Genomic DNA, 57671 nt, shown 5'->3' on the forward strand with positions numbered 1-57671 from the left:
GCCTCGCAAGACCTTGCAATATCAGACGCCAGCAGAGAAGTTCGCACAGTGTGTTGCGTCGACCAGTTGAGATCGCCACCAAAGTGCATCAATACAGGCCCGCCAGAGACACGTTCTCGGGTCGTAGGTGGCCCCGCATAGAGGACGTCACCATTGCCCGCCAAAAGGCGCAGCCCCTTGGCATCACGCACCAAGCGCGCATCGACGCGCGTCGAGCTTTGCGCGGCATAGGCATGGCCTGCGACCTCGCCCGATGATGTTTGACCATAATAGTCAGAGGGCGAAGTCAACGTCTATTCCTTCCAAATCCGTGAAGGCATCGCCAAAGGCGCCGACTTGCTTTTCTTGTACACCGACAAAGGTGTCCAAAGTGCCTTTGACAGTAATATAGGTGTTGCGCGCAAGATAACGCGACATACGCACATGGGTCCATGGCAACATCAGCCCAAAGGACACCATGACCGCCAAAGCATTGGTGATCGCGATACCGACCAAGGCCAAGGGTTTGACTGTAGAAGTGAACTCATGCCCGCCTTGAACACTTGCCGCAGCATAAACAGCGTTGCGGATATAGGCGCGATAGATAAAGCCGGCAGGCAGAACGGCAACGATAATAATGAGGACAGGTACAATCTGCATCAATTTCGATGTCATCCAAATTGAATCTGCGCCGAACAACTGCCCCGAAGCCAAGGCGGGTCCAAAGAAAGCCACCGTGATCGCAATTGTAATGCCAACGCCCCAAAGAACCGCAAAGACCAGTGCTTTGTAAAACGGTCCAACGCGGCTTTCAAAATCAAACTGCGCCGTGCCATAACGATGGTTTTTTACGTAATACCGTTGTTGGGCACGCGCCACAAACGGCCACGCAAGATAAAGCGTAAAGATACACAAAAACGGGTAAAGCAAAAACACCTTGAGAGCATGGCCGAATGTGCCGTCGAATCCAAAGCGAAGCCCAGAAAAAGATGTCATCCGCGCGTTAAATTTTAAAGATCGATTGATCAAGTAAGGACCAATCCCAATGAACCCAAGGGCCAAGATGAGCCCGACGACAGGAATGGCCGAAAGCACGGAATAAAGAATAAGCGCCACGACAACGATGGCGCGCCCGATTAAGATCTGCTTGCCCGTGGCATGATAGTCAAACCTGCGCCCATCAATGGAAGTGTTTTGCGCAAAGTACTTCTTGGTTCGCACTTTAGCCCAAGCGGAATAGATGCCAAAGGTGACAATCGACAACATTAAATTAACGATCCAGATGCCGAAATAGGTCTGCGCATCACCTTTGAACTGCACTTGAAACCTATCACTCGTATCCATCAATCACTGCTTTCCGTTGAAATTTCGGGCAATCTCTCCCACCTCAACGCGAAAAGCAATCACACAATGGGCAGTTTCATTCCATTCGCGTCAATTCAGGCTGGCCTTTTGACGGTACTCAGGCTATGCGACGCGCAACCACATGGATTAAGAGAAAGACCAAGCATGGATCTTCGCAACATCGCTATCATTGCCCACGTTGACCACGGCAAAACCACACTCGTTGACGAACTGCTCAAACAGTCCGGCACTTACCGCACAAACCAAGCGACAACTGAGCGCGCTATGGACAGCAACGACCTTGAGCGCGAGCGCGGGATCACCATCCTTGCCAAAGCGACCTCTGTCGAGTGGAAAGGTCATCGGATCAACATCATCGACACACCAGGTCACGCTGACTTTGGTGGCGAAGTGGAACGCATTTTGTCCATGGTGGATGGTGTTGTGTTGCTCGTTGATGCCGCCGAAGGTCCAATGCCACAAACCAAATTTGTGACATCTAAAGCTCTTGCTTTGGGTCTGCGCCCAATCGTTGTATTGAACAAAGTCGACAAACCAGACGCCGAACCTGACCGCGCCTTGGACGAATGTTTCGATCTCTTCGGATCTTTGGACGCAAGCGACGATCAACTCGATTTCCCACACTTGTACGCTTCTGGCCGTTCTGGCTGGTGCGACAATGAACTCGACGGTCCACGCAAAGATTTGGGCGCTCTGTTTGATCTTGTCATCAACCACGTCCCTGCCCCTAAGCAGTTGAAACAGCGTGACGAAGCTTTCTCTATGCTCGCCACAACTTTGGGTGCCGATCCCTTCCTTGGTCGTATTCTTACGGGCCGTGTTGAAACAGGTACGCTGAAAACCGGCGCGACTGTTCAAGCCTTGACACGCAATGGTCAAAAAATCGAGCAATTCCAAATCAAGAAAATCCAAGCCTTCCGTGGCCTTGGCATGCAAGACATTGATGAAGCTGTTGCAGGCGATATCGTTTCTGTTGCTGGCATGAGCAAGGCGACAGTGTCTGACACGCTTTGTGCTTTGGAAATCGAAACACCGCTTGAAGCACAGCCTATCGATCCGCCAACCATCACTGTCACCTTTGGCATCAACGACAGCCCTCTGGCTGGCCGCGATGGTAAAAAAGTTCAGTCGCGTATCATTCGTGACCGCTTGATGAAAGAAGCCGAAGTGAACGTGGCGATCAAAGTCACTGACTCTGAAGGCGGAGACTCCTTCGAAGTTGCCGGTCGTGGCGAGCTTCAAATGGGTGTTTTGATCGAAAACATGCGTCGCGAAGGCTTTGAGCTTTCCATCTCGCGTCCACAGGTTTTGATCCGCAATATCGATGGCGTCAAAATGGAGCCGATCGAGGAAGTCACCATTGACGTGGATGACGAATACTCCGGTGCTGTGATTGAAAAACTCACAGGTGCACGCAAAGGCGATTTGGCCGAGATGCGTCAACAAAACGGCAAAACACGTATTATCGCGAACGTGCCGTCACGTGGCCTCATCGGCTACCACGGCGAGTTCTTGACAGATACACGCGGCACCGGTGTTCTCAACCGTGTGTTTCTTGAATGGGCCCCACACAAAGGTCACATCCCAGGCCGTCGCGCTGGTGTTTTGATCTCTATGGATGCTGGTAAAGCCGTTTCCTACGCTATGTGGAAATTGGAAGACCGTGGTTTCTTCTTTATCAGCCCACAAGAAGACGTGTACCAAGGCATGATCATTGGTCAGCACTCACGTGAAAACGATCTCGAAGTGAACCCGCTTAAAGGCAAGCAGCTCACCAACGTTCGTGCTTCTGGTACAGATGAAGCGGTAAAACTGACCACGCCAGTGAAATTGTCCCTCGAGCAAGCGATTGCCTACATCGATGACGACGAACTGGTTGAAGTTACGCCAAACGCGATCCGTCTGCGCAAACGCTTCCTCGATCCAGTGGATCGTAAGCGTCAGGGCAAATCTGGCAAATAAGCCATTCTAAATAATAACAAAACGCCCGCTGAAAACAGTGGGCGTTTTGCGTTTTAGTCGATAAAATCTTGTTCTAGACCACGAGGTCGAACACCATGATCCCGTCACCGCCGCCGTCACAAATCGCCACCAACGCCCCGCCCGCCGCCTTATGTGCACGATGTATGGCATAGGCTTCCAGCGCCGTTTGACTGTCAAAAGTCATGACAAAGCCATGGGTGAACTTTTGCGATTTTTGTTCCAAGTCGATATTCGGACCTGCCTGAAACGACAAAAGCCCATCGCAAATAGGCACGAGCGCGCTTAACTGGGTAAACACCGAGTCAATCTCACTGTTTTGGGTTCCAGCGCGTATCGCGCAATAAACAGAATGAATGATCATGTTTTGCTGCCTTGCAGACGAGGAACGTGTTGATCAAGCATAACCACGTTGCCATCTGGATCGGAAAAAATACAATGTGCCGCACCATCGCCATCAACACAGGGGGTAGCGATTTCGATACCACCAGCGACCAACTTGGCCTCGATGTCACGTATATCGTCAAAACCGTCAACGGGTTGTGCGGACTGATCCCAACCAGGGTTAAACGTCAGCATATTGCCGTCAAACATGCCATGGTAAAGACCAATCAAATGCGCTCCGTTTTTCATGACGACATAGCCATGGTCGGGATCGCCGCCAAACTGCGTGACCCCCAACGTTTCGTAAAACGCCTTGGACACCTCAAGATCTTTCACGCTCAAACTGACGGAAAAAGTGCCTAAATTCATATGTCGCTCCCGTTTTGGACCGCATGATCCACAACAGAGTTCCATGAATTAGGCCACAGGCAAAGTAAAAAGCGGGCAGATGGTCCCTGCCCGCTTTTAAAATCTATTCAGACGTTTCGATCACCATCAACTCGCGCTCAGACGCGCCGCGCGCGAAATTGAGTGCTTCTTGATACTCTGGTGAATGATAGCAAGCCACGGCCGTGTCCACGTCAGGGAACTTTGCGACAACATTGCGGGCGCGCTCTCTGCCCTCAAGCTGCACAAAACGCGCTGCACGTGCGATGAATTCACCGCCGTGTTTGGCAATTGCAGGACCTGCGAGTGCAGCGTATTTCCCATACGCCTCTTCATCCGTGACCGTTACATTTGCAATCCAAAGTGCGCCCATCGTTTAGCCCTCCAAAACTTTTGTGGCGGCTGCGATAGCTGCATCCGCGCCTGAAATATCTTTACCGCCGCCCTGCGCCATGCTTGGACGACCACCTCCGCCTTGGCCGCCAAGTTCGACGACAGCCGCCTTCAACAGATCGACCGCAGACAAAGCTCCTGTCAGATCATCTGTCACGCCGGTGGCCACAGCCACTTTGCCATCATCGTCTGAAATCAACAGAACAGCGCCAGAACCAAGGTTGTCTTTATGCGCATCAATCAAACCGCGCAGATCCTTGCCGCTCACGCCAGATAGAACCTGCGCGATGAACTTAACGCCATTGATTTCAACGACTTCCGCCGCACCATCACCAGACATAGCCAGTTCTTTTTTCAGGTTCGCGACCTCTTGTTCAAGGCGCTTGCGCTCCTCAGACAAGGCTTTCACGCGATCCACAACGCCCGCGATGGGTGTTTTCAGCAACGCCGCAATCTGCACGCCGCGGTCTGCCTCAAACGCCAAGTGATCCAAGGCCGCCTGCCCTGTAAGCGCTTCGATACGGCGCACACCAGCAGAGGACGCTTGATCCCCAAGCACCACACAAGCACCGATATCGCCCGTGCGCGTCACATGGGTGCCGCCACAAAGCTCAAGCGAATATGTCTTGCCATCGTGGCCCTTGCCGGTGTCGGCCATGCCCATGGACACAACGCGCACTTCGTCACCGTATTTCTCGCCAAACTGTGCTTGTGCACCGATGGCGCGTGCGTCGTCTGGCGTCATGATGCGGGTCTCGACAGGTGTGTTTTGACGGATGAAGGCGTTGACGTCTTGTTCGACTTTAGCCAGCTCTTCGGGTGTCAGACCTTTGTTGTGCGAGAAATCGAAGCGCAAACGATCTGGGGCATTCAAGGACCCGCGCTGCGCCACGTGATCGCCCAAGGCAACCCGCAAAGCTTCATGCAGCAAGTGCGTGGCAGAGTGATTGGCACGAATAGACGCGCGACGGGCATGATCAACGGTCAAAACCGCGTTCTCGCCTGCCTCGATCGTGCCGTCAGTCACCTTGGCCATATGAATAAAGACGCCAGCGACCTTTTTGGTGTCTGTGACTTCAGCAGAGCCCGTAGGGGTACGGATCACGCCGCTGTCGCCCACTTGCCCACCGCTTTCGCCGTAAAACGGCGTTTGATTCACAACGATGCAAACTTCGTCACCCGTATTGGCGGAAAGTGTTGTCGCAGACTCCGCGATAAGCGCCAGAACTTGGCCTTCGGCGGTTTCGGTATCGTAGCCTAAGAACTCAGTCACGCCGTGTTCTTCGGCGATCTCGAACCAAATGGTGGCGTCAGCCGTGGCACCAGATCCAGACCATGCCGCGCGGGCTTTGGCTTTTTGCTCGGCCATGGCAGCATCAAATCCATCGGTGTCGACCTCGAGCCCCTTTTCGCGTAACGCATCTTGGGTCAAATCGAGCGGGAAACCATAAGTGTCGTAAAGTTTAAATGCAGAGGCACCAGGCAACTTCGTACCCTCAGGCAAGCCACCAAGTTCGTCGTCCAACAAGCGCAAACCGCGATCAAGCGTTGTTTTGAAACGGGTTTCTTCCAGTTTCAGCGTTTCTTCGATCATGGATTGACCGTGGCGCAACTCTGGGTAGGCCTCGCCCATTTGTTTGACCAAAGCGGGTACCAATTGGTGCATCACGGGATCTTTGGCACCCAACAAATGCGCATGACGCATGGCGCGGCGCATAATGCGACGCAACACATAGCCGCGGCCTTCATTGGATGGCATCACACCATCGGCAATCAAGAAAGACGTCGATCGCAGGTGATCTGCGATCACGCGGTGATGCACGTTTTGATCGCCAAAGGGATCTGAATTTGTTGCGTGTGCAGAGGCTTCAATCAAAGCCTTCATCATGTCGGTGTCGTAATTGTCGTGGCTGCCTTGCAAAAGCGCTGAAATACGCTCCAAGCCCATGCCCGTGTCGATGGACTGCATGTCAAGATCGACCATAGAGCCGTCAGCAAACTTTTCATTTTGCATGAACACGAGATTCCAGATCTCGATAAAACGATCACCATCTTCTTCGGGCGATCCGGGAGGACCACCCCAAATGTGCGCGCCGTGATCATAGAAAATCTCGGTGCAAGGACCACAGGGCCCCGTGTCGCCCATCTGCCAAAAGTTGTCAGAGGTCGCGATGCGGATAATGCGATCTTCGGGCACGCCCAGTTTCTTCCAAATCCCGTAAGCTTCGTCATCGGTGTGATACACGGTGACAGAGAGCTTGTCTTTCGGGATTTGGTAAACATCGGTGATCAGCGTCCAAGCATGTGCAATAGCTTGTTCTTTAAAGTAATCGCCAAAAGAAAAGTTGCCGAGCATCTCGAAAAATGTGTGGTGACGCGCGGTGTATCCCACATTGTCGAGGTCATTGTGTTTGCCGCCTGCGCGCACACATTTTTGCGCTGATGTGGCACGCACGTAATCGCGCTTTTCCACACCGGTGAAACAGTTTTTAAACTGCACCATTCCGGAATTTGTAAACATCAAGGTCGGATCATTGCGCGGAACCAGCGGAGAGCTGTCCACGACTGTGTGATCATTCTTCTCGAAATAGTTGAGGAAGGTGGAGCGAATATCGTTGACGGTTGGCATATTGGGCTCTTCTCGCAGGCTGGATTGCGGTTGTTCCCAAAGGGTTTACCCAAGCCCGTGAGGGCTGTCCATGCCAAGCTGTCGTAAACGCCGCAAAAGCCCAATGCACAAGGGCCGCAGCATTGCCGCCACGGCCCCTTAATGCTTTACAAGCAGATGTCTTAAATGCCGCGAGACCTATTCGTCGTCAAGCACGTCGGATTTACCACCAGCAGTCCCGGCTGCGACATCCATATCGAAGTCCAGACCATGCGCCGCGCGAATTTTATCTTCGATTTCAAGCGCCATTTGCGGGTTGTCACGCAGATATTTCTTAGCGTTTTCGCGACCTTGTCCGATACGTTCATCACCGTAAGAATACCAAGAGCCCGATTTATCAACCACACCAGCCTTGGCACCAAGATCCAAAAGCTCGCCGCGCTTGGAAATGCCTTCGCCATACATGATATCAAATTCAACCACTTTGAACGGTGGCGCCACTTTGTTTTTCACCACTTTGACGCGGGTCTCGTTGCCAACAATTTCGTCACGATCTTTGATGGACCCAATGCGGCGTATATCAAGACGCACTGACGAGTAGAATTTCAAAGCGTTACCGCCAGATGTCGTCTCAGGCGAGCCAAACATCACACCAATTTTCATGCGAATTTGGTTGATAAAAATCACGGTACAGCCAGAACGGTTGATAGAACCGGTCAGCTTGCGCATCGCTTGAGACATCAAACGCGCTTGGACGCCAACTGAGCTGTCGCCCATGTCGCCTTCAAGCTCGGATTTTGGCGTCAAGGCAGCAACGGAGTCGACGACAACCATAGATACAGCGCCAGATCGCACCAAAGTATCAACGATTTCAAGCCCTTGCTCACCTGTGTCTGGCTGCGAAATCAGCAACTCGTCAAGATCAACCCCCAGCTTGCGGGCGTAAATTGGATCAAGCGCATGCTCAGCATCGACAAAAGCGCAAACGCCGCCTTTTTTCTGTTCTTCTGCAATACAATGCAGTGTCAGCGTTGTTTTACCTGAACTTTCAGGACCGTAGATTTCAACGATCCGCCCCTTTGGCAGACCGCCGATGCCCAAGGCAATATCAAGCCCGATGGAGCCTGTGGAGGTCGCTTCAATTTCTTGGGCCGGATTGTCCGCACCCATTTTCATGATCGAGCCTTTGCCAAACTGACGCTCAATCTGAGCCAGCGCACTGTCGAGCGCCTTTTGCTTGTCACCGCTTTGCTTGTCGCCGTTTTTCTTCATGGTCTTGTCTGCCGCCGTAGCCATTGTTCAATTCCTTATCACACACCCCTGAACTGGCGGCAACGACTGCCTGCACAACACTCAAAGGATTTGCTCTTGTTCGCCTCTTGTTCTTATTAACCCTTATGAGACCAAAAGGAGAACATTTCAATCAATTTATTTATAAGACTAACGATCGAGCGTAATGATTAATATTAAGTTTAAATGTATGACATTAAAACCCAACTTGAAAAGTTACATTAATTTACAAAATTAATACATTGATAAATAACATTAATCCATATATTTTGATGCCAAATTTTTATCCCATCATTGCAATTGTTTCTGCACAGTGGTCGTTAACTCAGACAAAGAAAAGGGCTTCGGCAAGAACACTGAGTTGGGAATCCGAGCTTGTTGTTCCGAAAAATGATCTTCCGCATAGCCAGACACAAACACAACCTTCACATTCGGTCGGTTTTTGAGCGCCTCAGATACCCAGGTTGGTCCATCCATTCCCGGCATGATCACATCACTAACAAACAAATCGACCTCGAGCTCTTGATCCTCTAAAGTCTCAAGCGCGTCTTCTGCGCAATCCGCCTCGATCACAGTGTACCCCCGCATCCGCAACGCACGGGACGCGAAGGCCCGCACGGGCGCTTCGTCTTCGACCAGCAGAATAACACCTGATCCGCGCGCAGCTTGGTTTTCAACCACTTCAATGGCAGGCACTTTCGTCTCGACGATGGCTTCAGCAAGCGCAGTATGCGCTGGCAGATAGATGGAGAATGACGTCCCGGACCCAACAACCGAATCGACAAAGATAAATCCACCAGTTTGTTTGATGATCCCATAAGCCGTGGATAGGCCTAGACCGGTGCCCTCGCCTGTACGTTTGGTGGTGAAAAAGGGCTCAAAGATTTTTTGCAACCGTTCAGGCGGGATGCCGACACCTTGGTCGGTCACTTTGACCAAAACATATTCCCCCTCGGGCACAGACGCACGGTCGCGGACCAAGGGCGAAGTCAAAATTTCATTGCGCGTTTCAATTTTGATCTCTCCGCCTGCGGCCATGGCGTCGCGCGCGTTGACCACGAGGTTCATGATGACCTGTTCGAGTTGGCGCTTGTCCACTCGGATGGGCAACAGCCCCACGTCATGTGCCAAGGTGAGCAACACTTTCTCTCCGACAAGTCGGTTCAAAAGATGTGTCAAATCCGCCAAGGTATCACGCAAATCTATCACTTCGGGTTTGAGCGTCTGTTTGCGTGAAAAAGCCAATAATTGTCCCACCAATGACGCCGCGCGATTGGCATTTTGATGGATTTGAACAAGATCTCCGTAGTCAGGATCGGCGCGATCATGGCGTAACAACAATAAATCACAATGACCCGATATAGCTGTCAAAAGGTTATTAAAATCATGAGCAACACCGCCCGCGAGCTGGCCGATGGCCTGCATTTTTTGACTTTGCACGAACTGCGCCTCAAGAGATTTCAACTCGGTCGCATCGGATAAAACAGCAATAAGTTCGACTGAATCCTTGCCTTCGATCCTATTCAAAGACACCTGCAGAAACGTGTCATTTTTGGATCGCGACGCTCGGACAAATTCAGGTTTGCGTGCGCGACCCAGAGCCACTTCGGACACCCAATCGACAACGGATCGCCCAAGCCCTTCGACAACATCACCAAGGTTCATTTCATCTGTACTAACAACAGACAAAATTTCACGCGCGGGTCGATTGGATTGCGTGATTGAGCCATCTAGGCCAACCCGCAACAAGGCAACGGGCAAAGCGTCAAAGGCATCCCAATCATTCACATTAGGTGCTTTTTCGGGTAGAAAATAGACTTCCCTATGCCCGTTTGCGGTCTCAAAAACGGGCGCGCGCGCATAGATGCGCCCTTCGGTTCCAGCCAACATGTGGATATCACCAGCGCGCAGCGGCAAATCATTTATGATGCGATCAAGCTGTGTATCGCGGTGCCCAATAAGACGTCGAAGCGCATCGTTCACAAACAAAACCGATCCAGATTTCGACAGCGTAAGCATCGGCAGAGAAATGGCATCAAGAGAAGAGTCATGGCTTCGATCAGCAATGTCTTCGAGGCGCCATAAGAAGCCATCTTCACCCAGCAAATGCACCGACAGTCGCATATGACCTTGTCGCATGACGACGTCCTCGCGGGCGGCCCCTTTGGCCAAGGCCCGAGATTGTAGCCGCGCGAGCGTGGCGCTGGGAGCTGCGAAAAGGTTTTCAAGCGCGGCCAACAAGGTTTGCCCCCCGTGCCCGCCGAACCGCTCAACAGCTGCTGCGTTTTCATAACCGATGACGCCATCGATGTCGGTGGTGAATGAGGGCGCTGCATCGTGAGACACAAATTCGGAGATAGAGCGATGAAAGCGTTTGCGCGCAGAAGAATGTCGGTGCGCTGCAATGGTAATGATCGCAGATGACCACAGCAAAACCGCGCCAGCCGAAAATCCCATGAGCCCGATCTGCGTCTGAGGAACCAGAAGTGCTGCCGCACAACAGGCCCCACCACCGACAGCAATTTTGAGTGCATTTGGAGAAAGTCGCAGCGCCAGTTTTGTAAATTTACCAGCCGTCAATGCTCCGCTTGTCATCAAGCCTCCCTTGGCGCGCATCGCGCATCATACGTGTTTGGTTTTACTATGCAGTCATAATGGTTAACCGCATTTTAAGAGTAGAGACCAGCACGATAGACGTAAGGGATTAATCGGTAAAGTTGTATTGCGTGAAAAAAATAAATCGCCAAAGTAGAGTGGTTAGGCCGTTTTAGTTAAAACAGCGACATAGAACCCATCACCACCCTCAAGCGGTGTGATCAGACGGTCCGATGTCAGTTCAAACGAAGGGTGCCGATCTAAAAACTTAGAAATCTGCATTCTGTTTTCAGCATCGAACAAAGAACAGGTTGCATAGGCCAGAGCGCCACCAACAGCGACGCGCGGCGCGACCTCATCAAGGATTTGAGCTTGCACATTTGTTAACGCTTCTAGGCGCGTGTCTTGTAACGTCCATTTGGCTTGCGGCGCACGCGCCCATGATCCCGATCCAGAACAGGGCGCATCACATAGTACAAGATCATAAAGCTCTGCCAAATCCGCCAGACGCGCCGTGGCGATTTCAATCCCTGCACGTGAGGCACGCGGAGCGATATCTTGCATACGCGCAGGATCAATATCGTGGGCCGTCACAGTCATATCGGCTTGCACGGCCATGGCCAATGCCTTGCCGCCACCGCCTGCGCAGTAGTCCAAGACGCTCATACCGTCTTTGAGCGGCAAAGCGTCGATGATGGCTTGAGACCCTGCATCTTGCAGCTCGACCAGCCCCGTCAAATAGGCCTGAGAACGCGCAACACCGCGCGCACCGACTGTGACTTTCAATGCTGTGGGTGACAAAGCATGAGGCTCAGTTTCAATGCTGTCCGCCAAAAGCACCTGTTGCGCCTCGGCCAATGTGGCTTTGCCTGTATTCACGCGTAAAAACACCGGTGCGCGGCTGCGAGAGGTGCTTAGAACCGCACCTGTGTCATCCCCCAAGACCGCATCATACAAAGGTAAAATCCAGTCTGGGCAATCTAAACGCACAGCGCGCGGCGCCTCTGCCAGATCAGGCAAGTCCATCTCATCTTCGCTGAGCGGCGCGGGCGCAAAACGCGCCTCTAGGAACATCGTATCAAGATCAACACCTGTATCGCGCAGCATCCCGATCATCAACTGACGCCCCGTTGGGCGCGGCCCTTCTTCTGTATCACCAGTGCGACCACCCGCGCCACCAAGCCACGCATAAGAGCGCAAACAACGCAACGCATCAAACACGTGATCACGAATGGCCGCTCGGTCTTTGGAGCCCGCATAGCGATGCCCGCGCGCCCAAGAGGTCAAAACGCGCTCGGCGCTTTCGCCGTCCATCACAGCATCAAGAATTTCAATCGCAGCAGAAATGCGGGCAACAGGGGTCATGGGCGGCATCCGTTTTAGGAGTATCTGAAATGAGAAACGGGGGCCGAAGCCCCCGAATTTTTACGTTTAACCGACGCGGTAATTCGGACTTTCCCGGGTGATTTGCACATCATGAACATGGCTTTCTTTCAGCCCTGCCCCCGTAATTTTCACGAATGAGCAATCCTTGCGCATCTCAGCCACTGTGGCACAGCCTGTGTAGCCCATGGCCGCGCGCAGACCGCCAACCAATTGGTGGATCACAGCGCCTGCGCCACCTTTGTAAGCGACTTGGCCTTCGATGCCTTCAGGCACCAATTTGTCAGAAGCGGCATCTTTTTGAAAATACCGATCCGCAGAGCCGCGCGCCATAGCACCCAAAGACCCCATGCCACGGTAGGCTTTAAAAGAACGCCCTTGGTACAAGATCACTTCACCAGGACTTTCGTCTGTGCCTGCGATCATTGATCCGACCATAGCGACAGATGCGCCCGCCGCGATGGCTTTGGCAAAATCGCCCGAGAATTTAATGCCACCGTCTGCGATGATTGGAATATCACCTGCAGCTTTGGCACAATCCATGATAGCTGTGAGCTGTGGCACGCCGACGCCTGCGACCATACGTGTGGTACAGATAGATCCAGGTCCGATGCCGACTTTCACGGCGTCAGCCCCCGCTTCGATAAGCGCTTTGGTGGCCGCCGCCGTGGCCACGTTACCAGCAACGATTTGTACGCTATCGCCAAAGGCTTTCTTGGCCCGTGCAACCGCATCGATCACGCCAGCCGAATGGCCATGCGCCGTATCAATCACGATCATATCAACGCCAGCATCGACCAACGCCTCTGAGCGCTCGAATCCACTGTCGCCAACTGATGTCGCCGCCGCCACACGCAAACGACCAAGGTCATCTTTACACGCAGATGGGTTCAGAACTGTGGTTTCCGTGTCTTTAAGCGTTAAAAGACCTGTCAGCTTGCCGTCTTTATCCGTCACCAACAGTTTTTCGATCCGGCGCGCTTTCATCAAGGAAATCGCTTCACCACGATCCGCTGGTTCGTGCAAGATCGCAAGATCTTTGGTGGTCATCACTTGCGACACAGGCATGTCAGGCGACGTCGCGAAGCGCATATCGCGATTGGTAACGATGCCGACAACGCGGCCAGAGCCGTCTACGACAGGGAAGCCAGTGAAATTGTACCGATCGCACAAAGCTTGGGCATCTGCGATGGTTTGATCCGCCGTCAAAGTGATCGGGTTGTAAACAATCCCGCTCTCGAACCGTTTGACGCGGCGCACTTCTGTGGCCTGCTCCAGCACGTTGAGGTTTTTGTGAATAACCCCCATACCACCCATCTGCGCGATGGCGATGGCCATACGCGCCTCAGTGACTGTGTCCATAGCGGACGACAAAAGCGGTATGTTCAGTTTAATCGATTTGGTCACATAAGTCGATGTGTCTGCGGTTGTCGGCATAACGCTGGACGCAGCTGGTACAAGCAAAACATCATCGAAAGTGAGGGCCTCACGAATCTCCATCGGGTCTCTCCACGGGTGATACGGTTTGGCACGTTTATCTGTCATGGAATTGGGGGATTGCAAAGTGGAAATTGCGGTTTCAGGCAAGGAAACCGCAAGATTTAGTTTATCCGTTTGGGAAACTAAGAACGATAATGGCAATTCCATATCTGGTACGAGGTGAACCTATAGCTTTAGATCGACGGCGACTTAGGCCGTTTGGGCAAAGGCAACATAACCGTTTAAACCGTTGAGGCATTCGTCAGCTTCGATAAAGTGCCCTTCATCCACATCTGAATGATCCGATAAGCGATGTAGCCAACAGCCAATGTTGCCAGCGCCAGTTCAATCCCGCCGATATAGCGAAACGGCATGGGCATGATCAGGGCGACCATGAACATCATGTTGGCAAAGGCTGCCATAGGAAACGTAAACGCGCCCCACATTGGTGAAAAGCCGCTCTTGGTCAAATAGCGCGCGCCAATAACGCAGACCAAAAGCCCCGTGAGGCCGATCCAACCAAAGGCAAATCCCGCAGCGTAATAGCCCAAAAGCACGGACACGATGCCAAACAACGACACCGGTGCCATGTGGATCGCCAGCAAGGGCCGCAAAGGCGCAGGCACGCCTGCTCGCATGAACTGCACGGCAGAAATCAGCCAAATGGCGACAGCAATCGGCAAAGTCGTGGCGTAGATCATCGCGGACAGACCAATCCAGCCCAAAGGAACAGCAGCCACAGGCGCGATTATGAAACCGACAAAGCTGAGGTGCCAAACAGGTGTGACTCGACGCTGCTCGGCTGGTCCCAAAATAAGTGACCGGATGATGATGATCGCACCGGCAGCATGGGCAAACACCCCTGCGAACAGCATGATATTGGCCCCCAAGGTCCAGTAAGGCACCAAGGTCGCCGCCAATAAAAACATCGATGCGGTCATTGCAGACAGCCCTGCACGGCCTGGTAAGATTTTCGCATCATCAAGCAAGGCACTTGGGCGGCGCAGCACTTTGGCTTTGTAAGCAATTCCTGCAAAGACATAGAGCAAACACACAGCGCCGAGCCAAAGCTCACCGATCCAAGACGGTGCTCCGAGGTGCAAGGCTGCCGCGCGCCATGCAAGGCCGATCCCGAACAACCCCAATATAGGCGGAAAAATCGCCAAGGGCGTTGCACGCCACAGACCTTTGGGGGCCGCGTTGAACGGTTTGGGGCTAAGGCGTTGGGATGGAGGTGTCGTGGTCATGAGCTTATCCTACATATTATAAGTCACGAATATCATCAGCACCTTCGCAACGCTAGAGGGCGTGTCGGTGGCGGGCTGCGCCGCGGTGTCACAGCGCAAATGCCCGTATCAAACAAAAGGGCCACCCGAAGGCAGCCCTATGTCAAATATTTCATCAAACCTTTTGGGTTATTTGCGCATCGTCACGCCCTCTGCAAACAAATGCACTTTGGACGGATCGGCGGTGAGGCTGATCTGAGTGCCGCGCAGGCCTTGATGAATGCCGATCAATTTGGCGATCACAGAGTCTTCGCCGCGTTCGCTTTTGAAATAGACCAAGGTGACCTCGCCCAAAGCTTCGGTAAAGTTCACCGTGCCGTTGACGATGCCCGTGCCATCGACCTTGGTGAAATCCTCTGGACGCACGCCCACATTCACTGCGCGGCCCATATCGCTGTCTTGCGTTGCAATGGTAGATACAGCTATGCCGCCACCGGCCAATTTTACAGTTGTCTGCGCACCGGTTTCGACGATTTCGCCAGGGATCAAGTTCATAGCAGGTGAGCCGATAAACTGCGCCACGAATTCATTGTCTGGACGCTCGTACAGATCCAGCGGAGAGCCCACTTGCGCGATGCCTTTGTTGGCCAAAACCACGATGCGGTCCGCCAAAGTCATAGCCTCAACTTGGTCATGGGTCACATAGACCATTGTGGAATTCGGCATGGATTCTTTGAGCTGCGCAATCTCGATCCGCGTGGCAACACGCAAAGCGGCGTCCAAGTTGGACAGCGGTTCATCGAACAAATACACCTTCGGATCGCGCACAATCGCGCGGCCAATGGCAACCCGTTGACGTTGACCGCCCGACAATGCCTTTGGCAGACGATCAAGGTAGTCATCAAGCTGCAAAATTTTTGCAGCATTGCCAACGGCCTCATTGATCTCAGTTTTGGTTTTCTTGGCCAGTTTCAGCGCAAACGCCATATTATCGCGCACCGTCATATGCGGGTAAAGCGCGTAGGATTGGAACACCATCGCGATACCGCGCTGCGCGGGCGGCACGTCATTTACCACCACACCATCGATCTCGAAGGTGCCGCTTGAGATTTTCTCAAGTCCTGCGATCATCCGCAGTAAAGTGGATTTGCCACATCCAGACGGTCCAACAAAGACCACCAGCTCGCCGGTTTTGATATCAAGGTTGATATCTTTGAGAACCTCGATCTTGCCACCATAGGTTTTTGCGACGTTTGTGAGTTTAAGCTCTGCCATTGTGGTCCCCTGCCCTAAGTCAATTTGCGTTGCAAAATGCAGGGCTGCCATGGCCCCAAATTCAATTTTCCGCCCTGTGGAGCGGCTTCGGTCACTGCACTGTCGATCGCCTGCCAATCGCCGACAGGCACCTCAAGCGTGGCGTTATCATCCGTTAGGTTGAAAGCACAGTACAGTTCTTCGCCACAACCTGCGCGTGTGAACACCAAACAGCCTTGATCAACGCTCATCGGGCTACATGTGCCAGTTTTGAGCGCCTCATGGGCTTGGCGCAACGCAATGGCGCAGCGATAGTGATGGATAATTGATCCCGCGTCCGCCTCTGATTGAGCAACACTTTGGCTCAGGTGATCTGCGCTGACCGGCAACCATGTTTTATCAGCAGTCGAGAAACCACCGTTTTGATTTGAGCTTTCCCAAACCATCGGCGTGCGACAGCCATCGCGGCCTTTGAATTCAGGCCAAAACTCGATGCCGTAGGGGTCTTGCAAGTCTTCAAAGGCGACATCCGCCTCGGCCAGACCAAGCTCTTCACCTTGGTAAATACAAGCCGAGCCTTTGAGACACATCATCAATGTTGTGAACATGCGTTGCGCATCATCGCTCAGGTTCCAACGCGACGGATGACGCACAACGTCGTGATTGGAAAAGGCCCAACAGGCCCAGCCATCACTGGCCACATCATCGACCTGATCCATCACGTCTTTGATGTACTCTGCCGTTGGTTTATCGCCAGAAAGCAACTCAAAAGCGTAGCACATATGCATAAGATCGTCGCCAGCGGTGTATTCGCCCAAAATCTCAAGCCCGCGCTGCGCATCCCCAACTTCGCCAACCGCAGCCGCATTGTAAGGCTGCATCAAGGCACGCAATTTGCGCAAGAATTTCAAATTGTCTGGGTGGTTCTTGGAATAGAGATGCTCTTGCCAATTGTAGGGATTCACAGCGGGTGCAATGCTTGAATTGCGCTGATCCGTAGGTAAAGCCGGATTGTCGCGCAGCTCAGCGTCATGCATGTAAAAGTTGATGGTGTCCAAACGAAAGCCATCAACACCGCGTTCAAGCCAGAACTTAGAGGCGTCCAAAAGCGCCTCTTGAACGGCAGGTTCGTGGAAGTTCAGATCAGGCTGCGAGGTCAAGAAGTTGTGCAAAAAGTATTGCATCCTTGCGGGTGACCACTGCCACGCAGAGCCGCCAAAAATCGACAGCCAATTGTTGGGGGGCGTGCCGTCTGGTTTCGCATCAGCCCAGACATACCAATTGGCTTTGTCATTATCGGTGGATTTTGCGCTCTCAACGAACCACGGATGTTGATCAGACGTGTGCGACATAACCAAGTCGATCATGACTTTCACGCCATAGGCATGGGCCGTCTCGATCACCGCATCGAAATCGCTCAGCTGACCAAACATCGGATCAACATCGCAATAGTCAGAAACGTCGTAACCAAAATCTTTCATCGGTGAAGTGAAAAACGGCGAAATCCAAATCGCGTCCACACCCAATGAGGCAATATAGGGCAAGCGTTTGACGATACCAGCAAGGTCACCGATGCCGTCACCCGTGCTGTCTTGATAAGAGCGCGGATAAATTTGATAGATCACAGCCCCCCGCCACCAATCTGGGTCGCGGGAAAAAGGCTGCGCAGCTTGAAGTGTTTGAACGGTCATATGACGAGACTTTTCTTATTTAACGGAGCCGGCCAACAGACCGCGCACCAAGTATTTTTGCATAGCGAAGAAGACACACAATGGCACCGAGATCGATACGAAGGCCGCTGTTGCCAAAATTTCCCAATTGCCGCCTTTGGAGCCCAAAAGCTCAACGATCTGGCGGGTCATAACGGTGGTGTCCCCTGAACTGTCGATCAAGAACACGAGTGCGACAAGCAGATCATTCCATGTCCACAAAAATTGGAAGATCGCAAAAGACGCAAGCGCAGGGAACGACAGGGGCAGAATGATTTTCACGAAAATCTGAAACTCTGTCGCGCCATCGACGCGGGCGTTCTCGATAATATCTCTGGGCAATCCCACCATGTAATTGCGCAACAGATAGATCGCCAGTGACAAACCGAAACCGGTGTGCGCCAGCCAGACCCCCAAATACCCTTTACCGATACCAACTTGCAGATGCAGTTTGAGTAACGGAATAAGCGCCAGCTGCAAAGGCACAACCAGTGTGGCCACCACAAAAGCAATCAAAAGGGCGCGACCTGGAAAATCCATCCACGCCAAAGCATAGGCCGCGAACGCCGAGATTAAGATCGGGATGATTGTCGATGGGATCGACACGGTGAGTGTGTTGAAAAACGCCTTGGCCATCGATGATGTACCAGAATCCTTGCCCAAAACATGCTTATAGTTTGCAAGCGAGAAACTGGGCGGCGTTTTGGCTGTCAAGAATACGCGTTGGCCGCGGGACCCGGTGAATTCTGCATCGTTTTCAAATCGGTAATCGCCATTGACCTCAACCGTCAAGCGCCCCTTTTCATCTAAATCCGCGGTATCCCCAGCCGCAAAGGCCGATATTTCCCGAGAGGATGTCCCCCAAACAGACACTTCACCTTCCACGGCACCGTCTAGGGCAAACAGGTTGCCTTCGATAACGTAAAGACCATCTAGCAGCTTTTGCTGATCGGGTTTCTCGGTGCGTATGACAACATTTTGTTCTTGTGAAAACAGTGACTTCCACCAACCTGTTGAGGCAATTTGATCGGCTGAGCGAAAACTTGAGACGAACAACCCCAACGTGGGCAGCAACCAAAGCAATACCAAGACAGCAACTGAAATATGAACGGCCCATGTAAGGGAAGCTTTTTGACCTGCGATATTATCCATGTGTGGTCTCCCTTACTTCATTTCTCTGCGCGCATTGCGCACATTCCAGATCAAGATCGGCAAGACGAGCATCATAATGATCATCGCCGCAGCAGAGCCGACCCCCCAATCATTGGCGCGGAACATTTTGTCGTACATGTAGTTCGCCAAGACCTGCGTCTCCCACTGACCATTGGTCATGGCAAACACGATATCGAAGACCTTCAACACGGTGATGGTGATCGTGGTCCAAACCACAACAATCGTGGTCACAATTTGCGGCATCTTGATTTTAAAGAAAATTTGGAATGGATTGGCCCCATCGACGATCGCCGCCTCAATGGTTTCTTCTGGCACACCGCGCAACGCGGCTGACAAAATAACCATCGCAAATCCTGTTTGAATCCAGATCAAAACAGCCATCAAAAAGAAGTTGTTCCAAAATGGCAGCGTCAACCAAGTTTGTGGCGCGTCCCCACCCATGAAAATGTAAACTGCGTTCAAAATACCGATCTGATCGGCGCCCTCAGGGCGCGCATCATAGACCAATTTCCAAATCACCGAAGCGCCCACAAAAGAGATCGCCATCGGCATAAAGATTATAGATTTTGCAAAGGCGCCCCACTTGATACGGTCGGTCAGCTGTGCGGCCAAAAGACCAAAGATCGTCGACATCGCGGGCACAACCAGCAACCACATTAAATTGTTGCGCAAGGCTTCCCAGAATTTTTGCTCTGAGAACATCTGGCGGTAGTTATCAAATCCAACAAAGGCGCCGTCCAACCTACGATCCGTCAAAGACAGGCGCAGGGTTTCAAAGACGGGGTATGCGAGATACAGCAACAATCCTGCCAAAGCAGGAAACAAAAACAACCAAGGCCGAATTATATTGGCACGGTTGATATTGCGGCCAGCGTGGATCCCGCGCGCGGGACAAAACACCTTATCCAAGAGGATGTTAGAGAAGTAAAAGTAGCCCACACAGCCACTCACCCCAATGATGATTGTCAAAAGACCCTGAATGGCCGGATGCATCTTGTCCCCTCCAAATCGCGCATGCGCGTTTTTCTAGCAATACCGAATCCGAGCTTCGGTATTTAGTGTTTGTCTCAGCGATACAGTGACGTTCTCAGAACAAAGCGACACAGGAGCGCAGTGAGATTCTATCCTTGTTGCACGGCGCGTACCTAAAACAGAAGCGTTTCAGGTCATCAGCGAACATCAATGACCCACGAACTGGCCGAGGTAATGTCCAGAAGTCCTAGTTTGTGCATCGATGCAGGCACAAAAGGGCAACCCAGCGTAAACCGGATTGCCCATCAATTCTTAGAGCCAACTTACTTAAGTGCGTCCCATGAAGACTGGATCTCAGTTGCAACTTCCATTGCATCTTTGCCGCCAGCGTAGTCAACCATACCTGTCCAGAATGACCCTGCACCAACACCACCTGGCATCAAATCAGATCCATCGAAACGGAATGTGGTCGCATTCAAAAGAATGTCGTTCATCGCATGCTGAGAGTCTGTCGCGAACTTAGAGGAATCAACACCTTTGTGTGGTGTCAAGAAACCACCTGCCGCCATCCATACTTCGTGTGCAGCTGGATCACGCAGAAATTCGATCAACGCTTCTGCACCTGCAGATGGGTTGGTGATTGTGAACACTGTGCCGCTGCCCAAAACTGGGTTGCCGAGTTCTTTTCCAGCATAGGATGGGAAGTAGAAGAAATCAGCGTCTTCGCCAACAACAGTACCTTCAGGGAAGAAGGATGGGATGAAGGACGCTTGACGGTGCATGTAGCACTGTGGAGGTGACGTGAAGAGGCCTTTGGGGCTGTCACGGAAATCTGTAGACGCCACAGCACCAGCACCACCAGCAACATAATCGTCGTTACGCGCAAATGCGCCGAACTCTTCGATCGCAGCCACGATACGTGGATCGTTGAACGGAATCTCGTTGCTCACCCAACCGTCGTAGACATCAGGTGTCTGCGTGCGCAGCAGCAAGTCTTCGACCCAGTCTGTCGCAGGCCAACCTGTTGCCGCCCCTGATCCCAGACCGATACACCAAGGTGTGCTGCCATCAGCAATGATTTGATCGGAGAGCGCTTTTATGTCTTCCATAGTTGTTGGAATTTCGTAACCTGCATCTTCGAAGTTCTCAGGTGAGTACCAAACCAAAGATTTCACGCCAACACGGAAGAACATGCCGTAAAGCTCGTCTTTGCCGTCTTTGTCCGCATATGTGCCAAGATCGACCCATGATTGGCCTGCTGCATAATTGTCGCGGATCCAATCAGCTGTGCCCGCTTTAAGCGGCGTTAAAAATCCGCGTGACGCAAGGTCGGCGGCCAAACCAGGTTGTGGGAAAATCGCGATATTGGGTGCAGAGCCGGCTTCGGCATCAATGATGATTTGCTGCTCAAAGCTGTCAGAGCCCACATATTTAACGGTCGCGCCAGTGCGCTCCTCAAAAATATCAAAGATGGATTCGACAACTTCAGCTTCAGGGCTCAACCATGAGCCTGATACGGTAATTGTTTCGCCAGACAAATCCTGCGCGGATACGGAACCAGCAACGAGGGCTGCCAATGCGGCGCCCGTCATAAGTGTCTTTTTCATGTAAAACCTCCCAGTTTCAGTGCCCCATTTAGGGGATAATTCTGCCGACTTGTTTACACAGTCGACAAGCATTCAAAGCGCTTTGGTGGAGCAAACATCTTCGAAAGCCTAAAGCAAGTCAATCACCAACCTAACGGAAATCATCAGAAACCCAAGAAACAATTACCTCTGGTTGAAAAATAGACGTGACAAATATGTTTTCAATGTTTGCCTCCGCAAGGAAACCTGACTAGTCTTCATAGACGCTTCACAGCGTTTTGGAGGAACGCGTCTATGAATCTCAAAGAGCTTTCGGCACTCTTGAATCTGTCACAAACCACAGTAAGTCGCGCATTGAACGGCTATCCAGAGGTGTCCGAGGCCACTCGAGATCGCGTTGGGAAAGCTGCAAGAGAACATAACTATATTCCAAACACTCGCGCTCGCGGTTTGGCCACAGGGCGCACCCACGCTGTTGGTCACGTTATTCCATTGTCGACAAAACACGAGGTAGTGAATCCGGTCTTTACAGATTTCATTGCTGGCGCATCAGAAATTTATGCCCGCGAAAACTACGACATGCACCTATCTGTAGTGCCAGACACCAACGAAGAATCCGCATATCGTAAGATCGCATCGAAGGGGTCTGTTGATGGTGTTATCGTACACGGCCCTGTCGAAAATGACCCCCGCATCCAGTTGCTACAAAGCATCGGCATGCCTTTTGTCGTGCACGGACGATCAAACGCAGAAGTCGATCAAGACTATGCATGGGTGGATATGAACAACAAACGTGCCTTTGAACGAGCGACGAAATGTTTGATCGATCTGGGACATAAACGCATTGGATTGCTCAACGGGCTTGAAAGCATGGATTTCGCGATCCGCCGTCGCGCAGGCTATCAATCCGCTCTAGACGCAGCTGGAATTAACTCAGATGCAACCCTGTGCCGGTCCGAAGAAATGACCGAAGACTACGGATATGAATCCACCATGACGTTTTGTGCACGCGACGTGCCGCCAACCGCAATCTTAGCCTCGTCTATCATCGTCGGTATTGGTGTGCGACGCGCCTGCAGTGAGCTAGGTTTGACGCTTGGTAAAGACCTGTCTTTGATCATTCATGACGATGACCTGTCTTATTTTCGCAATGGCGCTGCTGCATCGCAATATACCGCGACGCGCTCGTCTGTGAGACAAGCAGGTCTGACCTGCGCTGAGCTATTGATGGAACAAATTGCGTCTCCTGATGTGCCCAAACGCCATGTTTTGATGGAAGCCGAGCTCATTATCGGCAACACGACTGGCCCTGCCCCGCGTTCTTAAAACTGAGTTTGCCGAACAAAATCGTCTTGCTACATCAACGCGACCGCGCACAAATCAAGTCATTTCCCGGGAAACATCCTTGATAAAATGCGTCTTTTGTGAAATCCAAAGCGCTATGGAAGCCACTTCGACCCCATCAACACCTTATACGACAACATCACGCCTTAAACCTCTCGCAAATCCCCTTAGCCCATGCTATCGCGATACAGCTCAGCATGTTGGCGCTAACATATCGCAATTTGCTTTCCTCTTTGGAGCCCAAGTATGACACTGACCCGTAAAGACTTTCCAAATAACTTTCTCTTTGGCGCCGCAACCGCGGCCTACCAAATTGAAGGCAGTCAGTTTGGCGGCGCAGGTCCGTCTCATTGGGATACATTTTCGGCAACACCAGGCAATGTGACACGTGCAGAAACCGGTGCAATAGCCTGCGATCATTACCATCGCTTTGAGCAAGATTTTGACCTTTTGAAGACCGGAAACTTCGACGCCTACAGGTTTTCCACCTCTTGGTCACGCGTCCTTCCCGAAGGTCGCGGACAGGTTAATCAACAAGGCTTGGACTATTATGACCGCCTGACAGATGCGCTTTTGGAACGTGGCATAAAGCCGTTTCAGACGCTCTATCATTGGGAAATGCCCGCTGCTCTGTCCGATTTGGGCGGTTGGACCAATCCCGACGTGCACAATTGGTTTGGCGATTTTGTCGATATTATCGATGATCGTATCGGCGACCGCATGGAAGCAATTGCTACTATAAATGAACCATGGTGTGCATCTTTCCTATCGCATTTCCACGGCATTCACGCGCCAGGTCTACGCGATGTACGTGCAGCCGCCCGTTCGATGCACTATGTCCTAAAGGCCCACGGCGAAGCCATGACGCGCCTGCGCGCAAAAGGTCGCAAGAACCTTGGAATCGCTCTGAATTTTGAATACGCGCAACCTGCAACGGCCTCGCCAAACGATGTTAGAGCCGCTGCCACTGAAGATGCTGTGTACAATCGTTGGTTCATCGAGGCGATGACAAAAGGCACCTACCCTGCTGAGGCACTTGAGGGTTTAGAGGCGCATTTGCCCAAGGGCTGGCAAGACGATCTTAAGACACACATTCACCAACCGCTCGACTGGCTGGGTGTCAATTACTATACCCGCAAAATCCACGCCCATGACCCAAATGCCAGCGCTTGGCCTTACACCAAACCCGCTGAAGGTCATCTTGCGACGACCCAAATGGGATGGGAAGTCTATCCAGAGGGTCTGCATCACTTCCTAAAGCGAATGAAAAACGACTATGTCGGTGATCTCCCGATATTGGTCACGGAAAATGGTATGGCATGGGAAGATCACCTAAAAGACGGCGCTGCAGATGACCCAGAACGCATTGACTTTATTCAAGGTCATTTGGCAGCGATGAAACGAGCCATCGATGAAGGCGTGAACCTTCAGGGGTTCATGTACTGGTCGCTTCTCGACAATTATGAATGGGCCGAAGGGTATGATAAACGCTTTGGCATCGTTCACGTCGATTTTGACACACTAGAACGCACCCCGAAAGCGTCCTACTATATGCTCAAACATGCCCTTAAACGAGACTAATCTATGACCAAACATGCTCCTAACACCCTATCTCTTGTCGCAGATATCGGCGGCACAAACACACGCGTCGCTTTAGCCAACGGAGCAACTTTGTTACCAGAAACCATTCGGAGGTATAGCAATACCGGCTACCCAGGGTTGGAAACGGTTTTGCGCCAATACATCTCAGAAGAAGGTGATGTGGATTGCAAAGGAGCATGCGTTGCAGTGGCTGGTCCCGTAAGGGACGGTGTGGGCACCATGACCAATTTGGACTGGACCATCGACAAAGACACACTTCTACGCGCCACAAAAGCAGAAAAGGTGTCTATTTTAAATGACTTGCAGGCGCAAGGTCATGCACTGGGATATATTGCGGAAGAGAATATAACCTGTGTTGCTGAAGCACAGACCCCAGAAGCTCCTTCTCCAAATGCAGTGCGTTTGGTGATCGGCGTCGGAACCGGGTTCAACGCAGCACCCGTTTTTGAAACATACGCAGGCCGTTTTGTCGCGCCTTCTGAATGTGGACATGCAAACCTGCCGATCCGCAATGCGGAAGAACTGGCCCTGTGCCAATTTGTTGAAAATGCCCACGGGTTTCCAGCCGTAGAGGACGTGTTATCTGGCCGCGGCTTGGAACGGGTCTATCTATTTTTAGGCACGCAAGCAGGCGATCCACGCGAAAAATCTGCGGCGGACATTATGCAATCCTTAGAGAACGGCGATGACCCCCGCGCCGAAGACACCGTAAAGGTCTTTGTCAAAATACTGGGAACAGTTGCAGGCAATCTATCTTTGATTCAATTGCCCTTTGGCGGCATTTACATGGTCGGTGGTGTGGCACGCGCCATGACCCCTTACCTTGACCGTTTTGGATTCGTCCATGCGTTCAGAGACAAAGGACGGTTCGCAGGTTTCATGCAAAATTTTGCAGTCTCTGTGATCAAAGACGACTATGCTGCACTCACGGGCTGCGCGTCGCACCTAAACACTCTCACCGCGTAACATACTGACGAAAATTATATATTTCGAACCCCGGGGCATCTGCGCCGGGGGTTTTTTCATGTCGCAGTGTTTTTTTAGCATGGTGTAACCTGGTCTTAACGGACTGCCCCTTAAACATAACCCAACGTTTGGTTCTGTAAGGGAATTTTAGATGACTCATAATCGCCTATTCATGGGAGGACTTGAATGACTGTTCATGTCCAGCTCCACGACCGACTAGATTACCAGTCTGTGCCACCGCTTCTGAGCGAACTCAAAGCCATCGACGACGATGAGATCGTGATTGATGCCGGACAAGTCCGCCATTTAGGCGCCCTGTCACTTCAAGTCCTGCTCTCAACCATCAAAACACGTCATGAGGCAGGCAAATCCACCCAAATTACGAATGCATCTGATAGCTGCGTCGATCTGCTCGGCCTCTTTGGATTTACCCCTGAAACCCTAACACAACCGGAGACATGGACATGAGCCTTGAAGTCCTAGCAGTAGATGACAGCCGCACAATGCGCGATATGCTCAACCTTGCCCTTTCCTCAGCGGGGTTCACGACCCATTTGGCAGAAGACGGCGTGCACGGCCTCGAAGTACTCGAAGGTATTGAACCTGACGTCATCATAACCGACATCAACATGCCGCGTATGGATGGTTTTGGCTTCATGGATGCGGTCAGATCTGAAGAGAAATGGAGCCGCATTCCAATTTTGGTGCTCACGACCGAAAGTGCCGACGAGCTCAAATCAAAAGCGCGCGCCGCGGGAGCAACGGGCTGGATTGTCAAACCTTTTGATCCCGCAAAGCTCGTAAAAGCTCTTCAAATGGTAGCTGGTTAAGAGGTCCCCCACTATGTCCGATCCTATGGCAGAAATTCGCGCCTCGTTCTTTATTGAATGTGAAGAACTCCTGGAAAGCCTTCAGGACGGTCTCATATTGATGGAAAATGGCGACTCCGACTCTGAAACGATCAACGTCGTGTTCAGAGCTGTGCACTCTATAAAAGGAGGGGCTGGCGCCTTCGGGTTGGACGAACTCGTCAAATTTGCTCACCGTTTTGAGACAGCCATGGATGAAGTCCGTGCAGGCCGCTTTACGCCCGATGCTGGCGCAATTCGACTGTTTTTCTCTTGCGCAGACTTGCTTGGTGATTTGGTTCGCGCAGCCCGCGACGACATTACTATTTCCCAAGAAAAGACAAGCCCTGTCCTCAACGAACTCGACAAACTGGTCGGTTGCGAAGAGCAAATTGAAGAAGAGCTCGACTTCACACCTGCTGTACTTTCCTTGGACATGGGAGACGCTTTGGGTCTTCCCGATATTCCCGGCCTCGCGCCCTTAGGTGGGTTTCCGAGCCTCGAAAACACTGAAGAAGTTGCTCTACCTCTGGCCGCTGCACCTAAAGGGTTCAACATCCACTTTAAACCTGACATCAGCCTTTACGCCTCAGGCAATGAACCACTCTACTTGCTACGCGCGCTGCGTGACCTTGGTGACCTCGTGGTTTCTTGTAACACGAAGCGAATTCCAACTTTAGATACGCTTGATCCGGATGAAGGATACCTTTCATGGCAGCTCAAAGTTCTCACTGAAGAACCAGTCGAAGCTGTACGCGAAGTTTTCGAGTTCGTCGACGGCCTCTGCACACTCCAAATAACACCTTTGGACACCTCATCAAACGATCTCCAGACTTCTGAAGATTCTGCTCAAGCTGAATCTCTGCCGACCTTGGTTGATCAGCCCGAATTCAAACCACCACAGAGTGCCTCCACTCAAGCAGCACTTCCTGTTGAGAAAGTGACGAAAGAATCCGCAAAACCTAAAACGTCTGCAGAAGTCAGCGCAGTGACCTCTGAAACAGAGGCGCTTAAACAACAGGCCGCGCCTCCAGCCAAAACAGCTTCGTCTCCAACTCAGCCCCGTGCGACTGTTCGCGTGGATCTGGAACGCGTTGATCGTCTCGTGAACCTGGTCGGAGAATTGGTAATCAACCAAGCGATGCTTAGTCAATCCGTAGCGGAAGCTGGCCTCGCGCCAAACTCACCCGTTTCTACCGGCCTAGAAGAATTCCTTCAACTAACTCGTGACATTCAAGAATCCGTCATGATGATCAGGGCTCAACCAATCAAATCGCTGTTCCAGCGCATGGGACGAATTGTTCGGGAATCCTCTGCATCTGTTGGCAAACAAGTGCGCCTCCATACTCTTGGAGAAAACACCGAAGTTGACAAAACAGTCATCGAACGTTTGGCCGACCCACTGACGCATATGATCCGCAATGCCGTCGATCATGGACTTGAATCTCCCGAAAAACGCGAAGCAGCCGGCAAAACGCCTGAAGGCAGCGTCACGATGACGGCACAACATCGATCCGGTCGAATCTTAATCGAAGTCTCCGATGACGGTGCAGGTATCAACCGTGAACGCGTTCGGGAAAAGGCAATTGAGAAAAACCTAATAACCGAAGACATGCAGCTCACTGACGCCGATATCGACGGTCTGTTATTTATGCCAGGATTTTCAACTGCATCTGAAATTTCCAACCTCTCAGGACGTGGCGTCGGGATGGACGTTGTAAAGAGTTCGATACAGTCCTTGGGCGGACGCATCACTATTTCCTCTGTTGAAGGCGAAGGCACAACTTTCTCTATTTCGCTCCCGCTCACACTTGCGGTGCTTGATGGAATGGTTGTCCGCGTTGGCGGTGAAACTTTGGTTGTACCCCTAAATGCAATTTTGGAAACACTCACTTTAACGAATGATGATCTTAAAGCGCTTGGACCTGAAACGCATGTCGTTCAAATCCGCGGGGGATTTGTGCCCTTGTTGGATTTGGGAGCCGAGCTTGGCTATCGCGCTCCTCAAGAAAGCTACGTAGGCGGCATTGTTCTACTGATCGGTCAAGAAGATGGAAACCGAGCAGCGCTTGCTGTCGACGCAATTGAAGATCAACGGCAAGTTGTGATCAAGGGGCTTGAAGGCAGCTATGGCCGCGTTCCAGGTATCGCTGCCGCAACAATACTCGGAGATGGTCAAATCGCGCTTATTCTCGACCCAACTGACTTAGTAAGCCAAGCGACAGGTAAAACGAAAAAACGGAACGCTCCAGTTCCAATTGCAGGATAGAATTATGACAGACAATGAAAAACTTGCAGATAAATCATCCATTGAATTGTTGTCCTTTCGTGTCGGCGGACAAGACTATTCAGTGGATATTATGTCGGTTCGAGAAATCAGAGGATCGGCAAAAGCAACGTCACTTCCACACGCACCTTCGTTTGTAAAAGGCGTTATCAATCTTAGAGGAACCGTGCTTCCTATTCTGGACCTCTCAGCCCGCCTCGGCTTAGAAATGGGTCAAGACACGGAGCGAAATGTAATTATTGTCGTGGACCTTGGAAGCAGAACCGCCGGACTTATGGTTGACGCTGTCTCAGACATTTTGGCCATTCCCGCCGAAGAGATGCAAGCGCCACCAGATCTCGCGGCAGACGAGTCTCGTACTTTTGTATCTGCACTAACAATCGTTGACGGTCGGATGATCAGAATACTTGACTTGGAAGCAGTAATGCCGCCCCAAGGCGAAGAGGCCGCCTAATTTTATGAATAGCCCAATTAGAAAACTCACAATTGAAAGTACCTTGTCAGCTTCCGCGTTCGACAGAATTGCGAAGCTTGCTCACACAGAAGCTGGTATCGTTTTGTCGAAGTCTAAAGAATCGATGGTGAAATCTAGACTAACTCGCCGTTTGCGTGCTTTGAAAATTAGAGACTTCGATTCTTACCTAGATATTTTAGAAAATGATACTGACGTAAGTGAAATGAGCCATTTCATTTCGGCTTTGACTACAAATGTTTCGCATTTTTTCCGCGAGGAACATCACTTTACAGCACTGAGAAATGATATTCTCCCGTCACTGCACAAAAAACTAAAATTGGGAGAGCCAGTAAGAATTTGGTCAGCGGGTTGCTCCAATGGACAAGAGCCGTATTCGGTAGCTATGACTTTGTTAGAGTTTGACCCCAATATCAGTAACTATGACATCAAAATTTTAGCAACTGATATTGATCCAGAAGTACTGAATTGTGCGGTCCAAGGAAATTACTCAGGGACTCTTACGTCCGGATTGCCAGCGCACTTCGTCGACAAATATTTCACAACAGATTCGGACGACAACGACGAAATTTTAACCGTTAAGCCAAGCGTTAAAGATCTAGTATCATTTAGGCAGCTCAACCTTCACGCGAATTGGCCCATGACCGGTTCATTTGACGTCATTTTTTGTCGAAATGTAGTGATATATTTCGATGATGAAACGCAATCGCAGCTGTATCGTCGGTTTTATAAATCATTGAATGGTAAAGGCTATCTTCTGCTTGGACACTCGGAAAGGCTTGGCAGTGACGTTTCTGATTTATTCAAAAGTGTTGGCGTGACCACCTATCAACCTAATACGAAAAGAGGCGAAGTGCCCTCTCAAAAACAAATGGAGAGTAAACAATGGCGCTGAGAGATCAACTTAGAGTTCTAGTAGTAGATGACATGTCTACAAGCCGCGGACTAATTACCAATGCGCTAGATTCGTTTGGAATAAGAAACGTCGCGAGTGCATCTGACGGCCCAACAGCCTTACAAAAGCTATCGGGATCGCCCGTGCATTTGGTCATTTCAGATTACAATATGCCTGGGATGGATGGATTGCAGTTACTGCATTCGCTACGATCTAATGCACCTACACGAGGAGTAGGCTTTCTTTTGATTACCGGTAGGGCTGACAGAGAGATCATTGATCTCGGTAAAAAGCTTGGAATGAATAACTTTCTTAAGAAGCCCTTTGATGCCCCCAAGCTCCGTGCGTCGATTGAGGCAATAGTAGGAAAGTTGTGATGAATTTCTCGATGACCCGATCACTTGCACGGCAAGATGTTTCTCATGAGGTAAGTATTTCGAACGAAATACTTCACAAGAGAATACAAGATGAATTGATGGCACTCGTCATATTGGCAGCAGAAGTGCAAATTGCTCTGGGGCCGACAATCTCGGAAGCTAAATCCCTATCACCTGCGGTTCAGCGAAGCTTGCAGGCAATTGATCGGTTACATCAAACTCTGGATGATCTCCAAAGAATAATGGGGCATTTATCAAATCTGGATGCAACTGGCAGTATAGCAGTAGAACCACTAAGCAAGACTATTCGGTTAAGGCATCTGGCACACAAACTCTTTGACAACGTTGACACACCATTTGCTCTCACCGAAGACGACTCCGGAGATATTGCATGGTTTTGATAGTTGCGGGAGAGCGCAACCGCCATAATCTGCCGCGCCTCATCTGTGCGATTTGAACACGCTGGGCTACGAAAGGCGTGCTGCAAGCAGGTGCTAAAGGCCGCACCAGGATCAATTGTTCAGGATGAAAGATACCTTGCACAGCGTAATCGTTTCTGAGATCAAAAGTTGCGATCTATTGATTAAAGATCCTTTGGCAGGTAACTGCAAAATTTTATTCGGCTCCGAAAGCAATTCAGCTAGGTTTTGGCAAAATCATTCAGAAGCGCGCGATAAATTTCAACCGCTTGGATGATGTTTTTAACCACACAGTATTCATCCGTTTGATGCGCCAAAGCCGGATCACCGGGGCCGAGTATCACTGTCGGGGCGTTTTGCAATGCTGGTTGTAACAACGCTGCATCGGTAAAGTAGCTGACACTAGCGGGAGCAACAGATGCCCTTGTGCTGGCCGCGCTGATGTCCCCGATGCGTTTTACAATAGTCATATTAGGATCGGTCCAAACTGGCGGCAGATCAAGGAGTGTGGTGATTTCGGCATCGTCTTTTGCAAGCTGTTCAATTTGAGTTTTCAGCTTGGCGTGTTGCATTGGCGGAACGCTGCGCAGGTCGATTTCGGTCTCGGCTAGATCGGGCACAGAGTTCAGGTTTAACCCGCCGTGCATCGTACCAACGTTCACTGTGGGCCGCCCCATAACGGGATGCGCAGGAGTGTCGAAGCCAAACTTTTCAAGCCGCGCAATGAAACGAGCAGCCTTTAGTATGGCATTATCGCCGCGTTCAGGCATGGACCCATGTGCGGTCACACCACGACTTGTCGCCTTCAACCACAGAACGCCTTTATGCCCGTGTGCAGGACGGTTCAAAGTTGGCTCTGCAACGATAAGCCCCGCAACTGGCGGCAGGGTTATCGATTGCACCAAATGGCGCGCGCCGTCGCATCCCGTTTCTTCGCCGCATGTGATCAGTAGCAAGGTGCCCGGACCTTGCTTCAAACGATCAACTTGCAAGATGGCGGCGCAGACAAAAGCAGCGACACCAGCTTTCATATCAGTGCTGCCACGCCCATACAGGCGCCCGTCAATAATATCGCCAGCGAAAGGGGATACGTTCCACGGCCGGTTGCCCAACGGCACTGTGTCGAGATGGCCAGTGAACGCAAGCGGTTTGCCTGTGCCATTTCCAATATACGCGACGAGATTTGTCCGCCCGTCAGGCATTGGGTATAGCTGCGCTTCAAACCCTGCGGCAGTAAGCAGATCGTGCAAAAAGGCCGCACAGGATGTTTCATTACCCGGAGGATTGACGGTGTCGAACGCCAGTAAGCGCTGTGTCAGTTTGATAACATCCATATGCGGCCTCTATTTATGTGTTCAGATGTCGCCCGCGACCCATGCAACCATATTACCGAACAGCTTGTCGTAGCCTTCCCATGCCAAAAAGGCTGGCGGTAACCAATGCTCGCTCATATCGGACGTCCACGCGAGTGTGCGCCCTGCGCCGTAAGACCCCGTGGCCAGCAAGGGCAAGCCGCGTTGTTCTTCGGGCAAAGACAGGATCAGCTTGACCTCTGGATCGTCTTTGAGAACAACCTCATTCACCCCCAAAAGATAGGGCCACTCGCCAGTGATGCCACTCAAAATCGGATGATCCGCATCGTTGATGACCGGCGTGCAGCCTTCGGGAATTTCCATACGATCATCGCAACTTAGGCAAGTGACAGGCAGTGCGGCTTCGACAGAAGTTTTATGCCAACGCGCTTTACCATCAATGCCTTGGAACGAAAAGTACCCGCCAATCATGATCAACCCACCGCCTTTGCGGGTCCAGTCCGAGAGCAAATTTACACGGTTTGGGCAGCGCTCGCCTTTAAACCAGACATCTGGATGCAACAACAATGTATTGGCGCCGAGATCGGAAATGATAATGACGTCGTAGTCATCCAAGCCCTCCATCGCCGTTGGGAAATCGGTGGCCGCTTCGTGGGCTGGCATGTGGGTGACGTCGTAGTTTGACCCTTTCATGCCGGCCATGAAACGCTTGTTCCCGGCGTGAAAGGAGACGCTACCGAATTGGTCGAAGCCTTTGAAATGGGTGGAAGAGCTCATCCACGTTTCGCCAACGAGAAGTACTTTTTTCATCTGTATTATCCTGAAATAATTTTGCGTGCCAAAGCACGGCGTGGATTGGCGACAACAAGTGTCGAAAGGTCTGCCTCAGTAAGGCCATGACGCAAAAGCCGCGGAAGGAAGTGACGCTGCACATGGGCATAGCCATTGCCGCCATATTCGCAGAGCATCATTTTGATAAAGACATCCTGCGAGAGTAGAATTTGAGTGCCGTAACCAAGGCCAAACAGATCTCTGATCGCTGCGGCGTTGTCTTCATCTGAGGGGCATTGCACTGCTTGATCCGCATACCAAAAATCCATGCCGATCATGTCGTATTCCAAATACGCCCCACGATCTGCCAAGCTGCGTTGATAGGCGATATCTTTGCCCGAGGGGTTCATGTGGCACAAGATAACGCGATCTAAGGGAAAACCGGTTTGCGCCACAAGATCAAGAACCTCATGCGCCAAACGAAACCAAGCTGGCAGATGAATCATCAGCGGCAAGCCCGTTTCCATGGCGGCGGTTGCAGAGGCTGCCAGAACGGTGCGCTCCACTGCTGTAAAATCTGCGCTGACGCCGATCTCGCCGATGATGCCGATTTTGGTGTTATGTGCGCCGATTCCATGGGTGGCTTCCGCAATCAGCTCGTCGGTAATATCACGCTGTGACATCGCAGGCAGATAGTCTGGATGCGATGAATGTAGATAATATCCGGCTCCCATCACTATGTTCAAGCCGGTCGCAAGGGCAATACGCGTCAAAGCATCCGGATTTCGGCCGATGCCTTTACATGTGGGGTCAACCACAGTTGCCCCCCCTTCAGCGACAAAACGCATCAGCTCTTTCACGGCCAGACCTTCATCGTCTAACGCACAATTGTTGCGATTGGCAAAGGGATCGTTGCGCAATTCTGACAGAATGTTTGGCGTGATCGGAGCATTCATGATCGGAGAGGTGAAACCAGGTTCATGCCCACGCCACCAACACGAGCAATCGTTCAAGATATGTTCGTGCATCAAGGTAATGCCAAGATCATTCAGGGGCACTGGCCCCAAAACCGTCATAACGGTGTCATCGAAAATAGCAGTCATTGTGATGATCCTTAATCTGAAGCAAGAACGTCGTAAGCCGCCGAATGAAAGGCAATCTCTAAACGTGTGACGCGATCAAAAATCGCGGACAACCGTTCTGCGTCGCTTTCATCGCCATATGTATCAATGGCCTGCTTTAACCATAGGGCTTGGGCTGCAAACTCTGGTTGCGCATGCAAGTCGACCCAAGCGCGAAGATCGGGATCGCTGATGACACCTGCAGCAGCGGTGCGACACCACGTCCAATACATCCACTCGGCGGCAAACATTGCAGTCAAAATATCCACCAACGCGCCTGTGCGTGCGATGTCCAACATGCCTGACCCAAAACCCGTGGTGTCTTCTGGCGCAGGTGGAATGTTCAGGCGTGTGAAAACCTCTTCAAAATAAGAGACTTGCGTATTGGCAAGCGCATCTAGGACGCCGATCAACCAGCGCTGGGCGGTGATGTCCGGCGCGCAAGCAACCGCATGTGCAAAGATCGAAATTGCAGTTTCAACGAATTGCCCTTCATAGGCCAAATAGCGGTGAAAGACGTCCCGCTCCAACCTATCAGCACAGATATCTGTGACAAACCGATGTGTCAGCATATCGTTCAAAACGGTCTCATTGGCGGCCAGTATTTTGTCTGAAAGCAGCATAGATTAAGCGCCCAATGCTGGCGTGGCAGCGGCCACAAAACTGCGCACGCGTTTGGCCTCGACTGGGTTCCACCAGACGCCGCCTTCTTTGAGCGATGAGGCGACAATGACTGCGCTCGCGATGCTCAAGATATCTGTGATGTTATCTTCCGTCACGCCCGAGCCGACCAAAACAGGCAAGCTGGTTGCATCCGCGACTTCTGCAATTTCATCCATCGACGCGCTGTTGCCTGTGCGTTGACCGGTTGCGATCACCGCGTCCACGTCAAAAAACGCCAAGTCGCGGGTCAGTTCTGCAACGCTGCGGTCAGCTGTGATCGAATGACTGCCGTGTTTGACGTGGCTGTCCGCGAACACCTTGATGCCTTCACCGCGCAAGGCGGATCGATAGCGCATAGCTTCGGCCGCGCGCCCTTCCATAAAGCCTTCGTTTGCGACATAGGCGTTGGCCCATTGGTTGACGCGAATGAACGAGGCGCCGGTGGCACGGGCAATCGCAAAAGCTGGAATTGGCGCATTGGCAAGAACGTTGATACCGATTGGCACGTCAAATTCGCGTTTAATTCTGTCCACAACGACAGCCATGAACGCCGCAGTTTCATAGCCAATGTCGTCGGGTTTTGAGAACGGCACATCGCCATGGTTCTCAACAACAAGCCCGTGCAAGCCATTGCTGATCAAAGCATCGGCGTCACGCATACAGGCGTCGTAGATTTGATCCAGTGTTTCACCCTTATACCGCGGGGACCCGGGGAAAGGCGGGCAATGGATCATGCCGATAAGCGCTTTTGAGCGTCCAAAGGTTTGTTCGATAGCATTGCCGGAATTGTCAGAGATTGTTTGCATGGTAGGTGTGTCCTTTGCCGTAGCTGCAAGCCGTTTAAGAGGCAGCTACGGCGATATTGAGAGCTTTAAGTTTTGCGCGAAAATTTGAAATTCGCGGTGAAAATTCGAGTGTTAAGCCAGATCGCAATCAAGATGATTGCGCCGGTGACAATCTGTGTGAAGAACGGCGAAATATGCATCAGGATCAGACCGTTGCCAATAACGGCTATAGTCAATGTGCCCAGAAGCGTGCCAAGGATTGATCCGCGCCCCCCAAAGAGCGATGTTCCCCCAAGCACCACAGCAGCAATCACTTGAAGCTCGAACCCAACAGCGGCGTTCGACGAACCAGATCCCAGTCGTGCAGCAATCAACAAGGCCGCAATCGCGCAGGCAATTCCAGATAGCATATAGACGGATGTGATGATCCATTTGGATGGCATGCCAACGCGGCGTGCAGCTTCGGGGTTTGAGCCGACGGCGACGACTTGGCGGCCATACATTTGGCGGCTTATGACAACAGCGGCCAAGGCAGCAATCAGCAGAGCGATCACGGCAGGCACAGGCAAGCCGAAGATTGTGCCACGTCCCAAAGCAAAGAAACCGGGCGCGTCTTTGATGGGGATCGAATAACCTTGGGTCATATAAAGCGCAAAACCGCGTAAAATGGACAGGCCCGCCAAAGTAACGATGAACGCAGGAATGCCTTGATAAGCGATGAACCAGCCTTGAGCCAATCCGATTGCAGCCCCAAAGACCAGCATTCCAAGCACAACGACAGGCCATGGCAAACCGTAAGATATGACAATCGCCGCAGTCGCATTGACCAGCGCCACTTGTGAGCCAACGGAAAGGTCGATGCCTGCCGTGATGATCACAAAGGTCATCGCAACAGCGACAATCAAAATCGGCGCAGCTTGGCGCAAAATATTAAGAAGGTTGCCAACGCTTAAAAAGACATCAGTGGCAATCGAAAAGAAGACCACGCAAACTGTAAAGAAGAATGCGATGGACAGCACTTGCGCATGCGTTGCGAGGAAATCCGCGATAGATGACCCCTGCCCGCGTTCGGTGTAAGATGTACTCATATCTCTTCTCCCTTGCCGACGATAAGCTTAACGAGATCTTCAAGGCTGGTGTTTTTGATGTCGCGTTCGGCAACTTTGGTGCCTTCGTACATGACAGCAATCTTGTCGCAGACACGGAACAAATCTTGTAGACGGTGCGTGATCAAAATAACGGACACACCGCGGGCTTTGACGCGATTGATAAGGCGTAAGACGGCTTCAACTTCGGCCACGGCGAGGGCTGAGGTTGGCTCATCCATGATCAAAACGCGGGGATTAAAGGACGCGGCGCGCGCGATTGCGATGGCCTGTCTTTGTCCGCCTGAAAGCTGGGCAACTTTTGCGTTCAACTTGGGAATTCTGATATCAAGGTCATCAAGCATCTCGCGGGCTTTGGCACGCATCTTTGAGTTATCCAAGAACGAGTAATTGGTCATTTCGCGGCCCAAGAAAAGATTGCCCATCACGTCGATATGATCGCACAGGCTCAGATCTTGAAACACCATCTCGATAGACCGATCACGTGCGTCCGCAGGGCTAGAAAATTGAACCTGCTCGCCGTCGATCGATATCGTGCCACTGTCGGGAACATATGTCCCTGAGATGATTTTCGTCAGCGTCGATTTGCCAGCGGCATTGTCGCCGATAAGTCCCAGACACTCGCCTGGAGCGATGTCGAGGTCCACACCGCGCAAGGCCTCAATTGAGCCAAATGTAATGCGAATATCGCGCAGGGAAATGCGGGGGGGAACAGATGGTTCTATAGTTGTGTCGGAGGGCACAAGGCCCTCCGATGTCTTAACCATGCTTTGTGATGGTGTGGGTGTCATTCGAACATGCCTCGGAAGTCGTCGACGTTTTCGCTGGTGACAATGGTGATTGGCACTGCAATGGAATATTCGACAGTTCCACCGGCATTGAGTGTCGCCAAGGCATCAAAGGCTGCCGCGCCCATACCTGCGGGGTCTTGTTGGATGACGGCAGCAACGTAACCTTCGTCGATGCCATGGATCGCTTGAGCTGTAAGATCCCAACCGAAGATTTTCACATCACTTTGCTTGCCTTGGCTTTCAACAGCTGCAACAGCACCAAGCAAAGCTGGTTCACCTGTGGCATAAAGCGCTGTGAGGTCTGGATTGGCTGTGATCATGTTTTCTGCAGCCGTCAGTGCAAGGTCTTGTACGTTTTGACCATCAACAACACCGGCTTCGACAACGCCTTCAGTGCCTGAAATCGTTTCGATAAATCCATCTTGGCGGATGTTCTGAATAGACGAGTTCAACGCGCCAACGACGCCGATTTTAGCGGCACCGCCCATGTCAGAGGCGAGGTAGTCAAGAAAGTATGCGCCCATATCTGCGCCAGCGCTTTTGTTGTTAACGCCAACCTGAGCGGCCTGTGGGCCTTCGGGCAAAACCGCGTCAACTGCGACAACGGGAATACCCGCATCGGCGGCTTGTTGAACCGCTGGCATGATGCCGTTAACGTCGATCGCTACAACAATAAGACCGGCTACACCTTGTTGGATGTAGGTCTCAATCGCGCTGTTCTGCGCTGATGGATCATTGTTGGCGTTGAAGATTACCAGCTCGTCACCTGCAGCTTCAGCCGCGGCTTGGGCGCCTGCGTTCATTTGATTGAAAAACAAAGCTTGCTGGTTGATTTGTACCATTGCGTAAGTGTCTGCATATGCAGAGGATGCCATCAAACAGGCTGCTGTTGCCGTTGATAAGAGGGCTGTTTTTGTGAGGATTTTCATTGGGTTCTCCGTTGGGAAGGGCTTACATTATTTTGTTGTGTTGCATCGTTTCTTATTATTGGCCGATGTGTTCGACCGAACCGCGTTCGATCAGTTCAACCGGCAAGAGTTCAGTGCGGGAGGTAAAATCAGAGTTCTCCCACTCAGGACTGAAAAGGATGTCGACGGCACGCGTCCCTAGCAGATCAACAGGTTGGCGTACGGCAGTGACGGCAGGTGAGAACAAATGCAGGGAGCGTGCGTCATCGAAACTGATAAGCGAGAAATCTTCAGGAATGCGAATGCCGCGTTCTTTGAAAACCTCTAATATCCCGACCGTCAGTTCGTCCGAGCCCGAGAAAATAGCGGTTTCCTGTTCCACTTGACTGAGAAACCGCTCTGCCAATTCTCGACCAGAGGTTGGGGAGTGATCCCCCAGAAAGAGCGTTGGCGTGATGTCTGAGCGGCCTGCTTCGGTTAATCCGTGTTGAAGCCCCGTTAGACGTTTTTGGGTGCTATGAAGATCGATTCCACCCCCAAAATATGCGACATGGCGATGCCCTGCTTCGCGCAAGTGCTGCCCTGCCAACATGCCACCTTGTTCATTGTCACATAAAAGACGTGGGGCGACGCCGCCGGGGACGTCTTCATCCAAGATCACCGCACGAGAAAACTCGTTCAGTTGCTGCGCAACTTCAGCCTCGGGGGTGCGGTTGGTGACAAAGACAACGCCATCAACGCGGTTTTGAGATGCGCGTTTGAGTGCCTCGAGCTCTCGGTCACTCTTGTTGAATGTCGCGTGAAGCAAAACCATCGAATTGTGCGCGGTGGCAGCCAGCTCGATTGCTGCGGCTAGTTTGGCAAAAAATGGATTTGCGATGTCAGGAAGAATGACTGCAATCGTATCTGAGCGACCAAGGCTAAGTCTGCGGGCATGCGGGTTTGGATGGTAGTTTAATTTGATGACAGCTGCATTGATGCGTTCGCGGGTCGCCTCTGGAAGTTCGAGCGTGCCGTTCAAGTAGCGGGACACAGTTGTCGAGGACACTCCCGCTTCTCCGGCCACGGTCTTGAGGTTTGTACGCGATTTCATCATTTGACCTTCTATTGATTAAAGAAGCAGTTTTTGCCTTGTAAAGCCGTTTACTAAACCCTTTTACCATTGATATTCTCGATTCTGTCAAGCAGTCTTGTTAAGATATTGGTGTCATTTTTGACTGGCGCTTAAAACTTACGCAGCACGGGGTCCGTGAAAAGGAGTCGGGATGAAGGTCTTTATTGTCGGGAATATTGCGATGGATCAAACCATTGGGATTGACAGATTTCCCAATGAGGGAGAGTCAATTTTTGGCAGTAGGGTCTCTCTTGATCTGGGGGGTAAGGGCGCGAATCAAGCGATTGTCTTAGGGCGGTCAGGGGTGCCGACGATTCTGATCGCTGCAGTCGGAACAGATCTTCAAAGCCAACACATGCGAGATTTGCTTGCAAAAGAACCTGTGGTCTCACGCTTGATCAAACGACATGATTGTGCCAGCGACACAACTGTTGTGCTCAAGGACGCTGCTGGCGGAAATGCCAATATCGCGACCGTCGATTGCGCGAGAAGTGTTGACCTGATCGATGTTTTGCCCTTGATGGCGGACGCAGTGGCGGGCGATCTACTTGTGCTTCAAGGCAACTTGCAACTGTCGACAACAGCTGACCTTATAGCTCAAGCCCGTAAGCAGCAGATGCTGGTCGCGTTCAATCCATCTCCCTTTGATCGAGAATTCATTCCCTTGTTGCCAAGCTTAGATATCTTGTTTCTGAACGAACACGAAGCCGAGCAGATCACAGGCAAGGCAGATGAGGCCGCCGTATACCACTTGTTGGATATGAATATAGCGACTGTGGTGCTCACGCTGGGCGCGCGAGGGGCTCTGCTTGGCCAACGCGACGCGGCGCGTGGGAGCGACATCGTGGCCGTGCCCGCGCACAAATGCCACGTCGTAGACAGCACTGGCGCGGGCGACACGTTGCAAAGCGTCACGATCGGCTCAGCAATTCTACGCGGCAGTAAAATTTGTGCCCATGATCTGGATCTCGCGGTGCGCGCTGCAGCCATTACAGTCACGCGGCCAGGCACAACCGCTGCATTCCCAACGCAGCAAGAATTGGAAACCCTGAGCCGAAAGCTTGAAGTGCCCCTAAATTTGTAGACGCTTTGCTTGGTGATTTTGGAACCAAGGCGTCAGAGATGTCGGCAATTAGATTTACAGATGAGTTCAAGCGTGATGCCGTCGCCCAAGTGATGGATCAAGGATATTCGTTTGCGGAGGCTTGTGCACGATTGGGGATCAGCACCAACTCACTGTTAGCGTGCAAGGCGCAGTTTTCGAAGCCAGCGCATGTGAGGCCCGAAGTGTTGGATCAGGCTGCTGAACTCAGGCGATTGAAGCGGGAACTGGCGCGGATGACAGATGAGCGCACCATTTAAAAAAGGCGACAGCGCACTTCGTACGAGTGTCGCGAGTGTCTCCCCTCTCGGGATCATACTGCGCATAACACTGCCAAGCAGTGAGTGAGGTACGCATTGATTAAGGTCCACTGTGCGAAGCTTTCGGCACAATCGAAGTGTCATATGCTTATGGCGCATTTCAGCGACTTTTACGCATGACCCAAGGAACCGGTAAGCCCCTCTGCGCCTGAGGATGCGAACCACAGTTTTTGTGCCGTCATACTCCTGTAACGAATCTCAAATATGTGAATGGAAACGTTTCCAATAGGGCTTATCATATGCATCCCGTGACCTCTGCTACAATCAAAGACGTCGCGCGGGTAGCTGGCTGCGGCATAGCAACCGCCAGTCGAGTGTTAAACAATTCCGGCCCTGCAAGTGCGGAAATGCGCGAACGGGTCCAACGGGCAGCACATGATTTAGGGTTTAGTTTCAACGCCGCAGGGCGGGCACTTCAGAGTCGAAAATCGATGACCATTGGGTGTCTGGTGCCCTCTTTGGCAAACCCGGTATTTGCCGAAGCGGTACAAGGCGTCCAATCCGAGCTTTTAGGATCGGGTTACCAGCTGTTGATTTCATGTTCGAACTACGACGATGACGCAGACGGTACTGCAATCACCACATTGATGGAAAACAATGTGGACGGGATCATCGCCACCATGGTCGCCCCAGATCGCAGCTCGGCATTGATGCAAGCCAAACAGCGCGATATCCCTGTGTCGCTCATGTTTCATGATCCTATTGACGGTTTGGTGACTGCCTACGTTGATAATTTTGTCGCCGCTGCTGAGGTGGCACGTCGTTTTGCTGCATTCGGCCACAAACGCGTCGGCTTTCTGGCGCTGCGTTTTTCGACGTCTGATCGGTCGCGCAATCGATATGCTGGGTTTCATGAACAATGTAGAGCAAGCGGACTGGCCCAGCCGACTTTGATCGAAATCAGCGAAGATGAAGCGCGCCATCCCGAACGACTGGCCGCCATCCTTATCAATTACCCTGATGTTACCGCGCTGTTTGCCTCAAATGATTTTCTTGCCATCGCCGTACAAAAGGCAACGCGGCATTTGGGTTGGCAGGTGCCTCAGGATCTTTCTGTTGTTGGATTTGACGGGATCGAAATCGGGCGGCTGCTCGAAACGCCCCTGACCACCATTGAAACATCGCCCGAAGCGATGGGGCGGCAGGCCGCCCGGTCTCTTCTAAACGCATTGCAGGGCCTTGGCCTGAAACAACGCCCGCCCCTGCCCTTTTCTTTTCGGGAGGGCGAGACCCTTGCGGCTCCCAACCCGAAAAGGACTGACGACGATCGGGTGGCCGCCCAACCGTCGTCTGTTCCCCCGCTGAAGATCTAAATCAATCAAGGACGAACCCATGAAACATACACTTTTTGCTGCTTTGGCTGCAACCGTCGTTACCGCACCCGCCTTCGCTGAGGATGCTATCTGCTACAACTGCCCTCCCCAGTGGGCGGACTGGGCCTCGATGCTGGAAGCTATCGACGAAAAACTTGATATCCAGATGCCACATGACAACAAGAACTCTGGCCAAACCATCAGCCAGTTGATCGCAGAACGCGCAAGCCCTGTGGCTGACGTTGCTTATTACGGTGTGACAACGGGCATCAAAGCGGGTGCAGACGGTCTTGTAGAGCCTTATAAGCCAACTGGTTTTGACGACATCCCTGAAGGCCTGAAAGACGCGGACGGCAATTGGTTTGCCATTCACTACGGCACAATTGGCTTTTTCGTAAATGTCGATGCTTTGGCGGGTGCGCCAGTACCGCAGTGTTTTGCAGACCTGACCAAACCCGAATACCGTGGCATGGTCGGCTACCTTGATCCATCATCTGCATTTGTCGGTTACGCTGGCGCGATTGCAGCCAACATCGCCTTTGGTGGCGATTTGAACAACTTTGACCCGGCCATCAAATACTTCAACGATCTGGCACAAAACGACCCTATCGTGCCAAAACAAACGTCTTTTGCGCGCGTTGTATCTGGCGAAATTCCAATCTTGTTTGATTATGATTTCAACGCTTACCGCGGCAAATACGAAGAAGACGGCAATTTTGAATTTGTATTGCCCTGCGAAGGCTCCTTGCGCGTGCCATATGTCATGAGCCTTGTGAAGGATGCGCCAAACCCTGATGCGGGCAAACGCGTATTGGATTTCATCCTTTCTGATGAAGGCCAAGCGATCTGGACCAATGCCTATTTGCAGCCAGCACGCCCAGTAAAGCTGCCCGCAGAAGTTGCGGCTAAGTTCCTGCCTGCCAGCGAATACGAGCGTGCTGCATCGGTCGATTACAATGACATGGCCACAGCACAAGCCGCATTTGGCGAGCGGTATTTGTCAGAAGTAAAATAGCCCTCACTTCAAAAAAGAGAGGGGAGCGCCACCGCTCCTCTCAACCGATAAAACCAAAGGCATTCAGATGACCTCTCGCACCTTCGTTCAGCTTTGCTTGCTTCCGCTGGCAATCTTTACACTGACCTTTTTGGCTTTGCCATTGAGCCGTTTGATCCTTGCCTCGGGCGAAGGCGAATTTGGCTGGGGCATTTACTTAAAAATTCTGCAAACCCCGCGCTATTATTCGACCTTGTTGCACACAGTCTTAATATCGATCGCGGTCACCATCGCAGCGTTGGGCATTTCAACAACCGCGGGATTGTTCCTCGTGCGCAACAGATTTGCGGGACGCGGCGTATTGCTTTCCATCCTCACCCTGCCTCTTGCGTTTCCCGGAGTGGTGGTCGGATTTATGATCATCCTATTGGGCGGGCGTCAGGGTTTGGTAAACCAAATTTTGCCCGGCCATTGGGTGTTTGCCTATTCAGCCTTTGGATTGTTTCTGGGCTATCTCTACTTTTCGATACCCCGGGTTTTGCTGACCGTGATGGCCGCAGCAGAAAAAATCGATCCTGCGCTAGAAGAAGCCGCCCTGACCTTGGGGGCTCCAACGCATCGTGTTGTTCTGGATGTTATCCTACCCGCTTTGGCGCCCGCGATGACTGCGGCAGGGGCGATCGCCTTTGCCACCGCTATGGGCGCTTTTGGGACGGCTTTCACATTGGCCACCAATATCGATGTCTTACCGATGGTCATTTATACTGAATTCACCTTGTCGGCGAATATCGCCATGGCTGCTGCTCTTTCTGTGGTTTTAGGCGTGATCACTTGGGCCTTACTGCTGATCGCACGTAGTTTTTCTGGCACAACAATCGCGGCAGGAGGCTGAAATGTTCAAATCACCCGCAAAGCTATTTCAACTCGCCATCACATTGGTGGCTTGCGCTTTCCTTTTGATCCCAACGCTGCAATCGGTACTGGCGGGCCTCACCGTAAACTACTTTAGGGGTGTGTCCTCAGGTCTGACACTCAAGTGGATCATCGAGGTTTGGGCGCTCTATTCCAGTAGCATATTCTTGTCGGTCGGGCTGGCACTGGCCTGTCTTGCTTCCACTTTGATCATCGGCGTGCCTGCCGCCTATGCGCTCGCGCGAAATCCAGGTCGGCTGTCGCGGATACTTGAAGAATTCATCTCGCTTCCGCTCGCCATCCCTGGCCTTGCGCTGGCATTGGCGCTCTTGCAACTTTACGGCGGCTGGCGTGAATTTCGTATGAGTTGGACATTTATTCTGGTCGGTCATGTTCTCTATACCCTGCCGTTCATGGTGCGCTCTGTCATGTCCGTTCTGGCAGCGATTGACCTTAAAACCCTCGAAGAAGGCGCCGCGTCATTGGGCGCCCCACCGCATCGCAGGTTCTTTGACATCGTCGTACCAAATGCGCTGCCTGGCATTCTGGCAGGGGCCTTGACGGTGGTGACCCTATCTATCGGTGAATTCAATCTCACTTGGATGCTGCACACCCCTTTTTTGAAAACCTTGCCTGTCGGACTTGCCGATAGCTATGCCTCTATGCGGCTAGAAATCGCGTCCGCCTATACCCTGATCTTCTTTGTGATGATCGTCCCTCTTTTGCTGGCCATGCAATGGGCCACCGCACGCGCCCAAAGGATTATGTCATGACGCTTTCTCTGACCAGTACTGCAAAAACCTACCCCGATGGGACACGCGCTCTGATGCCAACTGACCTTGATATTCCTCAGGGCGAAATTGTATCGCTTCTTGGTCCATCTGGCTGCGGAAAATCAACATTGCTGCGCATCATCGCAGGGTTGGAAAAGCCTGACGAGGGCGCAAGGCTGCTGTTTGATAACGAAGACTTTACCCACCTGCCCGTCGAGCAGCGCAAAATCGGCATGGTGTTTCAATCCTACGCGCTGTTCCCGAACATGTCAGTGCGCGGCAACATCGGCTACGGCCTCAAGATGCAAAAACTGGCCAAATCCGAAATCAACACACGCGTGGATGAAGTCATCGCACTTTGCCAGCTTGAGCCCTATGCGACACGCCCCATCAATGCCCTTTCGGGTGGCCAGCGCCAAAGGGTCGCTCTAGCCCGTGCTTTTGCTCCGCGCCCGCGGCTGTTGTTGTTGGACGAACCTCTTTCGGCACTGGATGCCGCCCTTCGCGGGCAGCTGCGCGATGAGTTGGCGCAGCTGTTGCGCAGCTTTGGCATTACGGCGATATTTGTGACCCACGATCAAGATGAAGCTATGGCAATCGCTGACCGCGTTGCAGTGATGTCTCACGGTAAAATCGCCCAAATAGGCACGCCAGAAGCCCTCTACCGTGCGCCAGAATCCGAATTCGTGGCGCGCTTCATAGGCGCAGCCATGCCGCTAGGGCGTCACATCGAAACTGACACGCTGCATTTTGAAACAGGTTCCTTAACGCTTCCAGCCCCAGCAACAGACAAGCTGGCATTCGTGCGCGCCGAAGATGTGCGCTTGGATGACAACAGCCCGCTACGCGCTAAAGTTATTTCGGTGACCTTTATGGGCACTCATTATCGTATCGCTCTTCAGGGTCTGGCCCCTGAACCAGTCTTTGCCTTGCACGCCGCACTGAACGCCCCAAAGGTTGGCGACACAGTTGGCGTCTCCATCGATCCTGCCGCAATCCTCATGTTACCAAACGAAAAGAAAGCCGCTTGATGCCTGCGTTTATTCAAATTACTGATACACATATTGTCGAAAAAGGCCGATTTGTCTGCAAGGCCTCAGATACAAATGCGAGCCTGCGCAAAGCTGTCGCATATATCAACAAGCGCCTACCATCCTTGGGAAAAATAGACTGTGCGATCGTGACTGGTGATCTCACAGACACAGGCACAGCTGAAGAATATGCACATTTTTCCGAAATTATGGCCGACCTTGATGTGCCGTGGATCGCCATTCCGGGAAACCATGATACCCGCGAAACAATGCGTGCCACCTTTTCGCAGCAAGACTGGATGCCATCCTCTGGCCCTATCCAATGGCTACGTGATTTTGGTCCCTTCGCGGTCTTGGGACTTGATACCTTGCTGGAGGGCGCGCATCACGGCGAGCTGTCTGACCTTGCATTCACCTTCGTTGACACACAGCTGTCCACGCTTGCAGGCAAGCCCCTAGTTGTCGCCACACATCATCCGTGGATGCATTGCGGCATTACCGAAATGGACGCCGATAACCTGCGCAACGGCGCGGCTCTGATGGAACGGCTTGAGCAATATCCCGGCCCTACCCGTATGATATCAGGTCATGTCCACCGCGCGATTACAGGCCAGATCGGCAGTGTTTTATGCCAAATTTCCCCAAGCACATGCCATTCTGTACATCGTGATCAACGCAAAGATGCCGTCCATTCACTTGCGTTAGAACCTGGCGCAGTCACATTTTTCACATGGCCAGACGGGGCTCAGTCTGGATTGATCTCGGATATTTTGTCGCTTGAAGAAATTGCACAGCCTATGCCATTTGATTAACAAGCAGACTGCCAGAATTCGTTGGATTTGGTTGTGGGAGGGGGCAACCGTCGCAATCTACCTCGTCTCAGCTGTGCGATTTAGGAGTGTGAAGTTCCATGAAAAAATTAATTAAATACAATAGGTTAATCATAAAATGCCAACACCCTATCGGCTCACTCTGGGTGAAGAAATTGCGTCAGCCCAAGTTTTGACGCCCTTTTGAGCCTTTTGCCTGAATTTTCAAACTGAAACCGGCACCTACGTATTGATTGCAGTCTCCTTCATCACGAACATAAGTGTCGTTCGCAATCAGAAGAAACGCCCCTCAAACTCAAAGGGACGTCTCTGCTTCAGGTCGCCGTGATGTGGCGGTCTAATTATGGCTGTCTGTTCCACGATCAAATTCCACATAGAAGGTTGAGCCGACGCCGAGTTCGCTGACGTAATCGATGATGGCGTTGTGGCGCTCGACGATCTGTTTGCTAATGTAGAGGCCAAGTCCAGTACCGCCGATCCTGCGCACATCAGAGGAATCCACTTGGCTGAACTTGCCAAACACGCGGTCCTTTGAGCCTGCCGGAATACCCAACCCTTCGTCATGGATAGAAATGCGAATGCGAGTGCCGAGTGCCTCTACGCGCGCTTTGACGGTGTTGCCGTAGGAGGAGAACTTCAAGGCATTAGACAAAAGGTTCGTCAAAACTTGGACCAGGCGGTCGCGGTCGCCTATGATCGAACACGCCTCTGCGCAGGGCTCTATTGTGACATGGATGCCGAGCTTGCTTGCAACCCCTGAGGTAGAGTCCACGGTTTCGCATAAGAGGTCATTCGCATCGATGGAGACAAAATCGAACTCCATCTCGTTGGATTCGATTTTTTGCATGCAAAGAAGGTCTTCGATCAGGGCGGCGAGGCGTTTCCCGTTTCGAGCAGCGATGTTTATGATGGGTTTAAGAGACTCGGGAAGCGATGTCAGTGTGTCATTCTTGACGAGTTCGAGCGCTCCAATGATCGATGTCAGTGGCGTGCGCAATTCATGACTAACCGTGGCCAAGAACTGTGCTTTGACTTCCAAAGCGGCCTTCGCGCGCTCGCTTTCTTCTTTGATCTGTTTCATCTGCTCAAGCCGCTCTTTATGGCGGAGGGAGAACTTGATCGAAATATCGACAATGAAGTAAAGCACGAAGATGATCGTGAAAAACTCCAACCAGATTTGAGACTTGAGCGGAGGTGCATAACGCACCAAGTCGAAAACCGCGATGAAGAGAAACGCAAAGCCGTAAAATGTGAGCCGCAAAAGTAGGATACCTATAAGTTGGCTATTGTACATTGCTGCGAAGACGGATGCCGAGAATAAGAAAAAGAGTGGCGTGAAATGCCCCGTTGATGACTGTTGTAGCGCCATGTTCACAATGAAAACACTGATCGCCAGCGCGCTTATGATTGTATTGATGACGATGCGTTTGAAAATTTTTCGGCCAACGACCGGGTCTTGACCATCCCAAGATTTTGATTTTCGCCCAAGGTCTACATCAAGAAATTCGGTGAGGGCTACGAGCGCATAGGTCGCGAAGACTGAGACAGCGTCGAAGTAAAACGCTGCCAGTACGGCCGCCGCCAGAAAGCTCGTCTGTCGCTTCCAAACAAGCTCGCTGAGAAGGCTTGCGTAATCCTTGATGTTTTGTTCACGACCGTCGGAACTAAACCAGTTATTCTGGGTCGCCCTAAATGTGCTTAGTCCCTGCATCTTTGCCCCCAGCTTTGCCCCCAGCGCTTTGCGCAATTTCACGCTATAACTGACACGTATCGGATGCACGTTAAAGTTGAAATGTGGTTGAAATGTGTCGGATTCACGTTGTAGTTGAAATGTGTCGAAAATCGTCCATTTGCAAGGTCAAACGTGAATTTTTCCGTTCCAATTTAAGGCAAAGTTGCAAGAGAAACACAGCACTCCATGGTCCATGCCGCAAAACGCGTTGGACGTGGACTGCATGGACCATGGAGTGGTATGCTGAATGTTTGCGCGCTGACGCTATCAGGCGACCTTGGAACGACCATTCTTTAACGCAACATAATTTCTCGAGAGGTCCGGAAACGCAATGTTAGAATGTGGGATACCGTTGATCGGACCGAAAATTGGTGTGCGTGCCAGAACCGCGTCGCGCCGTTCCCAAACGTTAGAGGTCAAAAGCTGGAGCGGTTTTTTAAGCCACGGGTAGCTACGGGGGCCAATCGCCAAATCATAGCCAAGGTAGCGACGGTAGAATGGGGTATGCTCAACACGCACCGCGGCAAGGGCCAAATCGATATTGTAGGACATCGTGGCAAGAAATGGGATTCGCATGACCAAAAAGTGCAATGGCACACGCTGTTTGCGGGCTGCGGGGTTGATCACAAATCGGGTCGGATCAAGGGCCGTTTCTCCAGGCTTGAGATAGTCCAAAATTTCGGGGAACACTTCCAGCGAGGGCGACGAGGGTGAAGTCTTGGATATCACATGCAGCCGCATCGCCGCCATAATTTCCCCATCCATTTCAACCGCGACGTGAACGCAGTTCGCGGTCTCGTCATAAGAGTCAGTCATGATGCCGCGCTCGTTTTCGTCGATCGCTTGTTCGGCGAGATAGCCTTTGTAGCGCAGACGATACACCTTTTCGAGGTCCTGACTTTTGGTCAGAATTTTATAGCGAGAGCGCTTCAGCGCCTCTATAGCTTGATGTTCCATAGTCGGTCCTGTCGTCTTTGCGTGACTACGATATTGCACGACACACAAGAAGGTCGCTGTGGTCGCGGTAAACGGATTGTTGTCTCATGATTTCAAACCCATTTTGGGCGACAAGCGATGCGAACTCTGCTTCGGTGTGTGTCCAGTAGACGCCTTTTTTCTGAGCCTTTAGGATGCTCTTATTTTGCTTGGCGATTTCGCGACCTTGCCAAAAGACCCGGAGTGCCCCGACCAGCCCGAGTTCTTTTTTCAGGCTTGAGAACAGATAGCTGCGCCAATCGGGCACATTCATGTAGCGACCGATATCGATGAGGTAGAGAAGTCCACCCGGACGAAGCAACCTACGTAGGTCGGCAAGCCGTTGTTCTGGCGCGGGCATTGCATATAGTGCGTGGACGCAGATGACGAGATCTGCTGAGCCCGTGGCGTCAATGTCTTCAAGCGCGCGGTTATCGTAGTTGATATTTCCGTAGGCGGCCAGTTTGGACTGTGCCGATCTGTTCATGTTCGTGTCGGGTTCTACAAAGCGTATCTCGCTATCGGGGTAGGCGCGGGCCGCGATTTCGGTGTAGTTCCCTGTACCGCCGCCGATGTCATAGATCACCTGCGGTGCCTCTATTGTGGCCAAAAAGGCTTCGAAATCCTGCAGAAGTGCCTGGTATTCAGGGTTGTGCTCGGACAGCAGGTCATAGGACGCTGAATAGGCGCTCCAATCGGCACACATCAGTCGATTGACGGCTTTAGAGTTATAGTTGTTTCGGGGGGATGACATCTCAGCACCAGCTTGTGACGGCATAGGGGACTCCAGAATTTGGTCGGGGATGACCTGCTACATGACATGTTTGTTAGATAGAACGTGACGCCGCAAATCTAGCATTGCAAGTCATTTTGGCGACAATGATGATAATTTCATATGATTGTTTCCAATCTTATACGTGGCGGATCATCGATGTCAAAGCACAATCTAAAGTTGCAATCCGGATCGCAGGCGGTGGGGTGTCGGCCCGTCTGAACCAAGCAGAGCAGCCTACTCGCCTCGCTAGAGCTAGCGGTCGCTGTTGAAAAAAAATGTGTCGCGAAAAAGGCAAAAGCGTCGGATTTTGATAGAAGATTTCACTGAGCCGCCAAAGTGCGGCCTCAATTTTAGGCAAAAACGAGTGAAATATAGACCGAAAACTTGGAGTTGTGATGAGAGTATTGGTAACCTTTAATGATTCGACTGTGTCGTTCGCGGAAGATGACGATTCGGCGGTGTTAGATCTCGTTGCGCATTTCCTCGGAATCGCAACGTATGACAATGATAACAACGCGCCGACTGCAATAACCGCGCTTGAGGTTATCTCTAAGACGATGGATGTCTAAAATTGTTTCAAGCGGTTTCAGCTGGGGATGGGCGTGTCACGGCTGATAACATTCACTGCAACAAAAGAGATGAGCTATGGGACTGAAATAAAGCCACGAATGTCGCTGAACATTGGGCTTGTGTCGCGCCATTTATCTGAACGAGCAGGCGAAAAAGCGCCGTACTGAGATACGGATGTGGGTATGAGCGAGGCCTTTGGTCCACTTGGTCTGAGGTAGATGCGCCACAACGGGATCATAAACCAGCCATGGCCGCTCGCTCGGGTCAACGTGCATCGCGTCATTGACCGTAAAGACAGAAAACCCAACTTGCCCAATCTGATGCGCGAGAACCGCATCTCCGCCCTGTCGTGGTTGACCAAGCTGCCAGCGTATCCGTGTTCGTCGCGCAGGCGCTCAAAGATGCGCTTCGACGTGTGACGTTGTTTTTTTGATGAGGGCTATGTCGGTGTGCAGTATCTCATCGATAACGCCAACATAGCCATCAAGCGCCGGTCGTCGCGGTGCTTCTGAACGGCGATAGCCAAATGCGTGGTCACCAAGCGTGGCGTCACCAATCAAGAGTGTCTTGAGGCCAAAGCGTGTTTCACACATAGCAAGCTTTTCGGGCGATACATCAGCCGCCGTAACCTCTGCCCCGTCAATGCGTGCGATACATCAGCCGCGGCAAGAGCAATAGGACCAGCGCCTACAACCAATGCCCTTGCCATCCTGAAAGATCAGTCTTTAAACAACGTTACGCCGAAAGACTTTTGAAACAGATCTGATGTTCGAGATTACCCAACCTATTTTGGACATGCTTGGCACCTTCGACATCGTCACAAGACAAACCTCTCCATCGCAGATCAAAGAGATGTTGAAAGCTGTCATCGAAAATACGCATGAACTACAATTTCGCGCAGAGTTACTGAAGCGCGGGACTTGAGGATGGTCGATACGGATCACCTATCTGCGCGCGCGTACAAATTGAACAGCCCGCACAAGTAAGGGCCCCAAAAGAACCAGCAGAGCGATCGTAATGAGGGCCAAGCTAATCGGGCGCTCAAAAAAGATGGTCCAATCTTTATAGATCATCAATGTTCTGCGCAGGTTCTCTTCAAGGATAGGCCCCAAAACGGCCCCGAAGGCCAAAGGTAAAACAGGAATGCCCAGCTTGGTAAAACCATAGCCAAGACCACCCGACAAAATGGCGACCCAGACGTCAAAAAAGGAATTTCGCACAGCAAAAGCCCCCAGCAGGCACAGTAGGATCACGCCCGTGAACAGCATCCGCCGTGGAAGCTGCAAGACACGGTTATAGACGCGAATACCTAAGGTTCCGGCAATGAGTGCCGTCAGGACGATGGCAAAAAGCAGAGCCACGTAAATTGTCGACACAAACTCTGGCTGGCTGTCAAACAAGCCGGGTCCTGGGCGTAGGCCGTGCAGCAACAAGACCCCTATCAAGACGGCCGTGATGCTGTCTCCAGGGATGCCAAGCGTCATCATCGGAATCAGGGCCCCGCCTACGCAGGCGTTGTTTGACGCCTCGGGGGCGACAACGCCGCGCGCCAAACCTGTGCCAAATTTTTCAGGCGTTGAAGACAGGCGTTTTTCAAAGGAATAGGCCACAGCAACGGCCACAGCAGAGCCCGCCGCAGGGATTGCCCCGACAAGTGCTCCAACTGTTGAAGCGCGCAACATTGCGGGCAGTTCGCGCAGAATGTCCCGCCAAGGTGGCATCAAGCGTCCCAAAGGCGCCGTCGCCACTTGAAGCTTAGAGGGTGTTTTCTCGATCGATGATAGGGCTTCGCTGATCCCAAACAAACCAATTGCGAGGGGGATGATATCGATCCCGCTTTCCAACGACGGCATGCCAAAGGTAAATCGGGGCACATCCGTCACAACATCGCGGCCGATCGCACCAATCATTAAACCGATAATGCCCGCGACGATTCCGCGTAGAATGTCGCCAGATGCAGCGTAAGCGACTAAAATGAGACCGAAGAATACAACGGCTGCATATTCAGGACTGCCAAATTTGAGGGCATATTGGGCGATGAATGGGGCTGTCGTGGTTAGAAAAAACCAACCAAATATACCGCCCACAATGGACGCGACCAGGGCATATGTCATGGCATAGCCTGCTTGCCCGTTGCGCGCCATAGGGTGGCCGTCGAGCAATGTCATCATCGCCCCAGGCGTGCCCGGAATATTCAGCAAAATCGCGGAAACTGATCCAGCGTAAACGCTAGAAAAGAACACGCCAAGCATGAGCATCATCGCATTTTCAGGGCTCATTCCATAAGTTAACGGGAGCATCACAGCCAGCGCCATCGTTGAGCTTACACCGGGCACGGCCCCGAAGAGCAGGCCTGCAGTGACCCCCGCAAGGCATAGGCCAAGCGCGACAGGGTCCGTTAACGTCGAAAAAAACACATCCAGCATGTGGTATCCTTGGTATTAAAGTCAGAATTTAGGTCAACGGAACCGAAAGCAGATACCGAAACGTCAAATATAAGATCCCAGCAATTGCGCCGCCCTCAAAGGCCGAGCGCAGGAGCGCGCGTTGCTCACTCCATCCCAATGCTGCGCATAGCGTCGCGCCAAGAAGCACGGCGGTCACGCCAAAACCAAAAACGGTTTGCAAAAGAGCAAACACGATTGTTGTCAGCAACACCGACAAAGCACGCGCAGGCATATCCGCCTCACTAGGGTCGGGATGTGCCAGTGCCGTCGCCACGGGTTGCGCAGCGTGTTCCGTGCGTTCTGAGCGTTTCGCCAGAAACCCGCGCAAGACCAAAAGTCCCCCCACCACAAGCAAAGCGGTCAGGAGCAATTCGGGCAGCAAAGCAGGGCCAGGTTCGGCGCCGAAATCATCATGCAGGCGCCCCCCTTGGGTGATATGCGCCACGGCCCCGACAATCGCGAGGCCGATAGACGCCCCACCCACGACAAGATCACGTGTGATCTCGCCGTGGGCAGGTGTTTGTGTGTTCAAATCAGCCACGAGGATTTGTGACAAGACCAGCGGCTTCAAGCACGGGGTAGACTTGTGTGTCGAAAGTCTCGATGCGTGCTGCGGCCTGTTCTGCGCCCAATGGCTCGATCATGTATCCCGCAGCATTTGCTTTGGACACGAACTCAGGGGAAGACAAAACAGCCACCATAGCGTCTGAGAGAACTTGAAGCTGCTCTTCAGGGATGCCAGCTGGGCCAACCACTGCGCGGAAATCACCGGCAGTAACGTCAAAGCCTTGCTCTGCGAAGGTTGGAATGTCTGGCGCGAGGAAGTGACGATCCGCAGCCATCACACCTAGAACGCGCAGATCACCGCTGGCAACATGGTCAAGCACTTGGGGCAGCGGCACTGTGGCGCTTTGTACCTCACCACCCAAAAGAGCGGTCACAGTTGGCGCGTAACCTTTGTATGGCACTTTGTTCAACTTGAGCCCGAGGGACGATTCCATGATCGCAGCAGAGATGTAAGACGCACCACCGGGAGGGTCGTTGCCGTTGATCACGCTCGCGGGGGCTTCTTTGGCCATAGCAACATATGTCGCAAGACTATCATAGTCGCTTTTAGCGCCCACAGTGAGCGCGCCGGGATCTGGGCCAAAGAAGGAAATCACTGACAGTTGGTCCATCATCACAGGAGCGTCGGTGGTGTATTGTTGGATCACAGTGGAAGATCCGAGCATCCCGATGGTGTATCCGTCTGGGTCAGCGTCAGCCAAGATGCGCATGCCGGCAAGACCGCCCGCGCCATCATAGTTTTCAACAGCGACAGGGACGCCAAGCTCTTCACTCAGAGCTTCTGCCACCAAGCGGCTTGTGGTGTCCTGACCGCCGCCAGCGGGCCAGTTTACAACCCATGTGATTGGTTTTTCTGGAAAACCGTCTGCAGAGGCCGCCGTGGCCGTGCAAAGGGCGGCAATTGCCGCGATGAGAATTTTCTTTGTCATTCTTTGTCTCCTGTTGGATATCGTTTTGATGTCAGGACCCCGTGAGAGGTCTGTAAAAGCACCAAGCCTGAAGTGAAATGGTTGATTGTAAGGCACTTCATTCATTCTTATGTGAACTTGTATTAATCAGTGTGGACATGAAAAAAGCTCTGTGTATACATTGAATCATACAAACGGCACGTATTGCAGGTCACAACGCGCGCTTGACTGAGAAAATGATCAAAAAATAGGCGGACTAAGATGGATAAGCTCAAAACACGCAGCAATCTTACTTTGACGGAAACTCTGACGATGCAGATTGAACAAGATATCGTCGAGGGCCGTCTCAAGCCCGGTGAAAAGCTGGAAGAAGAAGTGCTTGCCGCGCGCTTTAGTGCATCGCGTACGCCCGTGCGTGAGGCTTTGCGCACTTTGGCGACCGTGGGGCTTGTCCGCTTTTTGCCACGCTACGGGGCGACCGTGACCAAGCCAACGATGTCAGAGGTGATGGAGCTGTTCGAGGTTGTCGCCGAAATGGAAGCCGCCGCCGCCCGTCTGTGTTGTTTGCGCGCGACAGATGAAGAGATCGCTCGGTTGATCGAATATCACGAACTTTGCGAAGTGGAAGCGCGCAACGGTACGGCGGAAAGTTATTTTGAGGCCAACACGCAATTTCACCGCACCATTTGGTCTGCGGCTGGCAATCACGTTCTGGAAGATCAGATCGTTTTGCTTGACCGGCGGCTGTCCCCCTATCGCCGTTTCATCACCTTTAATCCCGGCCGTCAGCAAGAAGCCGTGGCAGAGCATGCCAATATTGCTGAGGCCATTCGCAACCGCGACGAAGCCGCAACAGTGCAAGCCATGCGCGACCACGTTGCTGTGCTTGGGGGCGATGTTATGGCCCTGGCCCGAAACCTACGTCTTTAACCACCACAACCACCATACAACTGTCTCACACATGAACATCAGGAGTTAACATGGATCTAAAGCTTCAAGGAAAGGTCGCCCTGATCACGGGGGCCTCAATGGGCATCGGCGAGCATCTTGCCGAAACTTTCGCACAAGAAGGCGTGCATCTCCACCTCACAGCGCGCAGCACTGACAAACTGTCCGCATTAAAAGACCGCATTCAGGCGGTAAGCGATGTCACTGTTACATTGCACCCTATCGATTTGACCGAAGCTGGGGCCGCAGAAAAACTCTCAGACGCCGTGGGTGACGTCGATATTCTGGTGAACAACGCAGGCGTTGTTCCAAGCGGAAGTTTATTTGAAGTTGACGAGGCTGCTTGGCGACAAGGTTGGGAGCTCAAGGTCTTTGGCTACATCAACCTGTGTCGCCTGTTCTATGCCAAGATGAAGCAAGCTGGCGGCGGCGTTATTGTGAATAATATCGGCAATGGTGGCGAAGTGTTTGACCCCAAATACATCGCGGGTACGACCGGAAATGCGAGTCTGATGGCGTTCACGCGCGCCCTTGGTGGTCATAGTCTTGACGACAACATCCGCGTCGTCGGGGTCAATCCTGGACCCGTTGATACCAGCCGAATTTACAACATGCTCAAGAAACGTGCCGCAAGTGAATTGGGTGACGCAAATCAGTACTCTGAGCTTGAAAAGACATATCCATTGTCGCGCCCAGCCCATAAACATGAAATCTCGGACCTGATTGTTTTCTTGGCCTCCTTCCGGTCAGGCTATACCACAGGCGCGATCTTCACTGTTGATGGGGGCATCGCCTCACGCCGATCCATCATATGACCCAGTCCTCATCACAGCGAAGCGGTCTCGTCGGCAAGCGGCTTGGTATTTTATTGCCATCGTCCAATACTGTCGTCGAACCCCTTGCGGCACGAATGTTAGCCGGCACTGGGGTGTCGGCACATTTTTCCCGCCTCGGCGTCATCGATGTCGCCCTCGGGGGCAGCTCGCAAGCGCAGTTTGAATTGCGCCGTCACGTTGATGCAGCTGTGTTGCTGGCGGATGCTAAAGTCGATGCGATTGTCTGGGGCGGCACATCGGCCAGCTGGTTGGGCACAGCGCATGACGAAGCCTTTGTCGAAGCCGTCCAAGCAGAAACAGGAATACCCACAACAAGCTGTGTCTTTGCAATGAATGCGCAAATTCAGGCAAGCGCAGGTCTCAAACTCGGTTTGGTGACGCCTTATACGAACGATGTTCATCTTAAAGTCATAGAAAACTACAAAAGCTTAGGGATCGAATGTGTGGCAAGTTCGCATTTTGGTGGCGCGCTCAGCCATGATTTTGCGGATATTATCCCTGAAGCAATCGATGGGGCTGTGCGCAGTGTGGCAGCGTTCCGGCCGGATATGATTTTCATCATGTGCACCAATCTGGCTGGCGCTTCGGTGGCTGAACGTCTGTCTGAAGATCTCGGCATCCCTATCGTCGATAGTGCCGCGGCAACACTTAAAGCGGGGCTGAACTGTCTACAGGCTGCCCCCCAATAAGGGGTCCAGCCTAAGAAGGGGGTCTGACCTAAGACTTATTCCTTTGGTCGTTTAATTCCATGTTTTGCTGCCAAACCGCGCAATCGGTAGCGACATATACAGCTCGGCTCAAAACTGCCATTGCCTGCGCCCACTGCGTTAAGATCCGCTCGGGGCCGCTCGCGTCGATCAACACAAGGGACGGAGTGCAGACATTCGCTGCGTCATGCGCTGAGGTCTGCTTTGCGAACGAAGCAGACTTCGGCTGCCCACTGACGAGTGGCCGCTTTCCTATCGTGATAAACAAGCGCTGCCGGCAACCGCCAGACGTTGCGAAAAATGTGATTACGGCAGTGAATCTGTTAATCAGAGAAAATAGCTGCTTCTGAGCGACGGAATCTGGCTTGGTTACCGTATTGTGTTTG

Annotated in this window: 55 protein-coding genes and 1 pseudogene; 24 read left to right on the forward strand and 32 right to left on the reverse strand. The window is 52.1% G+C overall.

Going from position 1 to position 57671, the window contains the following annotated elements:
• Both WNY38_RS13440 and WNY38_RS13445 read right to left on the reverse strand, forming a co-directional pair.
• A partial coding sequence (locus WNY38_RS13440) for a hypothetical protein (protein WP_342857862.1) occupies positions 1-290 on the reverse strand: 290 nt, incomplete at its 3' end.
• On the reverse strand, positions 274-1323 hold the full coding sequence (locus WNY38_RS13445) for a YjgN family protein (protein ID WP_342857863.1): 1050 nt from the start codon (positions 1321-1323) through the stop codon (positions 274-276). The genes WNY38_RS13445 and WNY38_RS13440, both read right to left, overlap by 17 nt.
• 165 nt (positions 1324-1488) lie before the next feature.
• On the opposite strand from WNY38_RS13445, the gene typA reads away from it, so the two are divergent.
• Positions 1489-3306: a translational GTPase TypA gene (typA, locus tag WNY38_RS13450; protein ID WP_342857864.1), complete on the forward strand. Its 1818-nt coding sequence runs from the start codon at positions 1489-1491 to the stop codon at positions 3304-3306.
• Between the two features lie 73 nt (positions 3307-3379).
• On the opposite strand, the gene WNY38_RS13455 is transcribed toward typA, so the two are convergent.
• The 14 genes from WNY38_RS13455 to WNY38_RS13520 form a co-directional block, all read right to left on the reverse strand.
• A complete protein-coding gene (locus WNY38_RS13455; protein WP_342857865.1) occupies positions 3380-3688 on the reverse strand; it encodes a Dabb family protein in 309 nt (102 codons plus the stop codon).
• Positions 3685-4077: a VOC family protein gene (locus WNY38_RS13460; RefSeq protein WP_342857866.1), complete on the reverse strand. Its 393-nt coding sequence runs from the start codon at positions 4075-4077 to the stop codon at positions 3685-3687. The genes WNY38_RS13455 and WNY38_RS13460 overlap by 4 nt, the downstream gene beginning before the upstream one ends.
• Before the next feature lie 103 nt (positions 4078-4180).
• Positions 4181-4468, reverse strand: a complete 288-nt coding sequence (locus WNY38_RS13465) for a DUF1330 domain-containing protein (RefSeq protein ID WP_342857867.1) — start codon at positions 4466-4468, stop codon at positions 4181-4183.
• 3 nt (positions 4469-4471) lie between these two features.
• On the reverse strand, positions 4472-7117 hold the full coding sequence (gene alaS, locus WNY38_RS13470; protein WP_342857868.1) for an alanine--tRNA ligase: 2646 nt from the start codon (positions 7115-7117) through the stop codon (positions 4472-4474).
• Between the two features lie 177 nt (positions 7118-7294).
• Positions 7295-8392, reverse strand: a complete 1098-nt coding sequence (gene recA, locus WNY38_RS13475) for a recombinase RecA (protein WP_342857869.1) — start codon at positions 8390-8392, stop codon at positions 7295-7297.
• Between the two features lie 285 nt (positions 8393-8677).
• Positions 8678-10981 carry an ATP-binding protein gene (locus WNY38_RS13480; RefSeq protein WP_342857870.1) on the reverse strand — a complete coding sequence of 768 codons (2304 nt, stop codon included), beginning with the start codon at positions 10979-10981 and terminating at the stop codon, positions 8678-8680.
• 162 nt (positions 10982-11143) lie between these two features.
• Positions 11144-12346: an RsmB/NOP family class I SAM-dependent RNA methyltransferase gene (locus WNY38_RS13485; protein ID WP_342857871.1), complete on the reverse strand. Its 1203-nt coding sequence runs from the start codon at positions 12344-12346 to the stop codon at positions 11144-11146.
• 66 nt (positions 12347-12412) lie between these two features.
• Entirely contained in the window at positions 12413-13864 is a 1452-nt protein-coding gene (guaB, locus tag WNY38_RS13490) for an IMP dehydrogenase (protein WP_342857872.1), read from the reverse strand.
• Between the two features lie 221 nt (positions 13865-14085).
• Positions 14086-15090 carry a tellurium resistance protein gene (locus WNY38_RS13495; protein ID WP_342857873.1) on the reverse strand — a complete coding sequence of 335 codons (1005 nt, stop codon included), beginning with the start codon at positions 15088-15090 and terminating at the stop codon, positions 14086-14088.
• Positions 15091-15258: 168 nt separating this feature from the next.
• On the reverse strand, positions 15259-16344 hold the full coding sequence (gene ugpC / locus WNY38_RS13500) for a sn-glycerol-3-phosphate ABC transporter ATP-binding protein UgpC (protein ID WP_342857874.1): 1086 nt from the start codon (positions 16342-16344) through the stop codon (positions 15259-15261).
• 14 nt (positions 16345-16358) lie between these two features.
• Positions 16359-18014, reverse strand: coding sequence for an alpha-glucosidase (locus WNY38_RS13505; protein WP_342857875.1), 1656 nt, complete (start codon positions 18012-18014; stop codon positions 16359-16361).
• Between the two features lie 15 nt (positions 18015-18029).
• A complete protein-coding gene (locus tag WNY38_RS13510) occupies positions 18030-19184 on the reverse strand; it encodes a carbohydrate ABC transporter permease (RefSeq protein ID WP_342857876.1) in 1155 nt (384 codons plus the stop codon).
• Positions 19185-19196: 12 nt separating this feature from the next.
• Positions 19197-20198: a sugar ABC transporter permease gene (locus tag WNY38_RS13515; RefSeq protein ID WP_342857877.1), complete on the reverse strand. Its 1002-nt coding sequence runs from the start codon at positions 20196-20198 to the stop codon at positions 19197-19199.
• A 302-nt stretch (positions 20199-20500) separates the two neighbouring features.
• Positions 20501-21784, reverse strand: a complete 1284-nt coding sequence (locus WNY38_RS13520) for an ABC transporter substrate-binding protein (RefSeq protein WP_342857878.1) — start codon at positions 21782-21784, stop codon at positions 20501-20503.
• Positions 21785-22057: 273 nt separating this feature from the next.
• Here WNY38_RS13520 and WNY38_RS13525 point away from each other — a divergent pair, with 273 nt between their 5' ends.
• From WNY38_RS13525 to WNY38_RS13570, 10 genes are all read left to right on the forward strand, one after another.
• Positions 22058-23089: a substrate-binding domain-containing protein gene (locus tag WNY38_RS13525; RefSeq protein WP_342857879.1), complete on the forward strand. Its 1032-nt coding sequence runs from the start codon at positions 22058-22060 to the stop codon at positions 23087-23089.
• 264 nt (positions 23090-23353) lie between these two features.
• Positions 23354-24688: a GH1 family beta-glucosidase gene (locus WNY38_RS13530; RefSeq protein WP_342857880.1), complete on the forward strand. Its 1335-nt coding sequence runs from the start codon at positions 23354-23356 to the stop codon at positions 24686-24688.
• Positions 24689-24691: 3 nt separating this feature from the next.
• The gene (locus WNY38_RS13535; RefSeq protein WP_342857881.1) at positions 24692-25675 is read left to right on the forward strand and encodes a glucokinase; all 984 of its coding nucleotides are present in this window, start codon (positions 24692-24694) and stop codon (positions 25673-25675) included.
• A gap of 186 nt (positions 25676-25861) precedes the next feature.
• The gene (locus WNY38_RS13540; RefSeq protein WP_342857882.1) at positions 25862-26143 is read left to right on the forward strand and encodes an STAS domain-containing protein; all 282 of its coding nucleotides are present in this window, start codon (positions 25862-25864) and stop codon (positions 26141-26143) included.
• The gene (locus WNY38_RS13545) at positions 26140-26505 is read left to right on the forward strand and encodes a response regulator (RefSeq protein ID WP_342857883.1); all 366 of its coding nucleotides are present in this window, start codon (positions 26140-26142) and stop codon (positions 26503-26505) included. The genes WNY38_RS13540 and WNY38_RS13545 overlap by 4 nt, the downstream gene beginning before the upstream one ends.
• A 13-nt stretch (positions 26506-26518) precedes the next feature.
• Positions 26519-28792 carry a chemotaxis protein CheA gene (locus WNY38_RS13550; RefSeq protein ID WP_342857884.1) on the forward strand — a complete coding sequence of 758 codons (2274 nt, stop codon included), beginning with the start codon at positions 26519-26521 and terminating at the stop codon, positions 28790-28792.
• A 4-nt stretch (positions 28793-28796) separates the two neighbouring features.
• Positions 28797-29264, forward strand: a complete 468-nt coding sequence (locus WNY38_RS13555) for a chemotaxis protein CheW (protein WP_342857885.1) — start codon at positions 28797-28799, stop codon at positions 29262-29264.
• A gap of 4 nt (positions 29265-29268) precedes the next feature.
• Complete coding sequence (locus tag WNY38_RS13560) at positions 29269-30177, forward strand: protein-glutamate O-methyltransferase CheR (protein ID WP_342857886.1); 909 nt, start codon at positions 29269-29271, stop codon at positions 30175-30177.
• Positions 30168-30554 (forward strand): response regulator, encoded by a 387-nt coding sequence (locus tag WNY38_RS13565; RefSeq protein ID WP_342857887.1) that lies wholly within the window; start codon positions 30168-30170, stop codon positions 30552-30554. Before WNY38_RS13560 ends, WNY38_RS13565 begins: the two co-directional genes overlap by 10 nt.
• The gene (locus WNY38_RS13570; RefSeq protein ID WP_342857888.1) at positions 30554-30955 is read left to right on the forward strand and encodes a hypothetical protein; all 402 of its coding nucleotides are present in this window, start codon (positions 30554-30556) and stop codon (positions 30953-30955) included. The genes WNY38_RS13565 and WNY38_RS13570 overlap by 1 nt, the downstream gene beginning before the upstream one ends.
• A 239-nt stretch (positions 30956-31194) precedes the next feature.
• Here WNY38_RS13570 and WNY38_RS13575 read toward each other — a convergent pair whose 3' ends face one another.
• The 9 genes from WNY38_RS13575 to WNY38_RS13615 all read right to left on the reverse strand — a co-directional run bounded on the left by WNY38_RS13575 (position 31195) and on the right by WNY38_RS13615 (position 39527).
• Entirely contained in the window at positions 31195-32307 is a 1113-nt protein-coding gene (locus tag WNY38_RS13575) for a M20 family metallopeptidase (protein WP_342857889.1), read from the reverse strand.
• Positions 32308-32328: 21 nt separating this feature from the next.
• Entirely contained in the window at positions 32329-33096 is a 768-nt protein-coding gene (locus WNY38_RS13580; protein WP_342857890.1) for a glutamine amidotransferase, read from the reverse strand.
• A 5-nt stretch (positions 33097-33101) separates the two neighbouring features.
• On the reverse strand, positions 33102-34160 hold the full coding sequence (locus WNY38_RS13585; protein ID WP_342857891.1) for a phosphotriesterase-related protein: 1059 nt from the start codon (positions 34158-34160) through the stop codon (positions 33102-33104).
• 11 nt (positions 34161-34171) lie between these two features.
• Entirely contained in the window at positions 34172-34801 is a 630-nt protein-coding gene (locus WNY38_RS13590) for a TenA family protein (protein WP_342857892.1), read from the reverse strand.
• A gap of 3 nt (positions 34802-34804) precedes the next feature.
• Positions 34805-35647, reverse strand: a complete 843-nt coding sequence (locus tag WNY38_RS13595) for a BtpA/SgcQ family protein (protein ID WP_342857893.1) — start codon at positions 35645-35647, stop codon at positions 34805-34807.
• A 65-nt stretch (positions 35648-35712) separates the two neighbouring features.
• Entirely contained in the window at positions 35713-36714 is a 1002-nt protein-coding gene (locus WNY38_RS13600) for an ABC transporter permease (RefSeq protein ID WP_342857894.1), read from the reverse strand.
• On the reverse strand, positions 36711-37523 hold the full coding sequence (locus WNY38_RS13605; protein ID WP_342857895.1) for an ATP-binding cassette domain-containing protein: 813 nt from the start codon (positions 37521-37523) through the stop codon (positions 36711-36713). The genes WNY38_RS13600 and WNY38_RS13605 overlap by 4 nt, the downstream gene beginning before the upstream one ends.
• Positions 37520-38452 (reverse strand): substrate-binding domain-containing protein, encoded by a 933-nt coding sequence (locus WNY38_RS13610; RefSeq protein WP_342857896.1) that lies wholly within the window; start codon positions 38450-38452, stop codon positions 37520-37522. The genes WNY38_RS13605 and WNY38_RS13610 overlap by 4 nt, the downstream gene beginning before the upstream one ends.
• Before the next feature lie 55 nt (positions 38453-38507).
• Entirely contained in the window at positions 38508-39527 is a 1020-nt protein-coding gene (locus WNY38_RS13615) for a LacI family DNA-binding transcriptional regulator (protein WP_342857897.1), read from the reverse strand.
• Positions 39528-39696: 169 nt separating this feature from the next.
• Here WNY38_RS13615 and WNY38_RS13620 point away from each other — a divergent pair, with 169 nt between their 5' ends.
• From WNY38_RS13620 to WNY38_RS13655, 8 genes are all read left to right on the forward strand, one after another.
• Positions 39697-40629, forward strand: a complete 933-nt coding sequence (locus tag WNY38_RS13620; protein ID WP_342857898.1) for a ribokinase — start codon at positions 39697-39699, stop codon at positions 40627-40629.
• Between the two features lie 38 nt (positions 40630-40667).
• Positions 40668-40907 carry a transposase gene (locus WNY38_RS13625; RefSeq protein ID WP_342857899.1) on the forward strand — a complete coding sequence of 80 codons (240 nt, stop codon included), beginning with the start codon at positions 40668-40670 and terminating at the stop codon, positions 40905-40907.
• 299 nt (positions 40908-41206) lie between these two features.
• On the forward strand, positions 41207-42280 hold the full coding sequence (locus WNY38_RS13630) for a LacI family DNA-binding transcriptional regulator (RefSeq protein ID WP_342857900.1): 1074 nt from the start codon (positions 41207-41209) through the stop codon (positions 42278-42280).
• A 19-nt stretch (positions 42281-42299) separates the two neighbouring features.
• A complete protein-coding gene (locus WNY38_RS13635) occupies positions 42300-43295 on the forward strand; it encodes an ABC transporter substrate-binding protein (RefSeq protein WP_342857901.1) in 996 nt (331 codons plus the stop codon).
• Between the two features lie 67 nt (positions 43296-43362).
• Positions 43363-44166 (forward strand): ABC transporter permease, encoded by an 804-nt coding sequence (locus WNY38_RS13640; protein ID WP_342857902.1) that lies wholly within the window; start codon positions 43363-43365, stop codon positions 44164-44166.
• A gap of 1 nt (position 44167) precedes the next feature.
• The gene (locus WNY38_RS13645; protein WP_342857903.1) at positions 44168-44959 is read left to right on the forward strand and encodes an ABC transporter permease subunit; all 792 of its coding nucleotides are present in this window, start codon (positions 44168-44170) and stop codon (positions 44957-44959) included.
• Positions 44956-45990 carry an ABC transporter ATP-binding protein gene (locus WNY38_RS13650; RefSeq protein WP_342857904.1) on the forward strand — a complete coding sequence of 345 codons (1035 nt, stop codon included), beginning with the start codon at positions 44956-44958 and terminating at the stop codon, positions 45988-45990. The genes WNY38_RS13645 and WNY38_RS13650 overlap by 4 nt, the downstream gene beginning before the upstream one ends.
• On the forward strand, positions 45990-46802 hold the full coding sequence (locus tag WNY38_RS13655) for a phosphodiesterase (protein ID WP_342857905.1): 813 nt from the start codon (positions 45990-45992) through the stop codon (positions 46800-46802). The genes WNY38_RS13650 and WNY38_RS13655 overlap by 1 nt, the downstream gene beginning before the upstream one ends.
• Positions 46803-47157: 355 nt before the next feature.
• Here the strand turns inward: WNY38_RS13655 and WNY38_RS13660 are convergent, their stop codons facing one another.
• The 3 genes from WNY38_RS13660 to WNY38_RS13670 form a co-directional block, all read right to left on the reverse strand.
• Positions 47158-48567, reverse strand: a complete 1410-nt coding sequence (locus WNY38_RS13660) for a HAMP domain-containing sensor histidine kinase (RefSeq protein WP_342857906.1) — start codon at positions 48565-48567, stop codon at positions 47158-47160.
• Positions 48568-48819: 252 nt separating this feature from the next.
• Positions 48820-49509: a GNAT family N-acetyltransferase gene (locus WNY38_RS13665; protein ID WP_342857907.1), complete on the reverse strand. Its 690-nt coding sequence runs from the start codon at positions 49507-49509 to the stop codon at positions 48820-48822.
• 25 nt (positions 49510-49534) lie between these two features.
• Positions 49535-50305: a class I SAM-dependent methyltransferase gene (locus WNY38_RS13670; RefSeq protein ID WP_342857908.1), complete on the reverse strand. Its 771-nt coding sequence runs from the start codon at positions 50303-50305 to the stop codon at positions 49535-49537.
• Between the two features lie 392 nt (positions 50306-50697).
• On the opposite strand from WNY38_RS13670, the gene WNY38_RS13675 reads away from it, so the two are divergent.
• On the forward strand, positions 50698-50871 hold the full coding sequence (locus tag WNY38_RS13675) for a hypothetical protein (RefSeq protein ID WP_342857909.1): 174 nt from the start codon (positions 50698-50700) through the stop codon (positions 50869-50871).
• 365 nt (positions 50872-51236) lie between these two features.
• Here WNY38_RS13675 and WNY38_RS13680 read toward each other — a convergent pair.
• A pseudogene (locus WNY38_RS13680) lies at positions 51237-51396 on the reverse strand (IS21 family transposase); the annotation flags it as partial.
• Between the two features lie 241 nt (positions 51397-51637).
• Between WNY38_RS13680 and WNY38_RS13685 the strand changes: the two are divergent.
• Entirely contained in the window at positions 51638-51796 is a 159-nt protein-coding gene (locus WNY38_RS13685; RefSeq protein ID WP_342857910.1) for a hypothetical protein, read from the forward strand.
• A 20-nt stretch (positions 51797-51816) separates the two neighbouring features.
• Here WNY38_RS13685 and WNY38_RS13690 read toward each other — a convergent pair whose 3' ends face one another.
• Genes WNY38_RS13690 through WNY38_RS13700 form a run of 3 tightly spaced genes read right to left on the reverse strand, consistent with a single transcriptional unit; the run spans position 51817 to position 54815 of the window.
• Positions 51817-53298: a tripartite tricarboxylate transporter permease gene (locus tag WNY38_RS13690; RefSeq protein ID WP_342857911.1), complete on the reverse strand. Its 1482-nt coding sequence runs from the start codon at positions 53296-53298 to the stop codon at positions 51817-51819.
• Positions 53299-53326: 28 nt separating this feature from the next.
• A complete protein-coding gene (locus WNY38_RS13695; RefSeq protein ID WP_342857912.1) occupies positions 53327-53875 on the reverse strand; it encodes a tripartite tricarboxylate transporter TctB family protein in 549 nt (182 codons plus the stop codon).
• A complete protein-coding gene (locus tag WNY38_RS13700; RefSeq protein ID WP_342857913.1) occupies positions 53853-54815 on the reverse strand; it encodes a tripartite tricarboxylate transporter substrate binding protein in 963 nt (320 codons plus the stop codon). Before WNY38_RS13700 ends, WNY38_RS13695 begins: the two co-directional genes overlap by 23 nt.
• A gap of 240 nt (positions 54816-55055) precedes the next feature.
• Between WNY38_RS13700 and WNY38_RS13705 the strand changes: the two genes are divergently transcribed.
• From WNY38_RS13705 to WNY38_RS13715, 3 genes are read left to right on the forward strand one after another with little or no spacing between them, the layout of a single operon-like run.
• Positions 55056-55724 (forward strand): GntR family transcriptional regulator, encoded by a 669-nt coding sequence (locus tag WNY38_RS13705; protein WP_342857914.1) that lies wholly within the window; start codon positions 55056-55058, stop codon positions 55722-55724.
• Positions 55725-55774: 50 nt separating this feature from the next.
• On the forward strand, positions 55775-56557 hold the full coding sequence (locus WNY38_RS13710) for an SDR family oxidoreductase (protein ID WP_342857915.1): 783 nt from the start codon (positions 55775-55777) through the stop codon (positions 56555-56557).
• On the forward strand, positions 56554-57267 hold the full coding sequence (locus tag WNY38_RS13715; protein WP_342857916.1) for an aspartate/glutamate racemase family protein: 714 nt from the start codon (positions 56554-56556) through the stop codon (positions 57265-57267). Before WNY38_RS13710 ends, WNY38_RS13715 begins: the two co-directional genes overlap by 4 nt.
• Positions 57268-57671 lie beyond the last annotated feature (404 nt).

This window comes from Pacificibacter sp. AS14 (assembly GCF_038899935.1).
GTDB lineage: Bacteria > Pseudomonadota > Alphaproteobacteria > Rhodobacterales > Rhodobacteraceae > Celeribacter.

Excerpts from the sequence above, each read along its gene's own strand:
- WNY38_RS13445 (WP_342857863.1), bottom strand. The coding sequence starts at position 1,323 with ATGGATACGAGTGATAGGTTTCAAGTGCAGTTCAAAGGTGATGCGCAG.
- typA (WP_342857864.1), top strand. The coding sequence starts at position 1,489 with ATGGATCTTCGCAACATCGCTATCATTGCCCACGTTGACCACGGCAAA.
- WNY38_RS13455 (WP_342857865.1), bottom strand. The coding sequence starts at position 3,688 with ATGATCATTCATTCTGTTTATTGCGCGATACGCGCTGGAACCCAAAAC.
- WNY38_RS13460 (WP_342857866.1), bottom strand. The coding sequence starts at position 4,077 with ATGAATTTAGGCACTTTTTCCGTCAGTTTGAGCGTGAAAGATCTTGAG.
- WNY38_RS13465 (WP_342857867.1), bottom strand. The coding sequence starts at position 4,468 with ATGGGCGCACTTTGGATTGCAAATGTAACGGTCACGGATGAAGAGGCG.
- alaS (WP_342857868.1), bottom strand. The coding sequence starts at position 7,117 with ATGCCAACCGTCAACGATATTCGCTCCACCTTCCTCAACTATTTCGAG.
- recA (WP_342857869.1), bottom strand. The coding sequence starts at position 8,392 with ATGGCTACGGCGGCAGACAAGACCATGAAGAAAAACGGCGACAAGCAA.
- WNY38_RS13480 (WP_342857870.1), bottom strand. The coding sequence starts at position 10,981 with ATGACAAGCGGAGCATTGACGGCTGGTAAATTTACAAAACTGGCGCTG.
- WNY38_RS13485 (WP_342857871.1), bottom strand. The coding sequence starts at position 12,346 with ATGACCCCTGTTGCCCGCATTTCTGCTGCGATTGAAATTCTTGATGCT.
- guaB (WP_342857872.1), bottom strand. The coding sequence starts at position 13,864 with ATGGAGATTCGTGAGGCCCTCACTTTCGATGATGTTTTGCTTGTACCA.
- WNY38_RS13495 (WP_342857873.1), bottom strand. The coding sequence starts at position 15,090 with ATGACCACGACACCTCCATCCCAACGCCTTAGCCCCAAACCGTTCAAC.
- ugpC (WP_342857874.1), bottom strand. The coding sequence starts at position 16,344 with ATGGCAGAGCTTAAACTCACAAACGTCGCAAAAACCTATGGTGGCAAG.
- WNY38_RS13505 (WP_342857875.1), bottom strand. The coding sequence starts at position 18,014 with ATGACCGTTCAAACACTTCAAGCTGCGCAGCCTTTTTCCCGCGACCCA.
- WNY38_RS13510 (WP_342857876.1), bottom strand. The coding sequence starts at position 19,184 with ATGGATAATATCGCAGGTCAAAAAGCTTCCCTTACATGGGCCGTTCAT.
- WNY38_RS13515 (WP_342857877.1), bottom strand. The coding sequence starts at position 20,198 with ATGCATCCGGCCATTCAGGGTCTTTTGACAATCATCATTGGGGTGAGT.
- WNY38_RS13520 (WP_342857878.1), bottom strand. The coding sequence starts at position 21,784 with ATGAAAAAGACACTTATGACGGGCGCCGCATTGGCAGCCCTCGTTGCT.
- WNY38_RS13525 (WP_342857879.1), top strand. The coding sequence starts at position 22,058 with ATGAATCTCAAAGAGCTTTCGGCACTCTTGAATCTGTCACAAACCACA.
- WNY38_RS13530 (WP_342857880.1), top strand. The coding sequence starts at position 23,354 with ATGACACTGACCCGTAAAGACTTTCCAAATAACTTTCTCTTTGGCGCC.
- WNY38_RS13535 (WP_342857881.1), top strand. The coding sequence starts at position 24,692 with ATGACCAAACATGCTCCTAACACCCTATCTCTTGTCGCAGATATCGGC.
- WNY38_RS13540 (WP_342857882.1), top strand. The coding sequence starts at position 25,862 with ATGACTGTTCATGTCCAGCTCCACGACCGACTAGATTACCAGTCTGTG.
- WNY38_RS13545 (WP_342857883.1), top strand. The coding sequence starts at position 26,140 with ATGAGCCTTGAAGTCCTAGCAGTAGATGACAGCCGCACAATGCGCGAT.
- WNY38_RS13550 (WP_342857884.1), top strand. The coding sequence starts at position 26,519 with ATGTCCGATCCTATGGCAGAAATTCGCGCCTCGTTCTTTATTGAATGT.
- WNY38_RS13555 (WP_342857885.1), top strand. The coding sequence starts at position 28,797 with ATGACAGACAATGAAAAACTTGCAGATAAATCATCCATTGAATTGTTG.
- WNY38_RS13560 (WP_342857886.1), top strand. The coding sequence starts at position 29,269 with ATGAATAGCCCAATTAGAAAACTCACAATTGAAAGTACCTTGTCAGCT.
- WNY38_RS13565 (WP_342857887.1), top strand. The coding sequence starts at position 30,168 with ATGGCGCTGAGAGATCAACTTAGAGTTCTAGTAGTAGATGACATGTCT.
- WNY38_RS13570 (WP_342857888.1), top strand. The coding sequence starts at position 30,554 with ATGAATTTCTCGATGACCCGATCACTTGCACGGCAAGATGTTTCTCAT.
- WNY38_RS13575 (WP_342857889.1), bottom strand. The coding sequence starts at position 32,307 with ATGGATGTTATCAAACTGACACAGCGCTTACTGGCGTTCGACACCGTC.
- WNY38_RS13580 (WP_342857890.1), bottom strand. The coding sequence starts at position 33,096 with ATGAAAAAAGTACTTCTCGTTGGCGAAACGTGGATGAGCTCTTCCACC.
- WNY38_RS13585 (WP_342857891.1), bottom strand. The coding sequence starts at position 34,160 with ATGACTGCTATTTTCGATGACACCGTTATGACGGTTTTGGGGCCAGTG.
- WNY38_RS13590 (WP_342857892.1), bottom strand. The coding sequence starts at position 34,801 with ATGCTGCTTTCAGACAAAATACTGGCCGCCAATGAGACCGTTTTGAAC.
- WNY38_RS13595 (WP_342857893.1), bottom strand. The coding sequence starts at position 35,647 with ATGCAAACAATCTCTGACAATTCCGGCAATGCTATCGAACAAACCTTT.
- WNY38_RS13600 (WP_342857894.1), bottom strand. The coding sequence starts at position 36,714 with ATGAGTACATCTTACACCGAACGCGGGCAGGGGTCATCTATCGCGGAT.
- WNY38_RS13605 (WP_342857895.1), bottom strand. The coding sequence starts at position 37,523 with ATGACACCCACACCATCACAAAGCATGGTTAAGACATCGGAGGGCCTT.
- WNY38_RS13610 (WP_342857896.1), bottom strand. The coding sequence starts at position 38,452 with ATGAAAATCCTCACAAAAACAGCCCTCTTATCAACGGCAACAGCAGCC.
- WNY38_RS13615 (WP_342857897.1), bottom strand. The coding sequence starts at position 39,527 with ATGATGAAATCGCGTACAAACCTCAAGACCGTGGCCGGAGAAGCGGGA.
- WNY38_RS13620 (WP_342857898.1), top strand. The coding sequence starts at position 39,697 with ATGAAGGTCTTTATTGTCGGGAATATTGCGATGGATCAAACCATTGGG.
- WNY38_RS13625 (WP_342857899.1), top strand. The coding sequence starts at position 40,668 with ATGTCGGCAATTAGATTTACAGATGAGTTCAAGCGTGATGCCGTCGCC.
- WNY38_RS13630 (WP_342857900.1), top strand. The coding sequence starts at position 41,207 with ATGCATCCCGTGACCTCTGCTACAATCAAAGACGTCGCGCGGGTAGCT.
- WNY38_RS13635 (WP_342857901.1), top strand. The coding sequence starts at position 42,300 with ATGAAACATACACTTTTTGCTGCTTTGGCTGCAACCGTCGTTACCGCA.
- WNY38_RS13640 (WP_342857902.1), top strand. The coding sequence starts at position 43,363 with ATGACCTCTCGCACCTTCGTTCAGCTTTGCTTGCTTCCGCTGGCAATC.
- WNY38_RS13645 (WP_342857903.1), top strand. The coding sequence starts at position 44,168 with ATGTTCAAATCACCCGCAAAGCTATTTCAACTCGCCATCACATTGGTG.
- WNY38_RS13650 (WP_342857904.1), top strand. The coding sequence starts at position 44,956 with ATGACGCTTTCTCTGACCAGTACTGCAAAAACCTACCCCGATGGGACA.
- WNY38_RS13655 (WP_342857905.1), top strand. The coding sequence starts at position 45,990 with ATGCCTGCGTTTATTCAAATTACTGATACACATATTGTCGAAAAAGGC.
- WNY38_RS13665 (WP_342857907.1), bottom strand. The coding sequence starts at position 49,509 with ATGGAACATCAAGCTATAGAGGCGCTGAAGCGCTCTCGCTATAAAATT.
- WNY38_RS13670 (WP_342857908.1), bottom strand. The coding sequence starts at position 50,305 with ATGCCGTCACAAGCTGGTGCTGAGATGTCATCCCCCCGAAACAACTAT.
- WNY38_RS13675 (WP_342857909.1), top strand. The coding sequence starts at position 50,698 with ATGAGAGTATTGGTAACCTTTAATGATTCGACTGTGTCGTTCGCGGAA.
- WNY38_RS13685 (WP_342857910.1), top strand. The coding sequence starts at position 51,638 with ATGTTCGAGATTACCCAACCTATTTTGGACATGCTTGGCACCTTCGAC.
- WNY38_RS13690 (WP_342857911.1), bottom strand. The coding sequence starts at position 53,298 with ATGCTGGATGTGTTTTTTTCGACGTTAACGGACCCTGTCGCGCTTGGC.
- WNY38_RS13700 (WP_342857913.1), bottom strand. The coding sequence starts at position 54,815 with ATGACAAAGAAAATTCTCATCGCGGCAATTGCCGCCCTTTGCACGGCC.
- WNY38_RS13705 (WP_342857914.1), top strand. The coding sequence starts at position 55,056 with ATGGATAAGCTCAAAACACGCAGCAATCTTACTTTGACGGAAACTCTG.
- WNY38_RS13710 (WP_342857915.1), top strand. The coding sequence starts at position 55,775 with ATGGATCTAAAGCTTCAAGGAAAGGTCGCCCTGATCACGGGGGCCTCA.
- WNY38_RS13715 (WP_342857916.1), top strand. The coding sequence starts at position 56,554 with ATGACCCAGTCCTCATCACAGCGAAGCGGTCTCGTCGGCAAGCGGCTT.